General features: G+C 48.9%; 37 protein-coding genes (2 of these 37 cut by a window edge). 35 read left to right on the forward strand and 2 right to left on the reverse strand.

The features are described from left to right. The 14 genes from PRUB_RS17260 to PRUB_RS17325 form a co-directional block, all read left to right on the forward strand. Positions 1-414 carry the 3' portion of a ParB/RepB/Spo0J family partition protein gene (locus PRUB_RS17260; RefSeq protein WP_010384868.1) on the forward strand. 540 nt of this gene lie to the left of the window's left edge, so 414 of the gene's 954 nt are visible here — the last part of the coding sequence; the start codon falls outside the window, past its left edge; its stop codon occupies positions 412-414. A 138-nt stretch (positions 415-552) separates the two neighbouring features. Continuing rightward, a complete protein-coding gene (locus PRUB_RS17265) occupies positions 553-933 on the forward strand; it encodes an ATP synthase subunit I (RefSeq protein WP_010384869.1) in 381 nt (126 codons plus the stop codon). A 16-nt stretch (positions 934-949) separates the two neighbouring features. Beyond that, positions 950-1807, forward strand: coding sequence for a F0F1 ATP synthase subunit A (atpB, locus tag PRUB_RS17270; RefSeq protein WP_010384870.1), 858 nt, complete (start codon positions 950-952; stop codon positions 1805-1807). A gap of 66 nt (positions 1808-1873) precedes the next feature. Then, a complete protein-coding gene (atpE, locus tag PRUB_RS17275) occupies positions 1874-2107 on the forward strand; it encodes a F0F1 ATP synthase subunit C (protein ID WP_008222392.1) in 234 nt (77 codons plus the stop codon). A 49-nt stretch (positions 2108-2156) separates the two neighbouring features. Then, a complete protein-coding gene (gene atpF, locus PRUB_RS17280) occupies positions 2157-2627 on the forward strand; it encodes a F0F1 ATP synthase subunit B (RefSeq protein WP_010384872.1) in 471 nt (156 codons plus the stop codon). A 15-nt stretch (positions 2628-2642) separates the two neighbouring features. Then, positions 2643-3176, forward strand: coding sequence for a F0F1 ATP synthase subunit delta (gene atpH / locus PRUB_RS17285; protein ID WP_010384873.1), 534 nt, complete (start codon positions 2643-2645; stop codon positions 3174-3176). Positions 3177-3190: 14 nt separating this feature from the next. Next, positions 3191-4732 (forward strand): F0F1 ATP synthase subunit alpha, encoded by a 1542-nt coding sequence (atpA, locus tag PRUB_RS17290; protein ID WP_010384874.1) that lies wholly within the window; start codon positions 3191-3193, stop codon positions 4730-4732. 52 nt (positions 4733-4784) lie between these two features. After that, complete coding sequence (gene atpG / locus PRUB_RS17295) at positions 4785-5645, forward strand: F0F1 ATP synthase subunit gamma (protein ID WP_010384875.1); 861 nt, start codon at positions 4785-4787, stop codon at positions 5643-5645. Positions 5646-5677: 32 nt separating this feature from the next. After that, positions 5678-7063, forward strand: coding sequence for a F0F1 ATP synthase subunit beta (gene atpD, locus PRUB_RS17300; RefSeq protein ID WP_010384876.1), 1386 nt, complete (start codon positions 5678-5680; stop codon positions 7061-7063). 13 nt (positions 7064-7076) lie between these two features. Then, the gene (locus PRUB_RS17305) at positions 7077-7493 is read left to right on the forward strand and encodes a F0F1 ATP synthase subunit epsilon (protein ID WP_010384877.1); all 417 of its coding nucleotides are present in this window, start codon (positions 7077-7079) and stop codon (positions 7491-7493) included. A 392-nt stretch (positions 7494-7885) separates the two neighbouring features. Continuing rightward, on the forward strand, positions 7886-8950 hold the full coding sequence (locus PRUB_RS17310; RefSeq protein ID WP_021032745.1) for an efflux RND transporter periplasmic adaptor subunit: 1065 nt from the start codon (positions 7886-7888) through the stop codon (positions 8948-8950). After that, positions 8947-12033, forward strand: coding sequence for an efflux RND transporter permease subunit (locus tag PRUB_RS17315; protein WP_010384880.1), 3087 nt, complete (start codon positions 8947-8949; stop codon positions 12031-12033). The genes PRUB_RS17310 and PRUB_RS17315 overlap by 4 nt, the downstream gene beginning before the upstream one ends. A gap of 732 nt (positions 12034-12765) precedes the next feature. Continuing rightward, a complete protein-coding gene (locus PRUB_RS17320) occupies positions 12766-12960 on the forward strand; it encodes a hypothetical protein (protein WP_010384881.1) in 195 nt (64 codons plus the stop codon). Between the two features lie 72 nt (positions 12961-13032). Further along, positions 13033-13224: a hypothetical protein gene (locus PRUB_RS17325; RefSeq protein WP_010384882.1), complete on the forward strand. Its 192-nt coding sequence runs from the start codon at positions 13033-13035 to the stop codon at positions 13222-13224. A 134-nt stretch (positions 13225-13358) separates the two neighbouring features. Here the strand turns inward: PRUB_RS17325 and PRUB_RS17330 are convergent, their stop codons facing one another. Further along, positions 13359-15500, reverse strand: a complete 2142-nt coding sequence (locus tag PRUB_RS17330; protein WP_010384883.1) for a winged helix-turn-helix domain-containing protein — start codon at positions 15498-15500, stop codon at positions 13359-13361. A gap of 169 nt (positions 15501-15669) precedes the next feature. Here PRUB_RS17330 and PRUB_RS17335 point away from each other — a divergent pair, with 169 nt between their 5' ends. The 21 genes from PRUB_RS17335 (at position 15670) to PRUB_RS17435 (ending at position 57270) form a co-directional block, all read left to right on the forward strand. Then, the gene (locus PRUB_RS17335; protein ID WP_010384884.1) at positions 15670-18093 is read left to right on the forward strand and encodes a penicillin acylase family protein; all 2424 of its coding nucleotides are present in this window, start codon (positions 15670-15672) and stop codon (positions 18091-18093) included. A 3-nt stretch (positions 18094-18096) separates the two neighbouring features. Continuing rightward, entirely contained in the window at positions 18097-23868 is a 5772-nt protein-coding gene (locus tag PRUB_RS17340) for a non-ribosomal peptide synthetase (RefSeq protein WP_010384886.1), read from the forward strand. A gap of 2 nt (positions 23869-23870) precedes the next feature. Next, positions 23871-27248 (forward strand): non-ribosomal peptide synthetase, encoded by a 3378-nt coding sequence (locus PRUB_RS17345; protein WP_010384888.1) that lies wholly within the window; start codon positions 23871-23873, stop codon positions 27246-27248. After that, entirely contained in the window at positions 27245-34534 is a 7290-nt protein-coding gene (locus tag PRUB_RS17350) for a non-ribosomal peptide synthetase (protein WP_010384889.1), read from the forward strand. Before PRUB_RS17345 ends, PRUB_RS17350 begins: the two co-directional genes overlap by 4 nt. A 20-nt stretch (positions 34535-34554) precedes the next feature. Then, complete coding sequence (locus tag PRUB_RS17355; protein WP_010384890.1) at positions 34555-35568, forward strand: TauD/TfdA family dioxygenase; 1014 nt, start codon at positions 34555-34557, stop codon at positions 35566-35568. 49 nt (positions 35569-35617) lie between these two features. After that, positions 35618-37243 (forward strand): cyclic peptide export ABC transporter, encoded by a 1626-nt coding sequence (locus PRUB_RS17360; RefSeq protein ID WP_198452371.1) that lies wholly within the window; start codon positions 35618-35620, stop codon positions 37241-37243. A 15-nt stretch (positions 37244-37258) separates the two neighbouring features. Further along, positions 37259-37459: a hypothetical protein gene (locus PRUB_RS17365; protein ID WP_010384892.1), complete on the forward strand. Its 201-nt coding sequence runs from the start codon at positions 37259-37261 to the stop codon at positions 37457-37459. Positions 37460-37886: 427 nt separating this feature from the next. Then, positions 37887-38495 carry an ATP-binding cassette domain-containing protein gene (locus PRUB_RS17370; protein WP_242065255.1) on the forward strand — a complete coding sequence of 203 codons (609 nt, stop codon included), beginning with the start codon at positions 37887-37889 and terminating at the stop codon, positions 38493-38495. Between the two features lie 15 nt (positions 38496-38510). After that, positions 38511-38711 carry a hypothetical protein gene (locus PRUB_RS17375; protein WP_010384892.1) on the forward strand — a complete coding sequence of 67 codons (201 nt, stop codon included), beginning with the start codon at positions 38511-38513 and terminating at the stop codon, positions 38709-38711. A gap of 520 nt (positions 38712-39231) precedes the next feature. Further along, the gene (locus PRUB_RS17380; protein ID WP_010384893.1) at positions 39232-41367 is read left to right on the forward strand and encodes a winged helix-turn-helix domain-containing protein; all 2136 of its coding nucleotides are present in this window, start codon (positions 39232-39234) and stop codon (positions 41365-41367) included. A 586-nt stretch (positions 41368-41953) separates the two neighbouring features. Continuing rightward, positions 41954-42103 carry a hypothetical protein gene (locus PRUB_RS17385; protein ID WP_155946241.1) on the forward strand — a complete coding sequence of 50 codons (150 nt, stop codon included), beginning with the start codon at positions 41954-41956 and terminating at the stop codon, positions 42101-42103. Between the two features lie 33 nt (positions 42104-42136). Further along, a complete protein-coding gene (locus tag PRUB_RS17390) occupies positions 42137-42712 on the forward strand; it encodes a hypothetical protein (protein ID WP_010384894.1) in 576 nt (191 codons plus the stop codon). A 632-nt stretch (positions 42713-43344) separates the two neighbouring features. After that, positions 43345-43500, forward strand: coding sequence for a hypothetical protein (locus PRUB_RS17395; protein ID WP_155946240.1), 156 nt, complete (start codon positions 43345-43347; stop codon positions 43498-43500). Positions 43501-44167: 667 nt separating this feature from the next. Next, positions 44168-45529 carry a bifunctional UDP-N-acetylglucosamine diphosphorylase/glucosamine-1-phosphate N-acetyltransferase GlmU gene (gene glmU, locus PRUB_RS17400; protein WP_010384896.1) on the forward strand — a complete coding sequence of 454 codons (1362 nt, stop codon included), beginning with the start codon at positions 44168-44170 and terminating at the stop codon, positions 45527-45529. Positions 45530-45686: 157 nt separating this feature from the next. Further along, the gene (locus tag PRUB_RS17405) at positions 45687-46931 is read left to right on the forward strand and encodes an HlyD family secretion protein (protein ID WP_010384897.1); all 1245 of its coding nucleotides are present in this window, start codon (positions 45687-45689) and stop codon (positions 46929-46931) included. Positions 46932-46961: 30 nt separating this feature from the next. Next, entirely contained in the window at positions 46962-49106 is a 2145-nt protein-coding gene (locus tag PRUB_RS17410; protein WP_010384898.1) for a peptidase domain-containing ABC transporter, read from the forward strand. Positions 49107-49289: 183 nt separating this feature from the next. Continuing rightward, positions 49290-50504 carry a lanthionine synthetase C family protein gene (locus PRUB_RS17415; protein WP_010384899.1) on the forward strand — a complete coding sequence of 405 codons (1215 nt, stop codon included), beginning with the start codon at positions 49290-49292 and terminating at the stop codon, positions 50502-50504. Positions 50505-50514: 10 nt separating this feature from the next. Beyond that, on the forward strand, positions 50515-53661 hold the full coding sequence (locus PRUB_RS17420; protein WP_010384900.1) for a lantibiotic dehydratase: 3147 nt from the start codon (positions 50515-50517) through the stop codon (positions 53659-53661). A gap of 107 nt (positions 53662-53768) precedes the next feature. Next, a complete protein-coding gene (locus PRUB_RS17425) occupies positions 53769-54311 on the forward strand; it encodes a hypothetical protein (protein WP_010384901.1) in 543 nt (180 codons plus the stop codon). 37 nt (positions 54312-54348) lie between these two features. Beyond that, a complete protein-coding gene (locus tag PRUB_RS17430; protein ID WP_052026395.1) occupies positions 54349-55404 on the forward strand; it encodes a helix-turn-helix domain-containing protein in 1056 nt (351 codons plus the stop codon). A 99-nt stretch (positions 55405-55503) separates the two neighbouring features. Further along, positions 55504-57270 (forward strand): S41 family peptidase, encoded by a 1767-nt coding sequence (locus tag PRUB_RS17435; RefSeq protein ID WP_010384904.1) that lies wholly within the window; start codon positions 55504-55506, stop codon positions 57268-57270. Here PRUB_RS17435 and PRUB_RS17440 read toward each other — a convergent pair. Beyond that, on the reverse strand, positions 57204-57671 hold the end of the coding sequence (locus PRUB_RS17440; RefSeq protein ID WP_021032744.1) for a serine hydrolase domain-containing protein. 837 nt of this gene lie beyond the right edge of the window; 468 of the gene's 1305 nt are visible here — the last part of the coding sequence; the start codon falls outside the window, past its right edge; its stop codon occupies positions 57204-57206. The two genes, PRUB_RS17435 and PRUB_RS17440, sit on opposite strands and share 67 nt — an antisense overlap.

Raw genomic sequence — 57671 nt, forward strand, 5'->3', positions numbered from 1 at the left:
GGCAAGTCTCGTACCACAGTGACCAATTTACTTCGTCTCAATAATCTCAATGATGATGTAAAAATCTTGTTGGAACATGGTGATATTGAAATGGGTCATGCCCGTTGTTTACTGGCACTGACCGGTGAGCAGCAATCGGAAGCGGCCAGAACCGCGGTCGCTAAAGGGCTAACGGTCCGTGAAACCGAGAAGCTGGTGCGTGCTATGCTAGAGCCAGTGGAGAAAAAACCAGCAAAAGAGAAAGATCCGGACGTTAAACTGCTTGAGCAACAACTGGCAGAAAACCTTGGGGCCAAAGTGGAGATAAATTATAACCAAAAAGGCAAAGGTAAGCTGGTGATTTCTTATGCAAATTTAGATGAATTAGACGGAATTTTGGGGCGTATCCAGCCCGATTTTCAACAACCCTCGTAATCTTACCTTTTAAGGCGAAATGGGCGCTCGAAAAGCGTTACATTTCGTCTCGTCAAGTTGCAAATTGAGCAGAAATAAGTATAATTTCGCCAGTTTTCTAGCCCTGATAAAATTTAGCGTCATTAAGGTTAATTATAAGTGACTCATTCGTTAGCAAGCCCATATCGGCGTGCCGCATTAAAAGGTGTTTTGTATCAGGGTCTCGTAGCTATCATTGCTGCAGTAATAGTTTTTATTGGTTGGGGAGTGGAAGCAGGCTTGTCGGCGTTGGCTGGCGGTGCGGTGCTGGTACTCCCTAATTTTGTATTTGCCGCTTATGCATTCCGATTTATGGGTGCCAGTAAGGCAAATCAAGTGTATTCCTCATTGAAACGAGGAAACGGATTAAAATTTTTGCTAACTGTTGTGCTTTTTGCGCTCATTTTTAAGCACTTTTCAGTCGTCATGCTGCCGTTTTTCGGCACTTATATGCTGGTGATGCTGACACAATGGTTGGTTCTGATTTTTTTTAATCATTAACTTTTAGGATAAAACAATGGCTGCAGAAGAAGTGACTCTATCGAGCCATATTCAGCACCACTTGACCAATGCCAAGATGTGTTCGACCGATGCCGGTCTGGCCTTCAATAAAGCATGTGCGGACAGTGGTTTCTGGACATGGCATATAGATACCCTCGCATGGTCCATCGGTTTAGGTCTTATATTCTTATGGATCTTCCGAAGTGCCGCTAAAAAATCCACCACAGGTGTTCCTGGTAAATTCCAGTGCTTTATTGAAATGGTTGTTGAGCTCGTTGGTGATAACGTGCGAGACACTTACCATGGCAACAGCAAACTGATCGCGCCTTTGGCCCTGACTATCTTTGTCTGGGTGTTCTTAATGAACTTGATGGATTTGGTTCCAGTTGATTTCCTACCTGCTTTCGCTGGCTTCGTTGGTGAGCAAGCATTTGGTATGGACCCACATGATGTTTACATGAAGATTGTACCGACCACAGACGTGAATATGACTGCTGCTCTGGCATTGGGCGTATTTATTCTGATGATCGGGTATTCAATTCGTATCAAAGGTCTGGGCGGCTTCATTGCTGAGCTTACGCTTCACCCGTTCAGCTCTAAGAACAAATTAGTGATGGCGATTCTTATCCCATGTAACTTGCTACTTGAAACAATCGCATTGGTTGCTAAGCCTTTCTCGCTGGCACTGCGTTTGTTCGGTAACTTGTATGCGGGTGAGATGATCTTCATCCTGATTGGTGCAATCGGCCTGATGCAGCTTCCACTGCACTTTGTATGGGCTGTGTTCCACATCATGGTAATCGTACTGCAAGCATTCGTATTTATGATGCTGACCATCGTTTACCTCAGCATGGCTAGCACAAAAAGCCACTAATTAGCTGAAATAAAAGAATTTTTTAAACTTTAACTTTAATTTACTATTGAAACTTTGGAGATAAAAATGGAAATCGCAGTTGCTATTAAACTTATCGCTGTTGCTCTACTAATCGGTTTTGGTGCAATCGGTACTGCACTAGGCTTCGGTAACATGGGTGGTAAGTTCCTAGAAGCATGTGCTCGTCAGCCTGAGCTTGCGCCTCAACTACAAGTTAAAATGTTCATCCTAGCTGGTCTTATCGATGCCGTTGCAATGATCGGTGTAGGTATCGCTATGTACATGTTGTTCGCTCTTTAATATTGCAAAATACCTGAAACGAACAACTGTCAAGTAAGGAGGAGCGGTCGTGAACTTAAACGCCACTCTAATAGGTGAATTAATCGCATTTGTGGTCTTCGTATGGTTCTGTATGAAGTTCGTATGGCCACCACTAAATGGTGCGATTGAAGCTCGCCAGAAGAAAATCGAAGATGGATTAGCTGCCTCTGACAAAGCTGAAAAAGATCTTGAGCAAGCGCGCGAAAAAGCTGCTGAAGAACTGAAAGAAGCGAAAACTCAAGCTAGCGAAATCATTGAACAAGCTAAAAAGCGTGCAACGCTGATTGTTGACGAAGAGACAACTCGTGGTCAGCAAGAGCGTGAGAAAATCATTGCTCAGGGACACTCTGAGATCGAATCTGAGCGCAACCGCGTGAAAGAAGAGCTACGTCAACAAGTAGCGACTCTGGCTGTGGTTGGTGCAGAGAAGATTTTAGAGCGTGAAATCGATCAAGCCGCACACAGTGACATCGTTGAAAAACTTGTCGCTGAGCTTTAAGTAGAGGGTATGAGCATGTCTGAATTGACTACTATCGCTCGCCCATACGCTAAAGCGGCTTTTGAACTTGCCGTTGAGAAAGGCACAGTTGAAGCTTGGAATGAAATGCTGTTCTTCGCAGGCCAGGTGGCCCGCGATGAACAGGTTCAGCTGCTACTGGGTGGCATTGCTACCGAAGCAGAGCAGTCTGATGTATTCATCAAGCTATGCGCTGAGCAACTCGACGAACAAGGCCAAAATCTTATCAAGCTGATGGCCGAAAATGAGCGTTTAGCCGCCATTCCAGCTGTTGCAGATTTGTTTGCTGAACTTAAAGCAGACTATGACAAAGAAATCGACGTTAACGTCGTTTCAGCAGCAGCGCTTGCCGAAGAAGAGCAAGCAAAATTGGTCGCGGCACTTGAGAAACGTTTCGCACGCAAAGTTAAGCTGAATTGTAGCATCGACGAAACCATCGTAAGTGGTCTGGTCATTAAAGCTGGCGATACCGTCATTGACGGCTCTATTCGCGGCAAGTTAGATCGTCTTGTGACGACGCTACAATCGTAATTGGGAAAAAGAGCATGCAACTTAATTCCACAGAAATTTCTGCACTGATCAAGCAACGCATTGAGCAGTTTGAAGTTGTAAGTGAAGCGCGTAACGAAGGTACTATCGTATCTGTTACCGACGGTATCATCCGCATCCACGGTCTTGCTGACTGTATGCAGGGTGAGATGATCGAGCTTCCTGGCAACCGTTATGCTATCGCATTGAACCTTGAGCGCGACTCAGTAGGTGCGGTAGTAATGGGTCCATACGCAGACCTTAAAGAAGGCGTAAAAGTTAAATCAACAGGTCGTATCCTTGAAGTACCAGTAGGCCGTGGTCTGCTAGGTCGTGTTGTAAACACACTAGGTGAGCCGATTGACGGTAAAGGCGCGGTAGACAACGATGGTTTTGAGCCAGTTGAAAAAATCGCACCGGGCGTAATCGAGCGTCAATCAGTAGACGAGCCAGTACAAACTGGTTATAAGTCTATCGACTCTATGATCCCAGTTGGTCGTGGTCAGCGTGAGCTAGTGATCGGTGACCGTCAGACTGGTAAAACAGCACTGGCTATCGATGCTATCATCAACCAAAAAGACACAGGCGTTAAGTGTGTGTACGTTGCGGTTGGTCAGAAAGCTTCAACCATTGCTAACGTAGTACGTAAACTAGAAGAGCACGGCGCTCTTGAGAACACCATTGTTGTTGTTGCATCAGCATCTGAGTCTGCTGCACTACAATTCCTGGCACCGTTCTCTGGTTGTACTATGGGTGAATACTTCCGTGACCGTGGTGAAGACGCGCTAATCGTATATGATGACCTGTCTAAGCAAGCTGTTGCTTACCGTCAGATCTCACTACTACTTAAGCGTCCACCGGGCCGTGAAGCATACCCAGGTGACGTATTCTACCTTCACTCACGTCTTCTAGAGCGTGCATCACGTGTTAACGCTGATTACGTTGAGAAGTTCACCAATGGTGAAGTGAAAGGTCAAACAGGTTCATTGACGGCATTGCCAATCATTGAAACTCAAGGTGGTGACGTTTCTGCATTCGTACCTACCAACGTTATCTCAATCACCGACGGTCAGATCTTCCTAGAAACTGACTTGTTCAACGCAGGTATCCGTCCAGCAGTTAACGCTGGTATCTCGGTATCTCGTGTAGGTGGTGCAGCGCAAACTAAAATCGTTAAGAAACTAGGTGGTGGTATCCGTCTAGCGCTAGCTCAGTACCGTGAACTAGCGGCGTTCTCTCAGTTCGCTTCTGACCTTGACGATGCAACACGTGCCCAGCTTGAGCACGGTGAGCGCGTAACAGAGCTAATGAAGCAGAAACAGTACGCACCAATGTCTGTTGCTGACATGTCTCTGTCTCTATTCGCTGTTGAGAAAGGCTACCTGCAAGACATCGAAATCAACAAAGTACTTGATTTTGAAGCAAGCCTAATCGCATTCGCGAAAAGCGAATACGCAGCGCTAATGACTCAAATCAATGAAACTGGTAACTACAACGCCGAGATCGAAGCGCAGCTGAAAGAACTTCTAGAGAAGTTCAAGTCTACGCAAACTTGGTAATGTGTTATGAAGGTGAGTAGTTAACTACTCACCCAGATTCGGAGAAAGAGTCATGGCCAGCGGAAAAGAGATAAAAAGCAAGATCGGGAGTATCAAGAATACTCAGAAGATCACCAGCGCAATGGAGATGGTTGCCGCTTCTAAAATGAAGAAGGCACAGGAACGCGTCGCGTCCAGCCGCCCATACGCTGAAAACTTACGCAAAGTGATCGGTCGTATTGCTCAGGCTAACCTTGACTTCCAACACCCGTTCTTAATTGAACGTGAGGTGAAGCGAGTAGGTTACATCGTTATCTCTACTGACCGTGGTCTTTGTGGCGGCTTGAACTCGAACGAGTTTAAGTATGTAGCGAAAGACGTGAAAGCGTGGAAAGAAAAGGGTGTTGATGCAACATTTGCCACCCTGGGCGGCAAAGCTGCCGGTTTCTTTAAGCGTTTTGGCGGCGAGCTAGAAGCCAAAAAAGCCGGGTTAGGAGATGCGCCTTCCGTTCAGGACGTAATTGGTCCTGTTAAAGTGATGCTAAAAGCATACGAAGAAGGCAAAATTGATCGCTTATTCGTTGTGTACAACAACTTTGTGAACACAATGAAGCAAGAGCCTGTTATCGATCAGTTATTACCTTTGCCAAAAGCTGAAGAAGAAGTATCAGCTCACGCTTGGGATTACTTATATGAGCCAAACCCAGAGGCGATTCTAGAGACACTACTAGTGCGCTTTATTGAGTCTCAGGTTTACCAAGGTGTAGTTGAGAATGCTGCCTCTGAGCAAGCTGCCCGTATGGTTGCGATGAAAGCCGCAACAGATAACGCAGGTGGCCTGATTGATGAGTTACAGCTGGTATACAACAAGGCGCGTCAGGCTGCAATCACACAAGAAATCAGTGAGATTGTATCTGGTTCAGCTGCCGTGTAACGCTTCGGCAAAGTTTAACGAGAGGAATAGACATGAGTTTAGGTAAGGTCGTCCAAATTATCGGCGCCGTTGTGGACATCGAGTTCCCACAAGACAACGTGCCAGCCGTATATGACGCACTAAAAGTTACAGAAGGCGACCTGGCTGGTTTGACACTAGAAGTGCAACAGCAGCTAGGTGGCGGTGTGGTACGTGGTATCGCACTAGGTAGTACTGACGGTCTGCGCCGTGGTACTTCAGTAGAAGGTACAGCTGAGCCAATCAAGGTTCCAGTTGGTACAGCAACACTTGGTCGTATCATGAACGTACTGGGTGACGCAATTGATGAAGCCGGCCCAATCGGTGAAGAAGAGCGTTGGTCAATCCACCGCGCTGCACCTTCATACGAAGAGCAAAGCAGCTCAGTTGAGCTACTTGAAACAGGTATCAAGGTAATCGACCTTGTATGTCCGTTCGCTAAGGGTGGTAAAGTTGGTCTGTTCGGTGGTGCTGGTGTAGGTAAAACCGTAAACATGATGGAACTTATCCGTAACATCGCAATCGAGCACAGCGGTTACTCTGTATTCGCCGGTGTTGGTGAGCGTACTCGTGAGGGTAATGACTTCTACCATGAGATGAACGACTCAAACGTACTAGACAAAGTATCGCTAGTATACGGTCAGATGAACGAGCCACCGGGTAACCGTCTGCGTGTTGCTCTGACTGGTCTGACTATGGCAGAGAAGTTCCGTGACGAAGGTCGTGACGTACTGTTCTTCGTAGATAACATCTACCGTTACACGCTGGCGGGTACTGAGGTATCTGCACTACTAGGTCGTATGCCTTCAGCGGTAGGTTATCAGCCAACTCTTGCAGAAGAGATGGGTGTACTACAGGAGCGTATCGCATCTACTAAGACTGGTTCAATCACGTCAATCCAGGCCGTATACGTACCTGCGGATGACTTGACTGACCCGTCACCAGCAACGACGTTCGCGCACCTTGATGCAACCGTTGTACTTTCACGTGATATCGCGTCTCTAGGTATCTACCCTGCGGTAGACCCACTAGATTCAACATCTCGTCAGCTTGACCCGCTAGTAATCGGTAACGAGCACTACGAGACTGCACGTGGCGTTCAGACTGTACTTCAGCGTTATAAAGAGCTGAAAGACATCATCGCAATTCTAGGTATGGACGAGCTATCTGATGAAGATAAGCAAGTTGTATCTCGTGCACGTAAAATCCAGCGTTTCCTGTCTCAGCCGTTCTTCGTTGCTGAGGTATTCACAGGTGCACCTGGTAAATACGTTTCACTGAAAGACACTATTTCTGGCTTCAAAGGCATCTTAAACGGTGAATACGATGACATGCCAGAGCAGGCTTTCTACATGGTTGGCTCAATCGACGAAGCGATCGAAAAAGCCAAAAACATGTAATTAGGGGGTTGTTATGGCAATGACAGTACGCCTTGACGTAGTGAGCGCTGAAAAGAGTTTGTACTCTGGTGACGTGACTGCGATCCAAGTGACAGGTAGTGAAGGTGAGCTGGGTATTCACCCGGGTCACGCACCACTACTGACTGGCCTAAAACCTGGTATGGTACGTTTAGTAACAGAAGATAAAACTGAAGAGTTTATCTATGTTGCAGGTGGTACGCTGGAAGTTCAACCTAAGACCGTAACTGTCCTTGCTGACGTTGCGATCCGTGCGGAAGAAATTGACGAGCAAGCTGCTGAAGAAGCTAAACGTGAAGCGGAAGCGCAATTGGCTTCAGGCACTGCAGGCGAGCTGGATTACCAGCAAGCTGCCATGCAGCTTGAAGAAGCCCTTGCTCAGCTACGTCTTCTACGCCAGCTGCGCAAATAAGCAGCCACCTATCTGGTTTAAAAAACCCACGCACTGCGTGGGTTTTTTTATGCCTGGTCAATCGACCTGCTTCTATATCCACCTTTCATTTCAGCCAGTGGCACCCTGTCGTACACTGTGCGCCTAGTGCTTATTTGGCACTGATAATCTGCAGCTCACATAAGCTGAATGGTAGAAAATGCTTCAATGTGCTGTTTCGTGTACTCGTTCAGTTGTTGCCAGAGCGACAGACTGGCTCACTGTGTTATTTTTAACTCTATGTTTATTATGCTAATGATTGCTTGGTCACACGTCGTTGCATGAGGTAACAACACTTCACTTCTCAAATCTCATCCAGGTTCTCTAGACTCACGCAAACACGTAAGAAGAAATGTGAATTATGGGGATCAACAATGATGAAAAATTTAACGCACCGGGTCGGGCTGATTCTATTGCTACTGGCATCTCACCATGCCCTGGCTGAGCGGATAGTGACGACTGCCAGGGTTATCGAGAATCACCGAGGGATAACCAGTGAATTAGTGGCTGAGGTCGTCGACTCTGACGCAACGGTCCTTTCAAGTTACACCAGCGCACATGTCGTGAAGATTAAAAAGGCCGGTGAGCGCGTCAATGCGGGTGACACAATCGCTCAGCTAGACACCCAGTTTCTGGTCTTATCCGAGCAAAAGAAGCGCTATGAGATCCGCCAGACTGAGGTTCAGGTCGGGTATTTAAGTGTGGAACTTAAGCGGCTGGAAACCTTATCGCAAACACAAAGTGTCAACCGCTCTGAGCTGGACCAAATAACCTATGAGCTGGCGACGGCAAAAACCAAGTTATCCGAGCTGGAAATCAGCTTAACCGAAATCCAACGACATATCGCACTGAGTACAATCCGGGCGACGGGCAGTGGGTTTGTCGCCGAGACTTTTGTCCGCAGGGGGGAATATGTTCAGCAAGGTGATGCAATCGCCAGAGTGAATAGTTTTGATGACATTGAACTGTCCAGCCAGTTGCCTATCGAGCTGTTGGATCATATAGATGAACATGCTGAGCTGATCATCGAGAGCGAGCTACAAAGACCTAAACGTATAGGGATTGCAAAACTGGCCAGGGTTGTGCCTGAGGTAAGTGTTGGTACGGGTGCCGTTACCTTATTTGTTGAGCCTGAGCAGGCATTGAAAAAGCACTTAGTGCTGGGTTCCAACCTGACTATCACACTTAAAATTAGCATTCCAGATAGCCTGGTGATCCCAGGAGACGCACTGATCCCCAGAGGCGAAGATAGTTTCGTTTATAAATTGAAGGCCGATAGCTCGGTGGAGAAGGCCGCTGTGAAAGTGCTGGCAGGGGTGAATGGCAACTATGTCGTGACCGGGGCGCTGTCTGCTGGCGAAGTGGTGGTTACGCGTGGCGGATTGGGTCTCAAGCCCGGAGATGTTGTTAAAGTGGATGAAAGGGTGGCTCAGTTATGAATCACGCAATATTGAAAAGCCCTCACTATGTGGTGAGCTTTTTCCTCGTCATTATTATTCTGGGTATCACGGCCATACCCAAGTTACCGGTTCAGTTGCTTCCTGATATTGGTGAGGATCGGATAGTGGTGGGGAACTTCTGGCCTGGTGCCTCTCCTATGGAAATGGAGCGGCAAATTGTCGAGCCTGTTGAAGAGCTACTCAGTAAGGTCCCGGGTGTGTTGCGGTATGAAACGGATACTGGAACAGGTTTTGCCTGGGTTAATATGACCTTCCAGCCAGGTACGGATATGCAGGAGGCATACATCGAAGTCATCGATAAGATGAATCAATTCAATACACGCCCAAATACCGCACTTGAGCCGATCATTCAGAACAAGTCCAAAGACAATAAAGGCAGTATTGCGGGCTTGGTGCTGTTTCCCAATGGCGCTGGTGTCACAGCAGATAGAAGCTTATACACAGACGTATTTGAAAAGTTTGTCAGGCCGCGGATCCTGGCAATCCCAGGGATCAGTAATCTGTCACCTTTGGCGTCAACCGAGCAACGCATTGATATTATTTTTGATCCTGAAAAGTTGGCGAAGTATGCGCTGACAATAGACCAGATGCTTAACTTGCTGCGTAACTCGCTGGATCAAAGTGTGGGCATTGTTGAGCAGGGTACACGTAATTTTGCGGTGCGATTTGAAGGGCGGCGAGACATTGCTGAGCTAAATGGGCTGGTCATCGCCAAAAATGAACAAAAGGTCGTGACCCTGGGGGATGTGGCGTACATTGAGAACGCGTTCGTCACAGATTCTTCCCCTGTGTATTGGAAGCGTCAGCAGGCTTTTTATGTCAGTGTCAACGCTGCCAATGGTTCGAATGCCCTGGCGTCACTGGCACAGCTGAAGCAGGTGATCACGGAATTGAATACAACGGTACTGCCAGAGTTAGGTGTGCAGGTCGAACTGACCAAAGATGATTCAAAAACCATTAAGAGTGCCGTGGCGATGGTGCAAAATAACCTGATCCTCGGGGTTATTCTGTCGACTTTAATCCTGTTCTTATTTGTCCGAAAATTACCCGTGATAGCCATGATCTTTGTCAGTCTGCCGATTTCGATATTGGCGACATTTTTGGCTATGCAAATGCTAGGACGAACCTTCAACGTCATTTCTCTGGCGGGTATTGCGCTGTCCACCGGGATGATCCTGGATGCCGCCATTGTGGTGGTTGAAACGGCGGTTCGGTACCGTGAACAAGGTGAAAAAACACTCGATGCAGTGCGAAAAACCATGTCAGAAGTATCGGGTGCGCTGGTGAACTCTGTTGTATCGAGCATCATAGTGTTTGCGCCGATCCTGTTAATGCAAAGTGCAGAAGGCAAACTATTCCATGATCTGGCGATTACCATTTCGTCTGCGTTGGGTGCCTCTTTGTTTGTTGCGCTACTCTTGCTGCCTTTGTTGCTGCGTTATTTATTGCCCATCATTCAAGTACAAAATACAACCGGTGGATTTGTCGAACGTGTTTCGGCTTATCTGGCCAATATGGTGGTCAGCACACGCAGCCGGGTGGTCATGTTAGTTGTGTTAGTGTTGCTTCCTCTGATTGGCTTGATCTTATTGGCGCCAAAATTAAACATTCTGCCACAGGTTGAAGGCACACGGGTCAACGTGTCTGTAAGTGTGAATCAGAGTATGAATAATGAGGCTCTGACGCGAGAGTTATTGATGCCTGTTAACCGGCTAATCGAGGCAAGTCAGGAGCATAATGACGGACCGCAGGTTGAGAAGTTCCTGTCTTTTGTTTCAGGCAGTTCATCGATTCAGTTGGTACTTTATCCCACCGATCCCGCACGTGCCGAGGAACTGAAAACATGGGCTACCGAGACGCTACAGAGCGAATTTGTACATGCTAATGTGTATGCGAGTTTTAACTCGTTACTTGGATTTGGTTTGTCGACCAATCGACGGGTGACCATCGATTTTACCGGGACCTCATTGGATGATTTACAAATCATTGGCCGTGAGATTTACGAGCACCTTAACACCCATATGGGATATGCTAACCCCTGGAGCAACACCCCTTTATACAATGATGATCCACAGATTATCTTCACACCCAAAGACAATCAGCTGCTGGAGCTTGGTGAGTCTCAATATAACCTGTCACAAAAGCTTCGGGCATTAACTGATGGGGTGTATATTGGTGAATACTCCAACGGCACAAAGAACTTACCTATCTATATCAAGGGAGAAGACTGGCGGGCCATTAACCATGTGATGGATACACCGCTTTACTTTCCATTAGAAAATGAGGTCACTCTGCTACGCACTCTGGTTGATTATGAGCTGGATGTAGGTCCGAGCTCATTGTATCGGCTGAACGGGTTCCGCACGTTGTCTATCAATGTGACTCCGCCGCCGAGTATGCCTTTGTCGTCATTTATTGAGGACTTAAAGGTGCAAGTGACGCCGATCATTGACGCGCATATGCCAGAATCCGTATCAGTGTCGTATCGCGGCAGCGCAAGTAAACTGAATGCCCTTATTTCAGATATGCTGCAACAGTTTAGCTTTGCCATGCTGATACTGTTTCTGCTGGTATCCGGCTGGTTTAAATCATTCAGAAACGGGTTGGCAATTATGTTGTCGCTGCCCATCGCACTGATTGGTGGCATGCTGGCACTGAATGTGGTCAATCTGGTGAGCTACCAACCGCTGGATGTGATCTCCATGATGGGATTCATTATTCTCATTGGTCTGGTGATTAACAATGCGATTTTATTTGTCGGGCATTTTAACGAACTAGATAGCAACCGCTTTTCTGTCAGTGAAAAAATCCAGTCCGCGATCAAGTCGCGAGCAAGACCCATTTACATGAGTACTTTGACCAGTATTTTTGGCATGTTGCCATTGGCTTTGATACCTGGTGTGGGGTCGGAAATTTATCGAGGTCTGGCGATTGTGATTGTGGGGGGCATGACTTTTAGCGCCCTGTTCTCGCTATCCGTGATGGCCGCCTTGCTCAGCTTGCCAATTTTTACCCGGAATGAATCTGAATATGAGGCTACCCGGCCTGTCGAAACCACTTAATTCTTCATACGTTGTTGTTGAACCCGTCAAGGCCACCTGATCCAGGTGGCCTTTTTTGTGTATGTCAAAGCGGTTGAAAAATGCATGCACTCAGACGTAATGCGCAAGGGAGTGTTGCTGATTAATTGAGCAATATTAAAAAGCAGCGGAAAAATCTGGGTGATCAGATAGGGATTTTCAGAGCCTCGGTCGAATTTCTGAGTAGTGATTAAAAAAAAGCCTGTGACTATTCGCTATCAAGTGAGAAAAAACTTGCCATGTTCTTTAAAAAATCATTCAACGCGACATAACTTTTCTATCCATGGTTATGATTTTTAATGTTTTATTTTTTGTTCCTGAGGTGTGCAAAGCGAAATAATGCGTAGTCATGAATGGTGGCGTGGTAAATGAAACAATTGGGCTTAAAGTAGATTCCATCAACTCGGGGCACAACGATAAACATCGAAAGCGCACCTTAAAAATTATAAAACTTAAATAATAAGGACACTAAAATGCTATCTACTTTAAAAACACTCACACTGGCTACTTTACTTACCCTTACAGCTGTTTCAGTAAACGCATCTGAACAAAACACCAACAATGTACAACAGACGTCTGTATCTGAAAGTGTTGATGTCTTCCCTGCATGTGCGAGCTTTCCACATTGTTGGCCAACGCACACAGGTGAATAATAAATAATCAACAAGAAAAAACATTGTATCAGATCAAAAAACAGCAAATCAGGGGCTAATTATGAAAACAACAATTAAATCAACAGTATTAATGGCATCAACAATTGCAGCAGCATTACTGGCCATGAGCCATACAGCAAGCGCAGCAGAGTCACACGATGGACAGGTCTATGCACAACTCAGCGATATTGTTATTGTCCCTGGTTGTGCAAGCTTTCCGCACTGCTGGCCAGAAGTAGAAACCAGCGGCGACTGATAGTTAGGTAGTTCAAAACAATTTATAAGACAGAAATAATAAACAATAAACAGAAATAACAAAGGATATAGCATGTTCTCTACAAACACCTTAGCAGCGATTAAAGCCCTTTTGTTTACCGTCACTTTGTCTATCGCCGGGACGCAGGCTCAGGCCTCGGAAGCCCCCAATTCAGGCAGCGCTGATGCTATACCTATTGAATTTCTGATTACCCCGAGCTGTGAGAGTTTCCCACACTGCTGGCCATGGAAAGACCCTAAATAGTTTTTATCACAGTGGGTAAAAAGCGCCCTGTACGGTAACCTGAGAGCGCGAAATACCGATTGTCGATACACCTGTTTTTTCTAGTGCGATGTCTTCAGCAGCATGACTCCGTGACGCTGAAGACATTTTTCTTTCTAAAAGTACACATTGTATAAATCTGAGCTCGGTGCCGCCCTTTGCAGAAGTAAGAGTTTCTCTTCGCTTGGGTGAATCTGGAATTTTGCATAGAATGCATGCTTCAGTAACAAGGTACGTTCAGACTCTCCCGTGTTCAGATCCGTACGGACCAGATCGAATTTATACCCGTCAGACACAGAGTAATAGACGTATTGATCGGTCAGGTGCCAGGATGTATTTGACGCTGGTTTGATATTGGCTATCAAGGTGCCTTGTTGCGGGCTGGCAAGAGGGGCTTTGAGCAGCTGGCCATCAGCTTGATGGTAAAATAGATATTGACCCGCGGTGCCTTCGCGTGCACTCAATACATCGGGTACTATCTGCTCAGATTTACCATCATCAACGTTATGGCGCACCAGCCAGAATCGGTTCCCTTCTTTTCGTGAGAAGTAAATTGAACGACCATCATTACTCCAGCTGGGGTTTTGAATGTTTTCCAGTTGCGTTGTGAGATAGCGGATCTGTTTGCTATTGATATCCAGGACAAACAGTTGGTGATCCAGAATGCCCAGTACAGAGCGACTTGCATGATGGTAATCCAGATTACTGATACCGTGATGTTCAGTAAATTCGGTTAACAATTCCATCTCGCCCGTTGTTGAGTAAGTTACGATCTGCGGTATGTTGTCAAATTCATATCGAAAGACAATTTTGTCAGAATCGGCCAGGTAATCCGGGTGACCTTCTTTGCCAGAAAGAGAAAATTCAAACAGATTGTAGATATTCTCCTCTAAAAATGGGTTCTTGATCTCCGCAATATCCCGCACGTTCTTATCTTCTTTACCTACCAGTAAACAGTTATCGCCGCATGTACTATAAATTGAAGATAAACCAAAGGCGGTTTGAACATGGGGAGTCAGTTCATTTGTTCGGGTATCAAAGAAATGGATCTCATTACTATTGGCCAGAAAAATGCCTGAGCTGCCTTCATCCCACACAATATTAGATGGAATAAAATCTAATACCGTATTGCTTTGCACTTTTCCGGAAGCGAGTTCTAAGATAATTAAATGGGTGCGCTGATAGTTTGAATATCTCAGCACGCCCAGGTGCAGCCCATCTGGAGACAGGGCGGAAAAGTAATCGCCATGCGGGTTAAAATCAGGATAAGTGACCTGTGTTAAGCGCTTGCTGTCGATATCAATTTTGAAAATGGTGTTGGGGTAGTCCGGTTCTTTTTTCAAAGAAAAATACAGCGCCTTGTCATCTGGCGCCCAGGATAAATTGGGCTGTAAAGTATCATAACGATAAATGACTTCCTCATTAGACACATCCATGGTGTCGTTGAGTGTCAGTATGACTAATTCGGCCTGACTGCCTTTTTGTCTTTGCAGTGCGATTTGCTTACCCGTTTTGGAGAACTTGGCAGAATAATAGTTTGCGTCTCCCGGGCTGAGTCTTTTAGTTACATTGGTAGAAAGCGATTTGATATATAAACCAAAAAAACCCGACACATCTTTGCGGTGAGAATAGATCACCATGTCGGTTCCCTTGTGATAATCCGCCCATCCTTCCTCACCAGACATGCTTGTGACCGTTTTTACCTGTTTTACAGCCACTTGGTTCGGCAATGCATAATAGGCATAACCTGCGACACAAGATAAAGCAATTATAAGTATAAAATACAGTGGCTTAAGCTTTGCTTTTGATTTCTTATGTATATATTCATAGTCTGAGGCCTGAGAAAGTTCGGTGGTGTGATCAGGTCCGTTACCTTGTGTGACTGCTTCAATACTGACCTCAGCAATGAGTAAGTAACCTTTACTGGGCACTGTTTTGATATAGGTGGGTGATTTGACGTCATCGCCGAGCGCATCCCTGAGCTTTTTAACCACTCTGCGGATGGCATTATCAGACACTACGCGGCCGTCCCAGACATGATCTAGCAGCTCTTTTTGGCTAACATAGTCACCCCTGCGTTTGACCAGGTAGCACAGGAGCTCCATTGTCAAAGGTTCTAGCTTGATTACATGGTTTTCCTGCTCTTCAGCAATCTCCGTGTTGTAAAGACGGGTCTTCTTAAAGTCGATCTGAAATTGACCTACAGTTACCTGATTGTCTTCGAGCCATATTTCCCTGTTAACAGTGTTACCGTTCATGATCGTATTGGGTTTTTGTTATTGTGTTTTTTTGTTACCAGCCAATGTAACACAATATAATGGGAAGTGTTTTGTCTTTCTGAGCTGATTATCCAATTATCTTCACCAGTTTAGTTTTGTTCACCGTGTGTCGTGCACAAGGAACAGGAACCGGAATTGGAATTTGAAGATGAGCACAAAGAGAAAATACAGCAAAGTAAAAAAGGCACTATTACTTAGTGGCTTATCAACCATGGTAGTCGCTAGCTGCACAAGCTACTGGTTGTGGGCACGACTAAACTCTGCACTGCCTTTATTAAATGGTGAGGTGACGATCCCTCATGTTGAACATGAAGTGGTGATCGACAGAGACCGCAATGGTTTGCCTTCTATTGTTGCCCACACCAGAACAGATGCGGCTCGGGCCATGGGCTTTCTTCATGCTCAGGAACGCTTCTTCCAGATGGATTTTCTGCGTCGCAAAGCGGCCGGTGAGCTGAGCGCCTTGTTTGGTGAGTCTTTTATCAATGCGGATAAGGAAGCCAGGCTTCATCAGTTTAAGCACAGTGCACGTCAGGCTTATACCAATCTCGACAAACAGCATAAGGCGTTACTCGACGCGTACGTCGAAGGGGTAAATAGCGGGCTGGATAAGCTAAAGAGCGCGCCATTTGAATATGCTGTGCTCCAGGCGACGCCTGCAAACTGGCAGCCTGAAGACTCGTTCCTGGTTTCGTTTGCCATGTTTATGGAAATGCAGGGACGCGATTACCACAATGCACTTTATCTAAACAAACTGCAGCAAACGCTACCTCAGGCTCTGGTCGACTTTTTGGTGCCATTAGGCACAACCTGGGATCAACCGCTCGACGCACAACATATAGCGACAGCACCGATGCCGGATGCGGATGTTTACTCTCTGGCCGAATCTGAAGAGAGTGGGCAGCAAACCCTGGCGCTGACTGAACATCAAAAATCACTTTATGCTTTGACACTGAAAGACACACCGTCCGTGGCTGGTAGTAATAACTGGGCTGTGTCTGGTGACAATACACTGTCTGGTAAAGCCCTCGTTGCCAATGATATGCACTTGAACTTAACAGTGCCGAACATCTGGTATCGGGTTGAGTATGCCTGGCAAGAGGCCGCTAAAAAGCATCAGCTGTCGGGCATTTCTTTACCAGGTTTACCGCTCATGATAGCGGGCAGTAACCAGCACATTGCCTGGGGCTTTACCAACTCTATGGGTGACTGGTCTGATTTACTGCGGATCCCTGCTGAGCAGAGTCAGGCGCTGGTAACGCCCGTAACGCAAACCATTGATGTAAAAGATGCAACGCCGATTGAGTTTGTCATTGACATGACGCCATATGGCCCGGTTGTTGAACGGGAGGAGAATGGTGATCTGCTGGTGTTACGCTGGGTGGCCCACTCTCCGACAGCCGTCAATCTGGGACTCATTGATGTTGAGCAGGCGACGAGTGTCGATGCTTCCCTTCCTTTATTCAATGATGCACATATGACACACCTCAATGTGGTTGTGGGTGACGCGCAGGGCAATATCGGCTGGACCATGTTAGGGGCTTTGCCTGAACGAGCACATTCAGTGTGGGCACCGGTTGCCTATGATAACGATAAGTACGCCTGGTCCGGATTTTTGGACTCAGCACAGTACCCTAAGCGTATGAATCCGGAATCAGGGTTTCTGTTTACGGCCAATGCCCGGGTTGTATCCGGGGATGAACTCGATTTGATTGGCCGTGAGAACTATGCACTGGGTGCCAGGGCAAATCAGATCCACAATGGTTTGCGGGTCATGCATGAGCCGAGTGAAGCGCAGATGCTACGCACTCAGTTAGATAGTCGCGCTATTTTTCTTCAGCGCTGGCAGTACTTATTGCTGTCTATCCTCAATGAGGAGTTCCTGGCTGAACACCCTGAGCTGGCCGAATACCGTGAAATCGTCAATAACTGGAATGGCAAAGCGACTAAAGAATCAACGGGCTACCTGTTAGTCAGAGCATTCAGAACGCAAGTTGCCCGGCGGGTGTTTGGTGGCATCTTGAATGATGTGCATGAGCGAAACCCAGACTCTACCGTCTTTGACTACTTCAGTTTGACCAGTCAGTGGGAAGGCCCACTTTGGAAACTGGTGAATGAGCAGCCTGCACACTTACTGAATACCCGTTACGACTCCTGGCAGGGGCTGTATGCCGATGCATTGTCATTCCTGAACAATCACTTTAATAACACCCATGGCACCATCGCCAATGCTAAGTGGGGCGACTACAACAAAGTGGCCATTTCTCATCCTGTAGCAGGGGCACTGCCGTTCATCGGTAAGTTCTTCAACATCCCTGAATATGGCGCGGATGGTGACATCAATATGCCTCTGGTACAGGAGCAGAACTTTGGTGCATCTATGCGCATGGGTGTGACACCTGGCGAAGAACAGAGTGGATTTTTCCACATGCCCGTAGGTCAGGCATCTAATCCGATGTCGCCCTACTGGCTGGCCGGGCACAAAGATTGGCAAGAGGGCGTGTTCTCGTCATTCCTGCCACAGGAAACCGAGTACTCGCTCAAGCTAATCCCTGCTGAGCATAAGGAATAAGCCATGAACAACAATAATAAACTCACAGAGGATAAGGGTATGATGCTGACATCTGCACAACTCGATATTTATCTGGACCAAAAGCGATATCCAAGCTCTCCAAACTACAACATCGGTGGGGTGATCAGAATCACAGAGGCGATTTGTGAATCATCATTCCGGCAGGCGATGGCGCAGCTGGTGGCAGAAAACGATGTCTTTCATCTTTACTTCAGCGAAGTAGCGGGCGAGCCCAAGCAGTGTCGTGCAGAGGTGGCGTGTAAATTTGAATTTCTCGATTTCAGTACCCTCACTCAGGCGACGGAGCAGGCGAAACGCTTTGTCAATCAGCAGTTACTGACGCCATTTGATTTATCAGAGCCCGGTTTATATCGTGCATTTTTGCTGAAGCTGGCGGATGAAGAATATTGGTATGTGCCAGTCGCACATCACCTGATCACTGACGGCTTTGGCTACAGTAACTGGTTCGACACCTTATTCAGGTATTACCTGGCCATTGCACAGGGCAATGGAGAGGCATTATCGATCCCGCTTACCCAGTATGACCAGGTTATTGAGTACATGAATGAACAACTCGATACCAGTGAACAAACCACGCAATACTGGCAGCAAAAGTTCAGTCGCCAGCTTCCTGACAGAATGTTTGTGCCCAAGCAGCTGAATAACCCGCACAAGCATGACAGCTTTTTGAGTCAGCATGCGATTGCACAGTCTGATTATGCCGGGCTTTGTGCGCTGGCAAAGAGCATGGGCGTGCGTGTGCACCACCTGTTTATGTCTGCAATTGCCTGCTATCTGAACCTGCAGTATCAGACCTCCGACATTGTAATGGCATTGCCATTTCACAACCGCGATAAGGTGACGGCGCGAGCCATCGGTGGCATTGTGTCTGTGCTGCCAATGCGCTTTGACATCGATCAGCAGTGGAGCATGGTTGATTTGGCCGCCGAGATCCGCACACAGATGCGGGATGTGTCCAAATTTAAGAAATATCCGGTTGGGAAGATCGTTGAGCATGCGCGTCAGCTTAAGCCTGATCTTGAACGCCTGTTTGATGTGCAGTTCAACTACCAGAAGTTGGATTATAAGTATGCGGATGGACGCATCAATGCGGAGTCTGAGTTTATTCCACCAGGAACTGAGACCACGCCACTGCTGTTTAACTTGTGTGAGTATGGTGATCATCAGGACGTCATTTTACAGGTTGAGGCTAACCGTGCTTTCTTTGATGAATCAGATGTTGCTCGCTTGTTCGAGCGTCTGTTCATCATCATGGACGGCATGCGTCATAACCCGCAACAGCGGATCGCCGACTTTAACTTCTTTAATGAACAAGATTACCGGGTATATCAAACGCTCAACAGCAGCACCGAGTCGAACGACGTAACGAGTATTGTACAGCGTTTCAATCAACAGGTAGCACAGCACCCTGACCATGTCGCATTGGCAGTTGGTGAGTCAACACTGACCTATCGAGCGCTAAGTAACAGAGCTGCCCAGGTCGTTGAGGTGTTCCAGTCTCACGGTATCAAGCGTGGTGACAGACTAGGACTGTGTCTGGATCGTAATGAAGATATGGTTGCCACATTACTGGCGTGCCTGTCTTTGGGTGTGACTTATGTCCCCCTTGATCCGGCTTACCCGCTGGAGCGTCTGACCTTTATGTTTACGGACAGTCAGGCAGTGATGCTGGTGACGGACTCCCGGCTTGCCACGCAAGTGCCAATAGACGCACAGCGCACCTTGCTCATTGATAAGCTACTCTCAGGCGCGGGCGCCCCTGCTGAGCGGGCGTTAGCCGTGCAGGCAGAGCGTGAGACGCTGGAGGCGTATATTTTGTATACCTCCGGGTCGACCGGGCGTCCCAAAGGCACCTTGATCGCCCAGCACAGCCTGGACAATTTGATCTGTGGCACTGCCCGACGTTTGGGATTGGACCAATCTTGTCACTGTCTTGCCACGACGACGATTGGATTTGATATTTCGACGCTGGAAATCTATGGCCCTCTGGCTGTGGGCGGCAAAATAACCCTGGTCAGCCATCAGATAGGGAAAGATGCCCTTAAGCTGGCGCCATACGCCGACGCGCGTGATTACACCCTATTCCAGTGCACCCCCACAATGTGGCAAGCACTGGTAGAAGCGGGCTGGCAGGGCAATCAGAGCGCAACCTTAGTGACGGTCGGAGAGCCACTCTATCCTGCGCTGGCGGATCAGATGCTGAGCCGCTCTCAGCGAGTCATAAATGCTTACGGGCCGACTGAAGCGACCGTGTATTCGCTGGTTGATGAAGTACGTCGTGATGTGGATGGCACACCCAGCTGTCGTCTGGCTCGCTCGTTGCCAAACTATCGCCATTTTGTCGTGGATAGTCGAGATCAACTTGCCCCTGTTGGCGTCAGTGGCGAGCTCTGTATCGCAGGCGACGGGCTGGCACTGGAGTATATCGGCAGACCCGATGTCACCGAGGCGCAATTTGTACATCTGCCAGCGGTGGTGAGCGAACGCCTGTATCGGACGGGCGATTTGGTGACCCTTAATGGTGCGGGAGAAATCGAATACCTGGGACGCATAGACCATCAGGTCAAGATCCGTGGTTACCGGATTGAACTGGGCGAAATAGAAGAGAAACTGGCACAACTGAATGGCGTTAAACTGGCTGTGGTGACCACGGTGGGTGAGCGAGGCAGTGATGTGAAGCTGGCTGCGTATGTCATCATGGAACCCGGTATCGGTTTCGACGTTGAGGCTGCCCGCACTGAGCTGGCGACGGAATTACCGAACTTTATGTTGCCGCACTTTTACACGGAAATGGATGCATTTCCACTGACTTCCAGCGGTAAAGTGGACCGTAAGGCATTGCCAGAACCCAGTCATCGCGAAGTGGAGTTTGTCGCCGCGGAAACGGACACTGAAGCACAGCTGTGCACCATCTGGCAGGCGTTATTTGAGCGTGACGCGCTCAGTGTCACTCACAACTTCTTTGAACTCGGCGGCCACTCGCTGCTGGCAATGAAGATGTTTGGCCAGATACGCCAGAGCATGCAGGTCGATTTGCCACTGGCCAGTATTTTTGAGCAGCCGACCATTCGTCAGCTGGCAGACAAAATTGAGGTGATGCGTACGCAGCAGTCACAGCACCGTAGCGTACGACCACTGGTTAAGTCGGGCCTTGAAAGTGGCCATCCGCTTTCGCGTTCTCAGCTGTCTATGTGGCTGATTGATAAGCTCAGCTACGGTACTGCGCAATATAATATGCCTGGCGTGTTCTCTATCACAGGTGCTTTGCAGGTCTCTGCGCTACAAACCGCGCTGGCGCAATTGGTCAAACGCCATGAGGTTTTACGCACGGTTCTGATTGATGATGCGGTAACGGCCAAACAGTACGTGCTGGAGGACTACAGCTTTGATGTGCCGGTCATTGATGTATCGGGCAAGCAAGATGTCATGTCCTGTGTTGAGCATTTTGTGGAAGCCGAAGCCAACATGCCATTTCAGCTCGATGTGGGCCTGAAAATACGTGCCAAGATCATTAAAACTGCGCCGGAACACCATTTCCTGTTGCTGACCTTGCACCATATCGCGGCAGATGGCTGGTCAATTAACATTCTGACTGAAGAGCTGGAAGCACTGTATCGTGGGGTGTTGAGAAACGAAGCCGCTGAGCTGCCGACACTGGATATTCAGTACAAGGACTATGCGCACTGGCAGCACCAGAATATTCAGGATGGATTACTGGATGGGCAGCTGGATCACTGGTTGTCATTCCTTGCGGAGCACCCTCAGGTACACAGTCTGCCCCTGGACTTTCCGCGTCCCGTCCAGCCCTCATTTGAAGGTCGCAGCTATAAACTGAATATTGACAGCCAGTTACGCTCACAATTGCAGACTTTCTGTCAGCGCAAAGATATGACGCCCTTTATGGTCTTGCAACTGGTGTATGCCTTGTTGGTTGCGGAGCAAAGCGGCGAAACAGACATCCTGATAGGCACACCCGTAGCGGGCAGAAACCACCCCGATATTGAGGGGCTGATAGGGTGTTTCACCAACTCCCTGGTACTGCGCAATCAGATTGATCTGAATCGTCCACTGGATGCGTTGCTGACAGACTCCAAGCAGGCCGTGATGTCCGCATTTGACAACCAGGATGTGCCATTTGAGCTGCTGGTAGAGCGCCTGAACCCGGAGCGGAATTCAAGCTACAACCCGATCTTTCAACTTTGGTTTGTATATCACAGTCAACAGTTTAACCCATTGAAGCTCGACAGTTTGCAGGTTGATTTAGTGGAGCCCCACAGTCCGAGTGTGAAGTTTGATTTATCTTTGTCGGTCTATGAGCAGGACACTAGCCTGACCTTGGATTGGGAGTATCGTCCGGAGCTGTTCAAGGCCGATACGATTGCTCAGTACGCAGTGCGCTTTAAAGGCATTTTACAATGGCTGCTGAACGAATCTGACACTGCTCATCCGCCGATGCGTAACGCCAAACCAGACATCGATTTGCCCGCAGTGGAGCAGGGCGTGTTTGCCGCGCGAGTCGCAGCCAATGGTGCTGCTTTCCCACAGGCAACCGTCGTGGTTGATGAGGGACAGGTACTCGCGCAGCAGGCGATATTCGCCAAAGTCAGACGAATGAGAGCGTATCTGAATACGCAAGGGGTCAAGCCCGGACAGGCAGTCGGTGTGTGTCTGGATCACGGCTTAGCACTGCTCGTCACACAAATGGCCTGCCTGTTCAGTGGTATTACTTTTGTGGGACTGGACCCGGACAGTGATATGCAAACAACGGATGAGGTGATCGCGCGCTTCAATCTTGATTTTGCGATTACACAGCGTCATTTGGGCTCCTTTTTGGCGGATACCTCAGTACGGGTATTAGACACCAATGAGGCACTGGCTTTTAAAGCGCCAGCAGGCGTCTGTGAGCCTGAAACCCGATTACATACGCAACCCGTTTGTATCCTTAACCCGGCATCGGATAACGAAGTGGTGCTGACCCAGCAAGACTTACTGCTGCTGTCCGACAAGCTGGCCGCAGAACTTGGGCCGCAACAGGGCTGGGTGAACAAATTTATCTGGAACGCGTCGGTATCGTTCGATTGCTCTTTGATGGGGCTGTGTTTGATGAGCCTTGGGTTTGAGCTACACGTCGTCGATACGAAAACGCGTTATTCAATTACACAACTGAATGAATACCTGACGTCACAGCGAGTCAATCTCATTGAGCTCACGCCAGGGTATTTAAATCTTATGCACAGTCAAACCGGACTGACGTTTAGTCACAGGACAGATCTCCTCATCAATGGCACTGAGGTAAACGCGCGTTTGACTGAAATTTTAGCCCAATATCAAGCGACATCCGACGCAAAGGTGATAGCAGTAAACACACTGTTTGAGGAATTCCGCTTGGTCAAACTCAACCAGACATCGACTAAGGCACAGCAAGCCACCAGCGTGGGCCTGACCCAAACATGGGGTGCCCAGTTGCGTGGTCGCATTATGGAGGTGTTACACGACATCTATGCGGCTGTGCTGAAAAAAGACCAAGTCAATGTTGATACTGGTTTTTATGAATTAGGGGGTAATCCATTACAGGTAAAGGGTTTATGTTCATCTTGTGAGCAACATTTTAAAACGGGACTGAGTGTGTCAGCACTCGCCAGTGGTCCCTCTGTCAGCCAGCTGGCAGAACTGATTTCAACCATTTTTATAAATCAAAGTGTAGCCGGTACAACCATCACAGCTACTACTTCAGCGCAAACATTAAGGAAATAACAATGAACACACAAACAATAATAAATCAATGTCTTGAGCAAGGAGTTCGCCTCTCTGTTGAGAACGGCAACTTGCAAATCGACGCGCCTAAAGGCGGACTGAGCAATGAGATGATTGCCATTTTGCGGGAGAACAAAGCACAGCTGATTGAGTTCATCAACCAATTCTCAGCACAGAAAGAGGCAGTTGAAAAACAGAAACTTAAGCCAGCGACGATCGATGGTCCAATTCCATTGTCATTTGCTCAGCAGCGTTTATGGATCATCGACCGCATTGAACAAGGTACGGCACAATACAACATGTCGGCAGCATTTAAACTGGATGGTGTCCTTAACCAGGAAGCGTTCATCGCAACCATTGATGCGGTTGTTGCACGTCATGAAATCCTGCGTACCGTGTACAAAGAAACCAACGATAAATGTGAGCAAGTGATCCGTGAAGAGGTTGACAGTGCCGTGAGCATCATCGACTTTACTCACCTTCAAGGTAATGATTTGTATGATGAAATTCGTACGCTTGCCGAACAGGATGCACTTAAGCCGTTCGACCTGCAAAACGATACTATGCTGCGCGTGCAGTTAATTAAGGCCTCTGATTCAGAGCATTATGTTTTGTTCAATATGCACCATATCGCTTCTGATGGCTGGTCTATTGGCGTCCTGGTTAAAGAATTCTTAGAAATTTACACGGCTTACAGTCAGGGTAAACCTAATCCGCTGGCAGAGCTGGAAGTACAATACAAAGATTATGCGCACTGGCAGCGCGAGTGGTTACAAGGTGACGTGCTGGAGAGCGAAATTGGTTACTGGCGCGATCAGCTTCAGGACTTACCTGCCACGCACAGTTTACCACTGGACCGTGCTCGTCCGGCACAGCAGGGGTTCCTGGGGAACTCTATTCGTCGCGAGTTGACGCAAACACTGACAGATAAGCTGGATGCCTACTGCCGCGAACAAGGGGTCACTCAGTTTATGGCACTGCAGACGATTTATGCACTGCTGGTTGGTCAGTGGAGTGCGGAAGAAGATGTGGTAATGGGAACACCTGTTGCAGGACGTGTACACCAGAACGTTGAACCTTTGATTGGCTTTTTCCTTAATAACCTGGTTCTGCGTACAGATTTGTCTGGCGACCCAAGCTTCAACGAGTTGATCCGCAGCAACAAAACGACGCTACTTGAAGCCTTTGAACACCAGCACTTGCCGTTTGACGCATTAGTAGAAGATCTGAACCCAGAGCGTAGCAGCAGCCATCAGCCGATGTTCCAGTTGTGGTTTGTACTACAAAACCATGAGAGCGGCACTTTCCAGTTACCAGGTTTGGAAATGTCTAACCCGGAAGAGATCTTAGCGGGCATTGACGTGGTGAACTTCGATATTTCGCTGAGTGCCATGGTGGAAGAAGGTCAGCTGGTCTTTGTCTGGCAGTACAAAACAGACTTATTTGATACCAATACCATTGAGAGCTTCGCCGAATCATTCGAAGCATTACTGGAAAATGCCATTACCCATGGCGAAGAAAAAGTTTCGAAGATTTCCGGTGTGAAAGAAGGCGCTGTACAGCCCTGGAAGACCAATCACGAACACTCTTTTGAAAATACCCAGAGCCTGATCAAATCAGTATTTGAGTTTGCACAGTCTAACCCGAGTGCGATTGCACTGCGTGTTGAAGATGACGCAATCAGCTACGGCGAGCTGGCGGCTAAGGTCAGTGCGTTTTCACAGCAGTTGACGGCTGCGGGCGTGGCAAAAGAATCGCCGGTCGGTATTTGTGTTGACCGTAGCATTGAACAACTGGTCGCTCAGCTGGCCATCATGCATGCAGGCGGCGCCTATGTGCCGTTAGACGCCGGTGCACCAAAAGATCGTATTGAGTACATTAGCGCAGATACCGGACTCAACATTGTTGTGGCACAGCCTCAGTACACAGATAAGTTCGCTGATATCGATTGTCAGACCGTTGCGATTGACCACACTCAAATAGCGGGCGACGGGGAAGTGAACGCTGATGCCATCGAGCTCGAAGCCGAGCAACTGGCGTATATCCTTTACACGTCGGGCTCAACAGGCAAGCCTAAAGGGGTTGCGGTACAGCATGGCAATCTGGTTAACCTCGCAAACAGTATGCAATTGCTACTGGCTGAGCGTGGTGTGTCTGGTCAGTATCGCTGGGCCTGGAATGCCCCAATGATCTTTGATGCTTCAGTTCAGGCACTGACTCAGCTGGCATTCGGTGTGGAGCTGAACTTGCTGAAAGACGAACTGCGTAAAGACCCCAGCCAGTTGTTGAGCTACCTAACCGAGAACAAGATCGATGTGTTGGATACCACTCCGGCACTGGTAGACCTGGTGCTGCGTGAAGCGGACGAGAAAGGCCTGGCGCTGCCAAATCTGTTGATTGGTGGTGAAGCAATCAGCACTGAGTTATGGCAAAAAGTGGCGGCGCATAGTGAAGCACATCAGCGCTTTGCACTGAACGTATATGGCCCGACAGAATGTACTGTTAACGCGACCTTCTCTGACATTAAAGCAGACTCAGTGCCCAACATTGGTAACCCATTGCCTAACTGTCAGACCTTCATTCTTAACGATACTTTGACGCCATTGGCGCCGGGCGCGAAAGGTGAAATTTACATCGGCGGTGAGGGGGTTGCCCGTGGTTACTTCAATAACGACGCACTGACCCAAGAGCGCTTTATTGAGTCGGCTGAATTTGGTCGCATCTACAAAACCGGAGATTTGGGTCGCTGGCTGGCAGATGGCACAGTCGAATACCTTGGTCGTAGTGATTTCCAGGTCAAGCTACGTGGCTACCGTATTGAGCTAAGCGAGATTGAATCCGTGTTGCTGGAAGATGCTGGCGTAACAGACGCTGCGGTTCTAGTGAAAGATGAGCAGCTGGTGGCCTTCGTTGTGGGTGCGGATGTGGATCAGAACCGCCTGACACAGCTGATGGAAACCAAACTACCTGCTTATATGGTGGCGGCTGTCATTATCGAAATGGATGAAATGCCACTGACTAAAAATGGTAAACAAGACCGTAAAGCGTTGTTAAGCGTTGAACTGGAAGAAGTGGTAGATGACTACATTGCCCCCAGAACGGAGATGGAAGCGCGTTTGCAGGTTATCTGGCAGGAGCTGCTGGGTAAAGAGCAGATCAGCATGGATGACAACTTCTTCTCTATTGGTGGCCACTCACTACTGGGTATTCGTGTTGCGAGTGCTTGTCGGGAGCAGCTTAGCATCGAGATCCCGCTGAAGGTATTGATGGAAAACCCAAGCATTGAAGCCCTGGCAGAGCAGTGTGAAATGTATGAGAAGCAGAAGCTGGTTATGTCTGGTGCAGCAGTGAGCGATGACGCTGAAAGGATGGTGATATGAGTGTAGAGCACATCATAGAACAGTGCTCTTCTTTAGGTATCGGGCTGTCTACGGACGGCCAGAACCTGAATATCACTGGCGAAAAAAGTAACCTGATCCCTGAACTCATAGCGATGCTAAAGGAGAATAAACCGGCTCTGATTGCCCATATACAGCAGTTTGCTGCGCTAGAAAGTGAACGGCAGCGTTATCATATCGCGCCAGTAGACAGAAATGGGCAACTGCCCGTTTCTTCTGCACAACGACGCATTTGGTTGTCACAGCAGCTGTCAGATTCTGCTGCTGTGTACAACATGCCAAACAGCGTGCGTGTAGAGGGACAGTTTGACGAGCAACTCGCTCGTCAGGCTATCCAGATGATCATTGCTCGTCATGAAGTGTTGCGCACAGTGGTGCGTTATGAAGGCGAGCAATTAGTCCAGGTTATCCGTGAAGCGGGTGATGTTGACTTTGTGATTGAAGATTATAGCCATCTGAGCGCAGAGCAAAGTGAAGCATTGGCTCTGGAATATGTACATAAAGATGCCCAAAAACCTTTCGATCTGCAGCGAGATTTGATGTTTCGTGGTGGCTTTATCAGGCAGTCAGCCGAGCATGGCACCTTATTTTTCAATGTCCATCATATTGCTGCTGATGGCTGGTCAATGGCGCTATTGCTTGACGACTTTAAGCACTTTTATAACGCGCTATTTACCGGTCAGACGCCAGATCTGCCAGCGGTGCCTGTGCAGTATGCAGACTATGCAAACTGGCAGTATGAATTACTGAACGGCGATCAGATAGCGGCATCAAAATCCTACTGGTTGACGCAGTTACAGGATTTACCAACAGTCCATGATATCGGGCTGGATTTCCCCAGGCCGGCATCGACGGGCGGGAAAAGTGACTTTTGCGCAGTGCAGCTCCCTGGTGCGCTGAGCGACCAATTAAAGGCACTGGCGGTGAGTCAGAACACCTCATTGTTTGTGTTATTTCATGCGGCGGTCTCTGTGCTGCTTAGCCGCTATGCTGGCAGCGATGACGTGGTCGTCGGTACACCTGTTGCAGGGCGAAAACAAAAAGAACTAGAAAGAACGTTTGGCTGCTTTATTAACAACCTGGTTTTGCGTCTGCACACGGATGCTCAGCAGTCATTTGCAGCGCTGTTAGGCAGCGCCAAGCAGGTAAACGAAGCGGCGCTGGAACATCAGGACATTCCGTTCGAGTACCTGGTGGAGGCATTACAACCTGAACGTAGCAACAGTTATCATCCACTGTTTCAGATTGCGTTGGTACAAAATAATCTGGATGTGACCGACGAAGCCGACATACCGATGGCCGGAGACGTGTCTTTGGAATCATTTGACGCGGCGGAACTGAGTGCAAAATACGATATTCAAATTAACCTGGTTGAAACCCTGGATGGTATTCGAGTTAGCTTTTCGTTCGACACCAATCTGTTCAAAGCCGAAACAATAACGAGAATGACACGGCAGCTACAGGCCATTTGTCTGCAAATTGCTGACAACCCGGATCGGCCTGTAGGCGAATTGGTGCTCAGTGATGAACAGGAAGTGGCGCAGCTTAAAACCTGGGAACACAAAGTAGAATATCAATCCCGGCAGTTGCCTATACACAGGTACGTAGAGCGTTGGGCTGCAAAAGCGCCAACCAGACAGGCGATTTGTGTGGCTGACACCCGCGTCAATTATGATGAACTGAATACCCGTGCTAACCAGTTGGCTGCATACTTACAAGCCCAGGGCGTCGTGCCTGGGGATTACATCGGTGTGGCATTTGAACGCTCAGCTGAGCTGGTGATCGCCATGCTGGCCATTGTTAAGGCCGGTGCCGTGTATGTGCCGTTGGATCCGGGTTACCCGGCTGCCCGATTGCAGTATATGGTTGAGGACACGGGACTTACATGTGTTCTGACCAACACGGCCCTGGCCTCCTTGTTTGAAGCCTATGTGTCTGATGTCGTGGCCATTGATGCAGAGAAAGTTGCCGACGCTATCCAGGCGCAGCAGCGCGATAACCTGAATGTGGATACCACGGCTCAGGACCTGGCGTACGTCATCTATACCTCAGGCTCAACAGGTCAACCAAAAGGGGTGATGGTTGAACATGCAGGTATCGAACGCCTGGTGATCGCACCGAACTATGTGTCACTGAGCCCGGTTGACAATATCCTGTTCATTTCTAACACGGCATTTGATGCGGCGACCTTTGAGATTTGGGGTGCCCTGGCAAATGGAGCCACTTTATACGGGCTGGACAAAGCGTGCTTGTTGGATGCCAACCGGTTTGCCGAAGCAGTGCGCCGACTGGAGATCAGCGTTGCCTTTGTTACGGTTGCCTTGTTTAACCAGATTGTCGCCATCAGGCCTGATGCTTTCGGTTCACTCTCTACTGTCATGGTTGGCGGTGACAAGCTCGACAAGCACAGTATTGATCAGGCGCTGTCTCATGGTAAGCCCGCGCATTTGTACAACATTTATGGACCGACTGAAAACACCACATTCAGTACTTTTTACGAGATCAATGCCATCGACGAAGGTGCTTATCCAATTGGTCAGGCTATTTCGGGGACGGGCTGCTACATTCTGGATGCCGAGCTAAAGCGTTGTGCCATTGGGGTCGTCGGAGAGCTTTATCTCAGTGGAACAGGACTCGCGCGGGGTTATCTGAACAAACCAGATATGACGGCGCAGCGATTTATAGAGGCGAAGTCGATAACCAATGAGCGGCTTTATCGCACCGGTGATCTGGTTAAATGGGATGAGCATGGCAATGTGTGTTTTGTCGGCAGAGCCGATAGCCAGGTCAAGATCCGCGGGTTCAGAATTGAGATAGGGGAAATCGAGCATGCGCTGATGTGCCTGCCAGAAATCAAAGAAGCGGTTGTTCAGGTTGAAAACGAGGGTGGGCAAAAATGTCTGATAGCTTATGTGACCTGTCATCAGGCGCAGAGTGTCGAGACATTAAAACAGGCCTTAAAGCCAAGCCTGCCGTTGCATATGATACCGGCGCAGATTGTTCAGCTGGACACCATGCCATTCACTGCTAACGGCAAGATAGATCGTGCCCGGCTGGTCCGTCAGCAGAGTACAGACACAGCGCAATTGATTCCACCAACAACAGCATTGGCAAGATCTGTAGCAGAGATTTGGGCCGCAGGGTTGCAACTTGAGTCACAACAGGTAGGGATGCAGAGCAATTTCTTCGAGTTGGGTGGACATTCATTACTGGCAATGAACCTAGTACACAAAATTCACCAAACCTTGCATTCTGAGGTGCCTGTACAGTGCCTATTCGAAACGCCTGTTCTGGCTGAATTCACAGAGTTGGTTGCACAGTATCAGCATACTGTCAGCGAGTTGAGTGTGACAAAAGCCCCGCTGTCGCAGCACGGTTATCCCCTGTCAGCGGCTCAGCGCAGAATGTGGTTTATTGACCAGCTTGGGGGCTCGAGCACGCAATACAATCTGAATTACCAGTTTGAGGTGCAGGGCGAGTTTGACGTTGAAGCGGCGCAGCGGGCATTGCTGTTGATGTTAGACCGACATGCGATACTGAGAACCACTTACCATGAAACTGAAGCGGGTGAAGTACAAGTGGTGCAGCCGCTTACAGAGTTTAAGCTGGCACATTATCGCACCACACCACAGCAGTATACAGACGTACTGGCTCAGGCTACGGCGCAAATTAATGCCGCCTTTGACCTGAAAAAAGCGCCATTGCTGCGAGCGGCCTACATTGAGGGTGGACAGCACGAGACGGGCACTCTGCTATTGAGCTTGCACCATATCGCCACAGATGGCTGGTCAATGAACGTGTTTTTCACCGAGTTTGTTACTTTCTACCAGAGTGAATTAGCAGATCAGTCGGTGGCATTACCGGACAATCCGCTGGCTTATACAGACTATGCCGTTTGGCAGCAGCGCTACTTGTCCAGCGCTGCCTGTCAGACTTCGTTAGACTACTGGTGTGCGCAACTACAGGATGCACCTGCACAGCATGGTATCGCCCTGGATTTCCCACGACCGCAGACCAAGCAGCAAGGTGGTGCCGTGGTATCTCGCAGGCTACCTCAGGCCCAGGCCCAGGCGCTCACGCTGTTTATCGGTGAACATAATCTGACGCCGTTTATGCTGGCACATGCGGCATTGGCGCTGGTGGTGACTCAGCATGGTCTTGATACCCAGTGTGTGATCGGTACGCCCGTAGCGGGCAGACATGATCAGCAGTTGGCCAGCTTAGTGGGGTTATTTGTTAACACCGTGGCCCTGACCGCGCGGACAGATTTCGCCACGCTGGGCGAGTATCTTGCGCACATTCGAGAAATCAATGTTGCTGCGCAGTCGCATAACCTGGTGCCATTCGATACCGTGGTGGATGCGCTCAAGGTGACGCGCTCCGCTGCACTCTCTCCTGTGTTTCAGATCATGCTGACGACCGACAGTGAGGAGAACTTTAGGCTGGGTCAGGCGTCTGCGAGTGATTCGCTCAATGGTGTTGCATTCCAGGCAGTATCTGGCAGCGCAGTCACGACCAAATTTGATCTCGACATTCATTTTGACTTGTCCCCAACACAGCTGACGATGCACTGGGTATATGACACCAGTTTGTTCAAGGCTGACACCATCGAGCGGGTTGCGCAGCAAGTGGAGCAGGTATTGTTACAGTGCGTGGAGCAACAAGACATCCTATCGCTGCCTTTACCTTCGCTCACTGTATGCAGTGAGACGCAAGTGACGGCGCTGCTTGAACGTTTGCAGTCCGAGGCCCCAGTATATTCAGTCGATGCAGCCAGCCTGGCAGAATGTTGGCTACATACCGTAGCGCAACGCGCTAAAGAGGTTGCCCTAGTCTGGCGGGACGAGACATGGACTTTCGATGCGCTGGCACAGCGTGTGACACAGTGTGCTCAGGCATTGGTGAGTCACTATGGCGTGGGTCGGGGTCAGGTTGTTGCGGTCCAAATGGACAAAAGTGATGACATGGTGGTTGCTTTACTTGCCATCTTACGTAGCGGCGCAGCTTATCTGCCACTGGACCCCAATGCGCCGCAATCACGTGCCGATTATGTATTGGCGGATGCAAACGCATGCTTATTGATCACGCAGCCGGATTATCAGGCTCGCCACGGAGATCTGGCCTGTCCGGTGGTCAGCCTTGCCACGCTGCAAGACGCGACGGTTAAGCACGAAGTGGTACTGGACAAGGCGTCTGCGCAAGACCTTGCCTATGTGATTTACACGTCAGGGACTACCGGGCAACCAAAAGGGGTCATGGTGTCTCATCACAATGCGCTGGCATTGATGGCACAGATGCAGCAGTGGCCCATTTGTCAGGACAACAAGAACTGGGGATGGAACGCAAACTATGTGTTTGATGCGTCACTGCAGGGTTTGCTGCAATTGATTGCTGGTATGACACTGACGCCCATCCCAGAGGCGCTGAAACTGCAACCCCAGCAGTTTGCACAATACCTCGGTGAAACCTCTGTTTCGGTGCTGGATTGTACACCGAGCCTGGTTGAAATGTGGCTGGATGAGGGTCTGGGTGCACAGCTCCCCGATCTGATCATTGGTGGCGAAGCCATTTCTGAGTCTTTGTGGCAACGTTTAGTCGCCTGGCAACAAGCGTTTGCACGCAGTGCTTTGAATGTGTACGGACCCACTGAGTGCACAGTCAATGCGACAGTTGCCCCCATCACAGGCGCCTGTCCGCACCTGGGACTGCCATTGCCTTACAACCGTGTGTATGTACTGGATGCTTATTTGCGGCCCGTTGCTGAGGGCATGAGTGGTGAGCTGTATATCAGTGGTGATGGTGTCTCGAAGGGCTACCTGGGTAAGCCTGAACTGACTGCTCAGTGCTTTATCGACTCTCCGTTTAGCGATGTTCAGCCTGGTCATCACCAGCTATACAAAACCGGCGATATGGTGCGTTATGCGGATGGTTTGTTGCATTACCTTGGTCGAACTGACAACCAGGTGAAGCTCAATGGCTATCGCATTGAACTGGCCGAGATTGAGCAGCAACTGCTGACGATAGCAGAGGTGATGCGCGCGCATGTGATGATTGTTGAAGGGCAAAATCACACCCCGGCATTGGTGGCGTATGTTCAGCCCCGCTCTGAGCAGTTTAATTATGCTGAATTGAGCGTGGCACTGCGCGCTAAATTGCCTGGTTATATGGTGCCACAGCACGTGATTGCTGTCTCAGACTGGCCTGTCACACGAAATGGCAAGCTCGATATCAAGGCACTGCCTCAGGTTGAGTCATCCTGTTCGGGTGAGCGGCTGAGCACAGCCACAGAGTTTAAGCTGGCATCTGTCTGGCGCGCGGTATTGAGACTACCGGAAGATAAGGCGTTTTATAAAGACTCGAGCTTTTTCACTGTGGGTGGTAACTCACTGCAAGCGGTCGCGCTGGTGCGGGCAATGAAAAAGGCCTTCAGTGTACACATCAGCGCGCTGGATGTGTTCCAGCAGCAAACCCTGGCAGCATTAGCCGCCCTGGTGGATGCCTCAGGTGGTCAGTGCGGTGACAAGATGGAGCTGGTGTGCTTGCGCGAAGGCGATAGCCAGCTGTCTCCCATTGTATTTATTCACCCAGTGGGCGGTCAGCTGACGTGTTATGCCGAGTTAGTGGCGCAGTTGCACACTGAGGCCCCGATTTACGGCTTGCAGTCCATCACTGAGCAGGGCGAGTCCATCGCGGCCCTGGCCGGGCACTATTGGTCTGTGCTTCAGCAAGGTCTGGGGCAGCGCGCTTATCACCTGGTTGGCTGGTCAATGGGAGGCGTGATCGGTCATGCCATGCAAAGCCTGGCCGAGGAGCAGGTGCTAAGCCTGACGATGATTGATGCCTATGTCCCGGAACTACAAAACCTCGAACATCATGAGTTGGCGCGGCTGGGTACTTTCGCTGCGGAATTAGGCGTGTCACTGGAAGGCATTGCCATGGCTGATGTCGAGCCACTAAGCAGTGAGCAACGTTTGGCACTGTTACATCAGTTATGTGTCGCACAACAGGTTGTGTCTGAAGACTTCTCGCTCGCAGACCTGCAAGTCCAGTGGCAGATTTTGAGCCATAACCAGGCGCTGTTTGCGGCTCATAGTTGTGCACCGTCAGGAGGTCATGCACGACTCATTTATGCCAATGATTTTTCTGCCTCTGATGGCTGGGAAACGCGTTTGGCACATTGCGAATTTCACCCCATTGCGGATACGGATCATCATGACATTATCCGCAGAAATGAACTTAAAACACTGATTAATAAGTATTTAAATTAAAAACAATTAAGGAAATTACCATGTTAAAAGATACAGTTATTTTCAACGAGCAGTACAATGGTCAAACAGCAACATCGGCACTGAAAGAAGGGTTTTTACCGGAAGGTCCTGATTTTCCTTTGGTCATTGAAGACACCTCAGGCGCACACAATGCTGCGCAGTGGGTTGCCGATAATGCTGCACAAATTGATCAACAGCTTAAGCAATATGGTGCCATTTTGTTGCGTGGTTTTAACGTACAAAATGAAGACGACTTCCGTGAAGTCGCCAATGAGTTCATCCCGACATTGGCGAAATATATGGAAGGTGCTACACCGCGTACCAACCTGGGCAAAGGGGCGTACACATCGACTGAGTTCCCGAATGAGCTAAGCATCGCCCAGCACAATGAGCTGTCGTACATCAAGCAGTGGCCGATGAAAATCGCATTTAGCTGCATGATCCCAGCTGAAGAGCGCGGTGCGACACCGATTGCTGATGTCAGAAAGGTGCATGACTTTATTGATGCGGACATCAAAGCTAAATTTGAAGCACATGGCTGGATGCTGGTTCGTAACTATGGCAATGGCCTGGGCCCAACCTGGCAAAAAGCATTCAATACCGATGATATAGAAGAAGTAAAGGCTTACTGTCAGCAGGCGGATGTTGAACTGGAGATTATCAGTGCAGACCAGATCCGTACGCGCCAGGTTCGCCCGGCAATTCGTGAGCACATTCATACTGGCGAGAAAGTCTGGTTCAACCACGCAGCTTTCTGGCATCCGTCAAGCCTGTGCCCGGTGATCAGAAAAGAACTGGTTTCTCAGTTTGGCGAAGAAGCGCTCACGTACAACACCATGTATGGCGATGGTTCTGTTATTCCTGATGACGTCATTGAACACATTAATGAAGCTTACAAGAAGGCTACGGTGACTTTCCTGTGGGAAAAAGGTGACGTGTTACTGATGGACAACATGCTGGTTTCGCATGGTCGTGACCCATTTAAAGGTGAGCGTCGGGTAGTAGTTTCAATGGGTGAGCCAGTGGAACTATAAGTGAGTCATGAGGCTCGGTCATGCGAGCCCCAAAAATAGCAGGTTTATTATGTTGCTTTACTATATTAAAAAATTCAAAAAAATCATGTTTTTATCGGGGCTCGCTAGCTTGTTCACAGCAGCAACATCGATAGCTTTGTTTCATATGATTGGGGAAAGTGGTGAAACGGGGTTTCAGCCGCTTGAAGTGGTGGTTTTTGCCGTTTTAGTTGCTTTTTTACTGATGGCGTCGATGACAACGAGCTATTTCTTGTCTCAGTACAGTGCGGGGACGATCAACAGTGTACGTCAGAATCTGGTCAGCCGGATCCTGGGCACCGATTACGACAAACTGGAAAAGGCAGGCAGAGCCAGGCTTTACAATGTCCTGACTAACGACGTGAATGCCATCTCAGGGGCCCTGGCCGAAATGCCAGCGTTCATTTACAACAGCTTTTTATTGCTGGCCTGTTTTGGTTATTTGTTTGTGTTATCTGAAGTGATGTTTGGCATATTGGTGTTGGCTGCTTTCGTGTCATTTCTGATCACCAAAGTCGTGATGGCTAAGATCACACGTGCAGCGAATCAAATGCGAGAACATCAGGACCACGTATTTGAAGGCTACAAAGGTATACTGGATGGTGCAAAACAGCTTACGGTTAATAAGGACAGACGCCAGTACTTTTTCGAAAAACGTCTGAAGCCGGTAATGACTGAACTACGTAGCAGTGAGCGCGAGTACGGGTTTGCCTGGGATATCAACCGCAATATTAGTCAGGTGGTGATCTTTATTACCTTGGGCACCATAGTGGCAGTCAGCCATTATTTACAGCGCACTGAGCTAGTGATGAGTTATATCCTGATTGTGACATACATCTCTGCGCCGTTTGGGTATGTGATGAATCTGTGGCAAAACATTGCCAGAGCGAGAGTATCATTACAAAAAATTGAGTCTTTGCAGTTAGGCAGTGAGCAGGAGAACTGTGCTGAGCAACCTCACCAGCCACTGAGCGAAGACTGGCATGAGATTGCGTTTAAAGATGTGTCTTTTGCTTATGAATCTCAAGGGGAAGATACCGCATTTTCTTTGCCTAAGTTAAACCTGACGTTCAATCGTGGTGAAATCATCTTTATTACAGGCGGAAATGGCAGTGGTAAGTCGACCTTCTTACATCTGTTATTGGGGCTATACACCCCGTCTAAAGGTGTGATCCAGGTTGATGATATGCCGGTCAGCGCGGCACAGCTTGATGAGTATCGTGCAAAAATAACCATGGTCCTGCCTGATTTCTATTTGTATCGTGAGCTGTTGGATGCAAATGGATCGCCTGCGAATGAAGAAAAAGCCCGTACTTTGCTGGCGCAGTTCCAGCTGGATCACAAGCTAAACGTCGACAAAGAAGGGTTTTCTGCGACACAGTTTTCCCAGGGGCAACGAAAGCGTCTGGCACTGATAGCGTCGATTTTGGAAGACAAGGATATCTATGTTTTAGATGAGTGGGCAGCCGATCAGGACCCTCACTTCAGAGCTTTATTTTATCAGGAGCTATTACCCTGGCTGAAATCGCAAGGTAAAACGGTCATTGCCGTTACGCATGATGATAAGTACTTCCACCTTGCAGATCGCCATATCAAGTTTGATCAGGGACAAGCACAAGAGTTAACAGAAAAAAAATGCCATGGGCAAGCAGCATAAATAACAGGAGCACGTATGTTTGAGTTTATAAATGGCCGTAAAACGCCGGAAACACCCAAAGAAGAAGTGACTGTGGTTGAAGGGGATGGCAGTGAGATCACTGTCAATGAAACTGAGCACACCGTGAATGGTCGGGTTGTAAAAGAGCGACATGTCACCGTTTCTCGGGGTCACGGAGGGCCACAGCCTGCTACCCCAACGCCTCCATCCAAATAGTTTGCAAGACGGTACAAAGCAGGCGCTTTGTACCGTTCACTCATGCCACCGCGCTTACCCTTCCAGCGACGTACCGTGTCACTGAATGATGACAAGTCAGCTTTGAACACCTCTTTTGGCACTTTTTACTCTTTGACTTTTCTTTTTTTTTTCTTCACCTTTACTTTTAGGAGCGAGTGATCCGCCTTGCGGTTTTAATACGATTGGAACATCGCGAGCTTGCTTCACAGGATCGGAGTGCAGGTTATCTATGATGAAACAGAGTGTTTAATGCGTTAGTAATTTGCTTTAATATTGCAAATCGTGACTTAGTTAGGCAGGTGGGCGCTGAACCAGCCTATGCAGGCCCCAAAGTTGCAGTGCCCATGACACGAGTTAGCTACCTGGTTAAAGAAGCTTATCTCAAGGGGAAGATACCGCATTTTCTTTGCCTAAGTTAAACCTGACGTTCAATCGTGGTGAAATCATCTTTATTACAGGCGGAAATGGCAGTGGTAAGTCGACCTTCTTACATCTGTTATTGGGGCTATACACCCCGTCTAAAGGTGTGATCCAGGTTGATGATATGCCGGTCAGCGCGGCACAGCTTGATGAGTATCGTGCAAAAATAACCATGGTCCTGCCTGATTTCTATTTGTATCGTGAGCTGTTGGATGCAAATGGATCGCCTGCGAATGAAGAAAAAGCCCGTACTTTGCTGGCGCAGTTCCAGCTGGATCACAAGCTAAACGTCGACAAAGAAGGGTTTTCTGCGACACAGTTTTCCCAGGGGCAACGAAAGCGTCTGGCACTGATAGCGTCGATTTTGGAAGACAAGGATATCTATGTTTTAGATGAGTGGGCAGCCGATCAGGACCCTCACTTCAGAGCTTTATTTTATCAGGAGCTATTACCCTGGCTGAAATCGCAAGGTAAAACGGTCATTGCCGTTACGCATGATGATAAGTACTTCCACCTTGCAGATCGCCATATCAAGTTTGATCAGGGACAAGCACAAGAGTTAACAGAAAAAAAATGCCATGGGCAAGCAGCATAAATAACAGGAGCACGTATGTTTGAGTTTATAAATGGCCGTAAAACGCCGGAAACACCCAAAGAAGAAGTGACTGTGGTTGAAGGGGATGGCAGTGAGATCACTGTCAATGAAACTGAGCACACCGTGAATGGTCGGGTTGTAAAAGAGCGACATGTCACCGTTTCTCGGGGTCACGGAGGGCCACAGCCTGCTACCCCAACGCCTCCATCCAAATAGTTTGCAAGACGGTACAAAGCAGGCGCTTTGTACCGTTCACTCATGCCACCGCGCTTACCCTTCCAGCGACGTACCGTGTCACTGAATGATGACAAGTCAGCTTTGAACACCTCTTTTGGCACTTTTTACTCTTTGACTTTTCTTTTTTTTTTCTTCACCTTTACTTTTAGGAGCGAGTGATCCGCCTTGCGGTTTTAATACGATTGGAACATCGCGAGCTTGCTTCACAGGATCGGAGTGCAGGTTATCTATGATGAAACAGAGTGTTTAATGCGTTAGTAATTTGCTTTAATATTGCAAATCGTGACTTAGTTAGGCAGGTGGGCGCTGAACCAGCCTATGCAGGCCCCAAAGTTGCAGTGCCCATGACACGAGTTAGCTACCTGGTTAAAGAAGCTTACCCTGATATCGCAAAGTTGCAGGAATGACACTGAGATTCTCTCACTGCCCAATGTCAGTGTTGGCTGCGATATAGAAAGATAAAAATAAAATAAAGGTCTGATAAAAAAGCAGTTATGATATGAATGAAGCTAATTTTTCAAGGACTGTGAAAGAGGTGAGGTTTGGTGCCTGGACTTTGGACCCAAAACGACAGAGCATCACCGATGGCGAGATAACCCGTGAGCTTGAGCCTCTATTATTTAAAGTTCTCTGCTACTTAATTTTGAATAATGACCAGATCATTACCCGAGAAGACCTGGTTAATGATGTCTGGTGTCAAAAGTATGTTGATAATAATGCAATTAACCGGGCAATGTCAGAGCTGCGCAAAGTGCTCAAGTCTGATCGACAAAAAGGCCTGGTGGTAAAAACACACTATCGCAAGGGATATAGTTTCTTCCTTGAACCGGAAGTGGTCTATCAGGATATTATTCCCCAGGCGAGTATCGCACCCGTTACAAAAAACCTGACTGACAGTCAGGTCAGTGCGCCAGTATCGGCAGCAAAAACCCCCTTAAGCAGCGTTTCGCAGTGGGCGGCCGTTTTTATCGCGGCGGTGTTACTGGTGGGTGGCGGCATACTGGGGTTGTCGTATTCCTCATCTGACCCCGCTATTGTTGTTGAGGAGACAGAGTACACCGAGCAGCTATTGTCCTGGATACCAGGTCGTTATACGCGAGCCAAAGTATCTCCAAATAATGATTATGTCGCGTTTTCTTTTTTGCCCGAAGGTACTCAGTCTCACAGCCTGATCATTAAGGAACTGAGAACAGGGCTGGAGAAAAAAATCAGTGAACTGGGTATCAATTTCTATCCTCTGGGTTGGTCTGCTGATTCGAGTAAGTTGTTCTATCGTATGGGCGAAGGCGCAGACTGTGAGGTTTGGCAGGCTGAGCGAAACCTGACGGATAATAGCCGCTTTTTGTTTAAGTGCCATGAGCCGATAGAGCGTGGCGCTGGTGTCGGCGGTGATGCGTTTGTTTATTCCAAATCCAATTATCGTGGACGCGAGCAACTGTCTGTATTGATGAATTACGATTATGCCACCGGCGAAGAATTTCAGCTCACCTCTCCCAACTTAAACTCGTTTGGCGATATGTTTTTATTGTATGAATCTTCGCTCGACAGTGTCTTTTTCACACGTCGCCAGTACGACTCATATGAGCTCTATATGACAGATATGGAAGGGAGAAAACAAACCAAGCTCTATGAATCCAAAACGCCGATTTGGGAGCTGAGCTATAAAAGTGATGCCAATACACTCATGTGGTTTTGCAACGCGACTAATCGCATGTTTGAGTTTTCCATGGACACCTATGCCCTAGAAAGTAAGACTCAGCTGACTAATGAAAGCAACTATGCCAATGCATATCCTTTGTCTAAAGAGCAAGTGATTGCGGTTAAGTATCCGTATAAGCATGATATTTATGAGCTTAACCTAGCATCGACGACGCTTTCACCGCTCCTGGTGAGTGATGAGATTAAGTTTTCCGGGTTTATGAAAGACGAGCAGGCACATTACTTTGCACTGGAGCATGAAAAATGGCTCCTGAGAAAGAGTACGGATACGGGGTTATCCAGTATTGTCTACACCATTGGCAGCCCCCTGGATAGCTTTCCGTTAGTGAATTTTGATATCCGCTCCGGGCAAACCCTGCTGGGTTTTGGGGAGCAACTCATGGTGTTTGATGAGCACTTTGATACACAGTTCTCGATTGAAGCACAGCGCTCGATTCTGGCTGCGGATATTTTACCGGGTGGTGATATCGGTTATATCGTCATTGACGAAGACCAGAAAAACAACCAATTTTATGTCTATTCACAGCAGAGTAAGGTGTCAAAAAGGCTGCCAATAAAAGGGGCGGTCTGGTTTGCCCACCTTAATGAGACGCAACTGATCTATTTATCGCAGAAAAATACACTGCATTACTTTGATTTGTCGACGGGCCTCGTCAGCAATGAGATCGCGTTGCCACAAAGCAGTAACACCCGGCTAGTGACGGACGGCGCTGGGGAGGTTTACTATTCAAATGGCAAGCAGGTCTATCAAATGAAAGAGGGTGAATGGCAGCAGCTCTTTGATTTGGTGGACAAAACGGTTTTTTCTATGCATTACTCGACTGAGCGTAATGCGTTGATACTGACGACGCTGGAAGGGGCGAATAATCATTTAATCAAGCTCGAAGCGGCGACCGCGTCATCCCCATCAATTTAACGCTATTGTGTGCCTTGTGGCATGGCTGGATCTGGCCATGCCACAAGGCACATTGTAAACCAACGATGCTGCTTTCACTTACCCCATTATCACGTACCTGCAGACCCTCCAAAACCACGCTGTGATATCCCCTGTGGGTATCAAAAACCAGGTGCGCAATCTGCCTCGTTTGACACTCAGGCCTCGCCATATGGGAGAGTTAGCTTGCCCTGAATACATGCCGGGGATGTTGGCGCTGAGCGGATTAAAAGACCGGGTTTGTTCGGCTCGGGAGAGCGTCGGAGGTGCAGTTTCGTACCAATCTGGCTGGCAATTTTGAGCGATAACACCGCGAAATGAAGCTGCTTAAGATATTATGGTCTGATATGAAATTGAAAAAACTATATAGATCATGCTTTTGAGCTTGATCATTATGGCCGATTTATAAGCTTTGATAACTTCTTAAATTGCGGCTCTTCGGGTACTGTTTTAATCGTCATCACAGCAAAGTACGCCGTTTATTGCGCAGGTATGGCGGCATAAAACAAATAAGAAGTTGTGAGGCAACGACGCCATTTTTGATTTTAATAAGTGTGAGGAAAATACGATGAAATTTAAAGTGCAGAAAAAAGAGCTCAAAAACCTGAACGAAAAAAAATCACTGAATACTCAACACACACGTCTGATTGGCGGTGGTGCTCAGGATAATGCACCTGATCCAATTACCAATACCAGTCATTTTACATTCAAAGATTAATTGCCACTGCAAGACTCATAAGAAAGGGCATGGATGAAGTTCTTAGTATGCATGATTGGTGGACTGCTACTTATTTCGGCTGAGGCTTGGCCGCACAGCTTTGTGGGCAAGCTAACGGTGGGGGCACCCAGACATCAGTATCATTTTGCTACTTCAAGTGGAAAAGCTTTGGATCATCTGGTTGCACTCGACCAGATTGTCTCAAAGGGTGAGCCTTTATTGCGCTACCAGGAAGTAGGGACCACCAAGGAGGGTGTCAGGCTCATTCTGGCTGGCTCACAAGGTGTGGTCACAGAACTGAATTCGAGCGCCTGGGTTGCCAAAGGTGAACTCCTTGCTAAGTTACTGACACCCAAGTTATTAGGTATATTTGAGCCTGAACACGATGCGGCAGTGACCGCGCGAGCGCTGTGGTTTTGCCACGCGGGTAGTGGGTTTGAAGTGAGGGTGAGTTACGAAAGTAGTGGCAAAATGTTTGTTACCCTGCATCTGAATGAATACGTCATAGAGGTCAGTGAGTTATTCAAAGTTGAGAAAAGCACGACGCTCTATACCAGCCCCGCCCAGTGTCGCAAACAGCGAGATGCCAGCCTTGGTGCTGGAAAATAGCCGTGATTACGCGTTGATGTATCCGGCCGGCCCGTACTGCAGGTGATGAGCTATTCCGGATCACGCCATACTACTCAAATTTGAGATTGTCCTGACGGATGACCCTGGCAGGTGCGATTGTCTTCGCGCCACTGAGCTGGGCCTGTTTCCACTATCCATCGTCGTGCCTGCCTTGCTGCCTCATCTTCTCATCTGATAAATAGTCAAAAACAGAGCATGTGAATTACCTCGATTAGCTGTTGTGCAACAACGTAAAGTGCAGTCTTGATTTATGTTTTGAACAGACCATTGCTATGACCCTTCATGACGCTTGATGCAATCTCTCTGGGGACACGGCCAAATGGAGAGTACAAATCGCTGTTGTTTTCCCCCGGGGGCCTGGCCGCGAGCGCATTTTGCTTTCTCGCCCTCATGCACTGAGCCGCGCATTCAGGCGAAATGCTTCGGTTGAATGAAGGCCTGCACCAGGCTGTTTATGAAGGCCATATCTAAACATTATGACGCTTTATGTTGTCACTTTAAGCTTTTGAAAAAACTATTTATTTTATATTTTTCAAGTGTTTGACTCACTGTGTTTGATTACGTAGCTTGAGGGGGCTTTACAAGCAAATATCAATAACAGGAGGCAGACAATGCTCAAGTTTAAAAAGAAAGTAATGAAAAGCTTGGTGGGTAAGGAATGTCATACCGGGTTGACGAAACATGTGGCCGGTGGTCATGATTTTCCGCCCAGTGCATTTCGTGGCTGTCACTCTAACGATAGTTTTGCGCAAGCTCTGCAAAACTAAAACTCTTGCTGAGATAGTTGCGACAAGCCCGGATCCAACCGACAGGTGAAAATCCCAGGTTGTGTGCCCTGGCATGCCGTAACTCAAATGAGGTGAACGATGGATTTAACGCATGAACAAGCGCTTTATGTAACGGGTGGCACCAATACTGAAAAGAAAGACCTTTCAAAAATTGAGTGTGATCTTTAACTAACCAAAAAGGAAAATAAAATGAGAGTCATTGAAAATAAAGCATTACTTACACTGGTTGCTGGTGGTATTGATGAAGGCGGATGCATCTTGTTCCCGCCGCATGGCCTGAAATAGCACCCAGCCCTGTATAAAATGCATAGCCATCAGTGGTTATGATACAAGCCGCAGAGGTTGTTGTGCGGCTTTTTTGATGCAATGTCTGACGTCCGTCTATCACGCGCTACGGCGCTTAGATAGGGTGAGAAAGCACTGAATAACGTTGGGGGAGTTGTGCCATGCTCTGCCGGGGTTGAGGTGGATTTGTGACCTTGTGACGGGAAAGAAATGAATCACGCGTAATTTATCAGTTATTGTGGTTTGGTTCTTATCATACTGTGAAAAGGTGGTTACAATTGCGCCCAGTAGAAAGTCTCGATTGCATAACTCCGTACCCTGGGGCGGATTAGTGGTAAAAAATAATTAAGGATTCTGTTCAATGGCACTGACAACAGTAATATTAGCCGCGGGTAAAGGTACTCGCATGCGTTCAAAATTACCCAAAGTACTTCATCCTGTCGCAGGCCGGCCGATGGTACAGCATGTGATTGATAATGCAATCTCATTGGGCGCAAGTACGACTAATCTGGTATATGGTCACGGTGCACAACAGTTACAACAGGCGTTGAGCCACAATGAGGTAAACTGGGTACATCAGGCTGAGCAACTGGGGACTGGCCATGCGGTTGCGGTGGCCAAAGAGCATATTGCTGACGATGACACTGTGCTGATTTTATATGGAGACGTACCGCTAACGCGTCTGTCTACATTACAACGCTTGCTGGACGTGACGCCGAAAAAAGGGTTAGCGGTACTAACGGTAAATCTCGATAACCCGATGGGTTATGGCCGTATGTTGCGTGAAAATGGCAAGTTGGTAGGCATTGTTGAGCAAAAAGATGCCACGCCAGAGCAACTCACCATTCAGGAGATCAACACCGGTATCATGGCTGCCAATGGCGGACTACTGAAAACCTGGTTGGGCAAGTTGTCAAATAACAATGCACAAGGCGAATATTATCTGACTGACATCGTGGCGATGGCCCATCAGGATGGCGTTGAAATTACCTCTGCGCAACCTGACGATGCGATGGAAGTAGAAGGTGCGAATAACCGTGTACAGCTTGCCGGACTAGAGCGGGCTTACCAGGCTTGGCAAGCTGAAACCCTGATGCTAAATGGCGTCAGCCTGGCGGATCCAAACCGTATTGACGTGCGTGGTGAGGTGAAAACCGGTCAGGACGTTCAGATTGATGTGAACGTGGTGTTCGAAGGACAAGTCGAACTGGGTGATGATGTGGTCATCGGGCCAAACTGTGTACTGAAAAATTGTCAGATTGGTAACGGCGTTGTCATTAAGGCCAATACACTGATTGAAGATGCAACGGTGGGTGATGCGTGTACGCTGGGTCCATTTGCGCGACTCCGTCCAGGTGCCGTGATGGAAGCAGACTCGCACATTGGTAACTTTGTTGAGATGAAAAAATCGCGCCTGGGTAAAGGGTCTAAAGCAAATCACCTAACCTATCTGGGCGATGCTGAGATTGGTGAAAAGGTGAACATTGGCGCCGGCACCATCACGTGTAATTACGATGGCGTGAATAAATCCAAGACCATCATTGGTGACGGTGCGTTTATTGGCTCAAACTCGTCGTTGGTGGCACCGGTTGAGATTGGCAAGACAGCAACAATCGGCGCCGGATCTGTGATCACTACAAAAGTGGCCGATGAAGAACTGGCGGTTGCCAGAAGCAAGCAGCGTAACATTGGTAACTGGCAAAGACCGGTTAAAAAAGGCTGATGAAAACGGGGGCTTAGGCTCCCGTTTTTGATTCTGGGGTGGTGTGTTTTTCAGACCCGCTATCGTTAGTTCCTTTCTGCAGGTCAAAGTGGTACATTACGGAGAGTTAATTAAAATTTAACAATAAAAAACTCAAACAATCGGGTGTTAGTTAATTATGGAAAATCTCTTTAGAAAAGAAGTATTAGAGAGTAAAAGACACCGGCTAGAAGGAGCTGTAAGTTTAGTTCAACCACCCGTGTTCAAGACACTGGCTTTACTTATCCTGATCGTCGTTGTTATAAGCATTATCTTTCTTGCCAGTGGCAGTTATGCGCGCAAAGAGCGCGTCTCTGGTGTCATAGAGCCCAATACCGGGATACTCAAGCTGGTTGCCCCACAAACCGGGATTATTGCTGAAGTATTGGTGTCTGAAGGAGATTATGTGGAAGCGGATCAGCCCCTGTTACGGGTTGCATCAGCGAAGCACAGTACTCAGTCACTGGAGCTCAATCAGGCATTGCTCAATCAGTATAATTTTCAGTTGCGCAACTTGCAGCAGCAGATCACGCAGCAAAAACGTCAACAAGCGCTTGAACTGACTGAGCTCAGACAACAAAAAGCCACCGCAGAAGCGCGTTTAAAAGAGCTGGATAGTCAGGCGAGCACGTTTGAAAAACGGCTCCAGTTGAATCGGCAAATGGTAGGCCAGATCAGTACCCTCAAAGGCACCGGATATATCTCTGAGCTGGAATTGCAGCGACAAAAAGACACCTTGCTGTCGTTACAGCAGCAGGCTTCCAGCATTCAGTCGGAACGGCTGACATTGGCATCGCAAATCCAACAATATGATACCGATCTGGAAAAACTGCCATTGCAGCATAATGAGCGTCTCAGCCAGCTGGAATCTCAGCAGGCAGATTTACAGATCCAGTTATCATCGGTTGAACAGCAACGCCTTGGCGAATTGCGTGCACCGAAAGCCGGTGTGGTCACGGGATTACTCGGTAAAGTGGGTAAGAGTGTCAATGCAGGACAAAACCTGCTGAGTATTTTGCCGCAAGGCAGTCAGATGCAGGCGATCATTTATGTACCGACGTCGTCGTTTGGGTTTATTAACTTCGGCCAGGAAACCAAACTGCGTTACCACGCCTTTCCATACGAGAAATTTGGCATCTACAACGGCACCGTTAAGCAGGTCAGCAACAGTGTGATCCTGCCAGATGAAACCAGCACGCCGGGTGTGATACAGCAGCCCGCTTATCGGGTTGTGGTGTCACTGGAAGCGCAGCAGATCACCGCTTATGGTAAAGCAACACCACTGCGGGCCGGGATGATGCTCGATGCCGATATCATTGTCGAAGAACGCTCTTTATTGCGTTGGTTATTTGATCCCGTGTTTAGTATTAAAGGACAGCTGTAGGCTGCAACTACAAGAATAAAAAGGCTTTTTATGCACGTTGAAGACGAATCACCGGTACAGCAGTTACAGTTCTGGTCAAGGAAGTCACTGCCTGTCATTTTGCAATCTGAGGCCGCCGAATGTGGCCTTGCCAGTCTCGCCATGGTGGCCGCATATCATGGCTATCACAGCGATCTTACCTCACTAAGGCAAAAGTTCAGTATTTCCATCGAAGGGGCAACCCTGCTGGATATTATGCATTTTGCTGAGAAGCTGGAAATGAGTTCACGGCCCTTACGCATTGAACTCGAAGATCTCGATGCACTGCAAACCCCCTGTATCCTGCACTGGGATATGAATCACTTTGTGGTGCTGAAAAAGGCCAACGAAAAACGCATCGTGATCCATGACCCAGCCTCGGGCGAGAAAACGTATACCATGGCGGAGGCGTCCAAGCACTTCACCGGCGTGGCACTTGAGCTGACCCCGACCAAGAGCTTTGAAAAGAAAGAAAAGAAACCGAGTTTACAGTTCTCGGATTTCTGGAGTCGTATCACCGGCCTGAAACGGTCACTGACGCTGATCTTCTTATTGTCTATTTTACTGCAAGTGTTCACCCTCGCTGCGCCATACTATATTCAGCTGGTGATCGATGATGTGGTATTAACCGGGGATACGAACTTATTAACTGTTCTGGCTACCGGCTTTTTCCTGGTGCTGGTATTTGAAATCGCCACCAATGCGTTGCGGGGCTTTACCTTGCTGCATTTTGGTAACCAGATGAATATTCAGCTCGGTGCCAACCTTTTCCATCATCTGGTGCGGCTGCCGATTTCGTATTTTGAAAAACGTCATATGGGTGACGTTGTATCCCGTTTTGGCTCATTGCAGCAGGTGAAGCAAATTCTCACCACTGGGGTGATCGAAGCCATCATTGACGGGCTGATGGCCATCATCACACTGGCCATGATCTTCTTTTATAGTCCCACTTTATCGGCTGTGGTCCTGGCAGCGGTAATAGCCTATGCCATTGTGCGCATTGCCATGTACCGACCGTTTCGCAATATCAGCGAGCAAGAGATCATGGCGCGCGCGGAAGAAAACTCCAACTTCATGGAAACCGTGCGAGGCATTCAGACGATCAAACTGTTTGGCTCAGAAGTAAAACGCGAAGGTCAGTGGCAAAACCGCTATGCCAATGCCATTAACCAGAGCATTCGTCTGGGGAACTTTCAGATTGGTTACGATGCCATCAACCGGGCGTTGTTTGGGATTGAAAACATACTGGTAGTGTATCTGGCGGCGCACTTAGTGCTGGATGGCGGATTCAGTACCGGGATGTTGTTTGCGTTTATGTCGTATAAGCGCCAGTTTATGGACAAAACAGCCAACCTGATTGAGAAGCTTATTGAATTTAAAATGGTTGGACTGCACTTTGACCGTATCGCGGATATCGCGTTGACTGACAAGGAGATCCTCCAACCAGATCAGGTCAAACAGCATCAGGTGAAGGGTCAGATAGAGTTACGCAATATTTGCTTTGCGTATTCCGATGCGACCCCGAATGTGCTGAATGATCTCAACCTGACCATCGAAGCGGGCGAGTCAGTGGCGATCACCGGCCCTTCCGGTTGTGGTAAATCGACCCTGCTGAAAATTATGTTAGGCCTGAACTTGCCAAAAAGCGGTGAGATACTGATTGACGGCGTGCCTATGGAGCAGATCGGTGCACGTCAGTATCGTCAGCAAATTGCCGCCGTGATGCAGGACGATGAACTCTTGTCCGGCTCCGTGGCGGATAACATCGCCTTTTTTGATACACCGATTGATATGGAACGAGTGGTTTATTGTGCCCAACTTGCTGCGATCCATGATGATATCAGCCAGATGCCGATGAACTACGACAGTCTGATTGGGGACATGGGATCGAGTCTGTCAGGGGGCCAGAAACAGCGTATCATTCTGGCGCGTGCCTTGTATAAACAGCCTAAAATTCTGTTTATGGACGAAGCCACCAGTCACTTAGATACCAACCTGGAGTCAGACATCAATGAAGCGGTATCGCGCCTGGATATTACCCGGGTAATTATTGCACACCGTAAAGAAACCATCGCCTCTGCTGATCGGGAAGTCAGGCTGAAGAAGGCAGACATACCGGACCCTTATGCACAAGAAGAAGAATCTGTGTGTGAATAAGGCCACGCGGCATTGTTTTTAATATGTAAAAATTATGAGTGGTTGTGGTTGAGCGGGCGGATATTTTAGGTTAACGTCAAATAAGGCTACACAGGTACAAACGGGGAAGCATGCATTATGGGTGCATGCTTACCGGCGCCGACACGATAACAATAACGAAAGACGAACAGATTAAGGATGAACATGGCAGAACAATTTGCATTGTCGACGCAGCAGCGCGACACCATCAACACCCTCCTTGCAATTATCACAGACAAAGTCAGTACCAGCGTACGAGACGCCAATTTACCCCATGGCTTGCTGAGCGGGTTAGCAGGTCAGCTGCTGTTTTTATACAAAGCCTATGAGTATGATGCGAGCCTGGTCGACGAAGCGTTGTTTACAGAGAAGCTGGAAGCGCTCCAGGAAGGATTGGATCAGCAGAGTTTTGAGATGAGTAATGGTCTGGCGGGACAAGCCTGGCTGCTGGAGTACCTGAATCAGGCCGATCCTGAAAATTACGACCCGGAGCTACTGGAAGAAGTCGACGAGCTATTCCGCGAGTCACTGGATCATCAACCCTGGCAGGGTGAAATCGAAATGGTACTGGGGCTGTCCGGGTTTGCACCTTATGCCTCCCGTCGTGCTAAGCAGTCTGATCAAACGGCCCTGTATGACGTGATTGTCAGTGGCCTGGAAAGCACCGCCACCCGGTTTGACAATGGCCATATCACCTGGTCACAACCACAAGAGTCCGTTTATCGCTTTAACAAAGATGAACCCACTGAGCCTGAGTATAACCTCGGCCTGGCACATGGTGTGCCGGGGATCATCGCGGCGTTGTTACCCGCAGTGCAGATCCCGGCGTTGAAAGAGCGGGTGACAACCCTGTTGCTGGGCGCCTGTGACTGGTTGTTAGAGCAGCAAAGTACGGACTGCACTTCGCATTCGTGTTTTGGCTCCAGCGCAGGGGGCGAGCACCACTCACGCCTGGGCTGGTGTTACGGTGACCTGACCATTGCCATGACTTTGGCACGGGTCGGCCAGCAGCTGGACCGCCCAAGTTATGTTGAGCGGGCCCTTGAAATCGGCTTGCACGCTGCCGGACGCGATGAGCGGTCTGGTCATATTACCGATGCCGGCCTCTGTCATGGTTTTTATGGTATGGCGGTAATTTATCAGATCCTGAATCAACTCATGCCGCACCCACGCTTCGTTCAGGCAATGCAATACTGGGTTGACTACTCGCTTCAGCAATACACCGAGCGGGGTGTTGAGTCCCTGTACGCATACAATGGCTTAGATAAAGCATACAACGAAGATTTCGGATTTCTTATGGGCTATGCCGGCATAGGCCTGGCATTAACTACTTTATTTGATGACGACACAGGTTGGGTTGATTGTTTGTTAATGGCATAGGGAGTGAGTGATGTCTAAACAACTAAAAAATGACGATTTTTTTGTAATTCGTACGCCTCGTCTGGGGCTGGAGCAATTGGCACAGTTCGGACAGGACGATGCCGACACCAATGTGCTGCTGGCTGCCTGGCTGGCCACGCCTGGGGTCGAAGAAGCCATTTATCTGGCCAGCCCGTCTTTGCTTGAGCGGATTGATCAGTGGCGCACCAAACCTGACTCTAAGCAGGGGAAAAAGGTGGCGCATGCGCTGATAAAATACATGGTCCGGATGTGTTCCCGACCCACGCCATTCGGCCTGTTTTCTGGGATCCATCAGGGCAGTATCGCGCCACACACAGCGCTGAATGTTGCCGAGTTAACGCAGGATAGCCGTAAAACCCGGCTCGATATGTTTTATCTCAATGCGCTGAAAGATCACTTTATCAAGCATGCCTCACGCTCGGATACGCTGACCTATAAGCCGAATTCTTCTCACTATTTTATTGCTGAGCAATGTCGCTACATAGAAACTTACCTGTCCGAAGAGACCATGCAGTATCGTCTGAGCGCAGTGGAAAGTGACGAGTACTTCCGTTTTGTGCTGGACGCTGCACGCGATGGTAAAAGCTTCAATGCCCTGGTGGCGCAGTTTTGTGCCGAGTATGATGAGGCCGACCAGGAAGAGGTCGAAGCCTATGTTCAGGACCTGATTGATGAAGGCGTGTTACTGGCGGATATTCCCTTGCCGCTGACCGGTGAATCACCGGATCGCGCCTTATTAAAATCCATCACCGAAATTAAAGAGCTCGACACGGCAGATAAGCTGGCGACAGCACTGGCGCAGATTGATGCACTGGATGCACAAAAAACCGGGGACATTGCCCCCTATAAACAATTGTTGGCTCACCTGCAAACCCTGCCAGTGAAGGTGCAGGAAAATAAGCTCTTCCAGAGTGATATTTATCGTGATTTTAATGACTGCCAGTTAGCTGAGCAGGACGTCTTGCGCCTGCAAAAACAACTGGAGCTGATCGCGGGTTTGAGTGTCTCTGAGCAGGGCAACTCGCTGAGTCAGTTTATGACGAAGTTTAATGCCCGCTTTGAAGGCCAGTTTGTCCCGCTGGATAAAATCCTCGACGATGAGTCCGGAATAGGTATCTCCACCGAAACCGGGTATGAGGCACCTCTGGTAGCAGGGCTGAACCTGGCCCGTGGTGGCTCTGCTCAGCAGACTATGCCGGAAGTCAGCGTGCTGGATGGCATTGTTGAAGATGCCCTGAGCCAGCCTCAAAATCGCGGTAAAGACTGTGTGGTATTACGTGGCAAAGAGCTGAAGCAAAAAATCACCAATAAAGATGCCGTTACCAAGTTCCCGTATTCATTCGCTATCATGGTAAGCCTGTATCAGGATGACCGTGGCAATCCGGTACACAAATTTAATGGTTGTTATGGTCCTTCCGCGGCCAATTTGCTGGGTCGTTTTTGTCACCTGGATGACGGCCTTAAAGACAATGTGGTGGCCCATCTGGCCGCCGAGCAAGCACACAGCGACGAGGTGATTTTTGCCGAAGTGGTGCACATGCCGGAAGGGCGTCCGGGTAATGTCATCGCGCGTCCGCATCTGCGTCAGTATGAAATTGTGTTCCTGGCCGACAGCGCCCTGGATGATGAGTATCAGATCCCGTTAAGTGATCTGTATGTCTGGGTCGAAGGCCAGCGCGTGAAGCTCTGGAGTAAACGACTCAATAAACAAGTGGTGCCGCGTTTGTCGAGTGCCCATAACTACTCAGCTCGCAGCCTGAGTGCATATAAATTCCTGTGTATGCTGCAACACCAGGATGGCAGGCCGCCGCAGTTTAAGTTGCCAGCCAGTCTGGAGCGGGCGTCGTTTGTGCCACGCCTGATGCTGGACAACCTGATCCTGAGCGAAAAAACCTGGCGGATCGACAGAACCGAACTGGAAGCCATCAGCAAAAAAGGTCAGTTCGATCGCGCTAAGCTGGATGCCTTACTGGCAACCTATCAGCTTGACCCGCAGATCAGCTTTGCGATGTCTGACAATGTGTTACAGCTGGACTTACGCAACCCGGATATGTTTGCGATTTTACTGGCCGAGACAAAAGGCCATAGTCGGGTTGAACTTAAAGAAGTGCTCAGCCAGCATTTTCCATCCAGAGTGGTCGATGCACAAGGCAATCATTACAGCAATGAAGTCATTATTCCTTTTACCAATGAGCATGCGCCACCGCATCGCCACTTCAGCGATGATCCACTGGGCAACATCACCGCAGCCCCATTGAAGCGTCGCTTTAGTGCGGGATCTGAGTGGTTAAGCCTGAAGATATATTCGGGTAATTCTCTGGTTGAACAATTGCTCACGGAAGAATTGTTACCCATGATAGAGCAAAGTGGCGACCTGTACGACAAGTGGTTCTTTATTCGTTATGGCGATCCGGATTGGCATCTGCGCTTGCGTTTTCATGGTGACCCCGGGCTGTTATGCGGCCAGTTGCTGCCTAAACTGAATGCTCTGCTGGATCCCAAAGTAGAGAGCGGCGAACTACATAAAGTCGAACTGATGACGTACGAGCGTGAAGTAGAGCGTTACGGCGGCCCTGAATCTATGGCTTTGGTAGAGTCGCTGTTTATGTACGACAGTGCGCTGATCGCTAAAACCTGTGCCTTGATTGATGAGTACGGTGAGGATGTACGCTGGCGTATGGCGCTGGCACACACCCATAAACTGCTGGATTTGTTTGAATACGATGAAGCCGGTCGTTTTGCGCTGATCAGTCAGTTACGCGATGGCTTTGGCAGAGAGTTTAATGAAACCAGTGTACTGCGTAAGCAGCTGGGGAATCGATATCGTGATTATGAAGCACAGCTGGATAAGGATTTTGCGGTACTGACTCAGCAGCCGCAAGCACAAGCGGATGAAGCACAGCAGGCGTTGTTTGCTATCTTGTCGCAATGGGTGCTGGCAGCAGAGCCGGTGGTGACGGTGCTTAATCGCATGATCGATGAAGGTAAGCTCAATTGCAGCAAAGATACTTTACTGGGCTCGCTGCTGCATATGCACAATAACCGGATGTTCAAGGCCTATGGTCGTGAGCAGGAGCTGGTGATCCACGATATGCTGCGTCGTAAGTATTTTTCGGCCGATAAAAAAGCCGATTAAGAAACCAAAAGACAAAAGCGCACCCTGAAGGCGACTTTAGGGGCGCTTTTTGTGTTTTCAGGGTCCATTGGCTACTTTTTAGTAAAATCACAACACAGGACGACCTCATGATGCGTATCATCAAGTACTGGCTCTGCACCCTGGCGCTGGGCGTGTGCAGCCTATCCGGGCTGGCAGCAGACAACCCCCCCAGGCAGCTCGCTCAGGAGCTAGCGGTCTTTCAGCCTTTCCTTGGGACCTGGCAGGCTGATTTCGCGGTCCCTGCAGACCAGCCGCCGATGCGTGATATCAGTCGCTGGGAACGTGCGCTGAATGGCACGGCTGTGCGCACTTTGCATTCTATTAATGCCGGTATGTATGGCGGAGAATCTCTGATCTTCTGGGATAAGAGTAAAAGCGCCCTGGTTTTTTATTATTTCACCACCGCCGGGTTCTACACCCAGGGAACGATAGAGGTACTCAGCCCTACCGAGTTCGTGGCCGTTGAGGATGTGACCGGCAGCAAAGACGGCATTACTCAGGTAAAATCTATCAGCCGGTTTAAAGAGGGCCGCTTTACGGTATCCACCCAGTATCTTAAGCAAGGCACCTGGACAGAGCCAGAGCAGCGTACCTATGTGCGTAGCAATGAGACAGTGCAGTTTAAATAACTGTGAAGTAAATCATAACAATAATAAAGAGTTAAACATGCTCACCCCGCTTAGTATTTCAGGGCTGACTTTGTTTCAGGTGATCTTTGCCTGGCAGATGTGTTTTGCCGCCATACTCGTGTGGCAACACCCGAAAAGTCGCTGCCTGATGTTCTTTTTTGTATTTCAGGCCCTGCTCTGTGTTGCTAACGTACTTGAAAGTGCTGGCTATGCGTTGGCAGGGTACGTCATTACCCCGGCTTTTACTGTGGCCATGGGGCCGGCCTGGTATCTCAGTGTCTGCACACTGGTAGGCGCATCAGGAGGTGCCCTTAAATCTGGTCGTCATTTGTTATTGCCTCTGGTATCGCTGGGCCTGACCGACTATGTTCAGCCGCTGATAGCGCTGGGCAGCGTGATGCTATTGTGCTATCTGGTGGCGTGTTTACGGCTGCTACGAGATTATCGCGATACGGTGTATCAGGTCCATGCTGATGCGCCGACTATGGGCCTGAACTGGCTGACCTGGTTGCTCGGCGGTTATGTCGTACTGAGTTTGACTGATTTTGTGCGCATGAATGTTCAACCCATCACGCCCATGCCGTGGAAAGCCTACTGGTATTTTGCTCACGAGGTGGGCTTTTTTGGCATTCTGTCTTTGTTGCTGGTGGGGGTGATAAAGCAGCCACACTTTTTTAATCGTCTGGCACAGTATCAGGCGCTGAGTCAGCCCGAAGAAGCGGATCAGGACAAGCAGTTAGCCCTGTCAATATTTGAGGCGGTGGACGCACAGATAAGAGAGCAGGCATTATTTTGTCAACCAAGGCTGAGTATTCAGCACATTGCGGATCAGCTATCACTGGGTGTGAAGCAGGTTTCGTGGGCGATTAATTCGGTCTCGAACAATAACTTTTCTAATTATATCAATGAAATCAGGCTTGAGCAGATAGAGAAACAGTTAGCCGATCCGGCGTATGCAGAGGTCTCGATACTCAGCATTGCGATGGACAATGGGTTTAATGCCAAGTCGACCTTCAATCAGGCCTTCAAAGCACGCACGGGGATGACGCCCACCCGGTATCGTACCCATTGTCGTACACTGTCTGCGGTTTGATTAACCTGACACTTAACTTTGACCGTACAGAATCCGGATCCTGAACGAATAAAAGTAGCTTTTTCAATATATTGGTTCTCAGATTAGAAGGAGAACCAGATGTATAAAGCTATTTTGGGACTACTCGGATTCATCGTATTGAGTGGTCAGCAGTTACAGGCAACGCCATCGCGAGGCACGCCCGGGTATCATAACGATGCGTATCAGATCCCGGTTTTGCCCAATCAGTTGCGCGATCCGGTTGGCTATTACCATAACAAAGAGCAGCTGTTTACGCTGGTTGAACAGGAAAACTGGCCTGCGGTCGTTAAACTGGCTACCGTGCTGACCAGAGACTACCAAAACGATGGGGTCACCTGGTATTTGCTGAGTCTGGGCTATCGGCAGCAACAACGCTGGCAGGACGCCATTGCGCCCCTAAAAAGGGCATTGCAGTTGGGCGTGCGGCTGCAACGTTTGCCGAAGTGGCATGATAATCCCAATGATATGATGATGACTCTGGCGGAACTCTATGGTGCGCTCAAAGACAAGCACAATGCCATGGTGTGGCTGGAGCGAGCGCTCCGAGCGCGCTGGGATGATAAACCCTCACTGACGGGTCGCAGTGTGTTTAGCCGCACGCCGAATCCACATTTTGCCGCATTTGCACAAGACGCCGACTATCGTCGCTTAGTGGGGGCTGAGCCTGCCCCTGATTTGGACAGAGATGCGCGCTGGCGCCACGATCTGCAGTATCTGGCTGCGGAGATCCGGCGTTTGCATGTGTCGGCCTTTCATCGCATGAGTGAGCAGGCCTTTGCGCACAAAGTGGCGCAAATTGATAAACGCATTCCCGCTTTGCGCGATCAGCAAATCGTATTTGAGCTGATGCAGTTGCTCGGTATGCTGGAAAATGGCCATAACTTTATTATCCCGGCATGGGGTAAGGCAGGTAATTATCAGCAGCTGCCCGTGCAGTTTTATCTGTTTGAAGAAGGGCTGTTTATTGTGGCGGCTGACCCAGACTATCAGCACTTCGTCGGCATGCAGGTTTTGACCATAGGCAACACACCGGCGTTACAGGCGTTGGCAAAAACGGGAGAGGTCAATCCGCGAGACAACAATATGCAGCAAGCCTGGCTGGGACCTTATTATTTGAGTCTTGCCCCGGTATTGCAGGGGCTGGGGATCATTGAACACAGCAATGAAATTGCCGTGACAGTCCGTGGCCATGATCAGCAAACACAGCAGTTGGTACTGACCCCACGCACCATGCAGTTTAATGGCTTTCCTAAGTTGCCGCGTCAACACCCGCATTCAGGTCCTTACTGGTCAAAATTATTGTCTGAACACAAGGCGTTATACGTGAACTTTAATGCCGTGCATGAACGCCAGGATGTGTCGCTGGATGCCTTTAATCAGCAGCTGCGCGAGCGTTTACTGGCCGGGCAAGCCGAGCACTTTATTTTGGATCTGCGTGATAACAGCGGGGGAAATGGTTTTTTATTGCCCAGCACCATCGCCACGGCGGTGCTGTTTGAGGCACTCAAACCAGATGGCAAGTTGATGATCCTGACTGGGCGCAACACTTTTTCGGCTGGCCATGATCTGCTTATGGGGATCAGCAAGCTGACCAGCGCGGTTGTGGTTGGCGAACCTTCGGGCACCCGACCTAACGCCATCGGCGAGGCAGGCTGGTTTACTTTGCCTTACAGTGGCCAAATTGGCGTGATCTCGTCGCAGTTTCATCAACAGGGTGCTGCAGAGGACAGTCGGGTTTGGGTGGCGCCGGACCTGCCCGTTGCTTTGACGGCAAAGGATTATTTTTCCGGCAAAGACGCAGTACTGGAGGCGGCGCTGACAGGGTTGTCGGGCACATCACGCTGAGCCTGCGTTGTCAGCCGCACATAAGCATCCGCCAGTAACAGTGACGCCTGACCAAAGGTACTGAATGGCTTGGTTTTACTGTTGATATTAACCGCCACGCTGAGCTGGTGCTCGGGCACTACAATCAACATACTTTGCGAGCCCCGTGACACACCTCCGTGATGGTAGTAGGTAAATAAAGGGGTATCGCCAGGCTGGTACTCATGACGGCGCCACCCCAGCGCATAGTTTTGCGGATTCACCTCGCCGTGATTAAGGCGCTGTGGCGTCCAGATCTGTGCACGCACATCGGTGTGTAAATAGCTGGGGTCCAGATAACCACTGCCCAGCCGCACCAGATCGCCCGGTGTGCTGATCAAACCACCCCCAGCCAGGCGATGGCTGAGATTCACGGCGCGCCA

It is taken from the genome of Pseudoalteromonas rubra (assembly GCF_000238295.3).
GTDB classification, from domain to species: Bacteria; Pseudomonadota; Gammaproteobacteria; order Enterobacterales; family Alteromonadaceae; genus Pseudoalteromonas; species Pseudoalteromonas rubra.

Coding starts and splice junctions, on each gene's coding strand:
- glmU (WP_010384896.1), top strand. CDS start 44,168: ATGGCACTGACAACAGTAATATTAGCCGCGGGTAAAGGTACTCGCATG.
- PRUB_RS17330 (WP_010384883.1), bottom strand. CDS start 15,500: ATGAACGGTAACACTGTTAACAGGGAAATATGGCTCGAAGACAATCAG.
- PRUB_RS17360 (WP_198452371.1), top strand. CDS start 35,618: ATGTTGCTTTACTATATTAAAAAATTCAAAAAAATCATGTTTTTATCG.
- PRUB_RS17430 (WP_052026395.1), top strand. CDS start 54,349: ATGCTCACCCCGCTTAGTATTTCAGGGCTGACTTTGTTTCAGGTGATC.
- PRUB_RS17380 (WP_010384893.1), top strand. CDS start 39,232: ATGAATGAAGCTAATTTTTCAAGGACTGTGAAAGAGGTGAGGTTTGGT.
- PRUB_RS17405 (WP_010384897.1), top strand. CDS start 45,687: ATGGAAAATCTCTTTAGAAAAGAAGTATTAGAGAGTAAAAGACACCGG.
- PRUB_RS17415 (WP_010384899.1), top strand. CDS start 49,290: ATGGCAGAACAATTTGCATTGTCGACGCAGCAGCGCGACACCATCAAC.
- atpB (WP_010384870.1), top strand. CDS start 950: ATGGCTGCAGAAGAAGTGACTCTATCGAGCCATATTCAGCACCACTTG.
- PRUB_RS17355 (WP_010384890.1), top strand. CDS start 34,555: ATGTTAAAAGATACAGTTATTTTCAACGAGCAGTACAATGGTCAAACA.
- atpE (WP_008222392.1), top strand. CDS start 1,874: ATGGAAATCGCAGTTGCTATTAAACTTATCGCTGTTGCTCTACTAATC.
- PRUB_RS17325 (WP_010384882.1), top strand. CDS start 13,033: ATGTTCTCTACAAACACCTTAGCAGCGATTAAAGCCCTTTTGTTTACC.
- atpG (WP_010384875.1), top strand. CDS start 4,785: ATGGCCAGCGGAAAAGAGATAAAAAGCAAGATCGGGAGTATCAAGAAT.
- PRUB_RS17390 (WP_010384894.1), top strand. CDS start 42,137: ATGAAGTTCTTAGTATGCATGATTGGTGGACTGCTACTTATTTCGGCT.
- atpH (WP_010384873.1), top strand. CDS start 2,643: ATGTCTGAATTGACTACTATCGCTCGCCCATACGCTAAAGCGGCTTTT.
- PRUB_RS17420 (WP_010384900.1), top strand. CDS start 50,515: ATGTCTAAACAACTAAAAAATGACGATTTTTTTGTAATTCGTACGCCT.
- PRUB_RS17345 (WP_010384888.1), top strand. CDS start 23,871: ATGAACACACAAACAATAATAAATCAATGTCTTGAGCAAGGAGTTCGC.
- PRUB_RS17310 (WP_021032745.1), top strand. CDS start 7,886: ATGATGAAAAATTTAACGCACCGGGTCGGGCTGATTCTATTGCTACTG.
- PRUB_RS17375 (WP_010384892.1), top strand. CDS start 38,511: ATGTTTGAGTTTATAAATGGCCGTAAAACGCCGGAAACACCCAAAGAA.
- atpD (WP_010384876.1), top strand. CDS start 5,678: ATGAGTTTAGGTAAGGTCGTCCAAATTATCGGCGCCGTTGTGGACATC.
- PRUB_RS17435 (WP_010384904.1), top strand. CDS start 55,504: ATGTATAAAGCTATTTTGGGACTACTCGGATTCATCGTATTGAGTGGT.
- PRUB_RS17335 (WP_010384884.1), top strand. CDS start 15,670: ATGAGCACAAAGAGAAAATACAGCAAAGTAAAAAAGGCACTATTACTT.
- PRUB_RS17350 (WP_010384889.1), top strand. CDS start 27,245: ATGAGTGTAGAGCACATCATAGAACAGTGCTCTTCTTTAGGTATCGGG.
- atpA (WP_010384874.1), top strand. CDS start 3,191: ATGCAACTTAATTCCACAGAAATTTCTGCACTGATCAAGCAACGCATT.
- PRUB_RS17320 (WP_010384881.1), top strand. CDS start 12,766: ATGAAAACAACAATTAAATCAACAGTATTAATGGCATCAACAATTGCA.
- PRUB_RS17410 (WP_010384898.1), top strand. CDS start 46,962: ATGCACGTTGAAGACGAATCACCGGTACAGCAGTTACAGTTCTGGTCA.
- PRUB_RS17395 (WP_155946240.1), top strand. CDS start 43,345: ATGCTCAAGTTTAAAAAGAAAGTAATGAAAAGCTTGGTGGGTAAGGAA.
- PRUB_RS17315 (WP_010384880.1), top strand. CDS start 8,947: ATGAATCACGCAATATTGAAAAGCCCTCACTATGTGGTGAGCTTTTTC.
- PRUB_RS17425 (WP_010384901.1), top strand. CDS start 53,769: ATGATGCGTATCATCAAGTACTGGCTCTGCACCCTGGCGCTGGGCGTG.
- PRUB_RS17385 (WP_155946241.1), top strand. CDS start 41,954: ATGAAATTTAAAGTGCAGAAAAAAGAGCTCAAAAACCTGAACGAAAAA.
- PRUB_RS17305 (WP_010384877.1), top strand. CDS start 7,077: ATGGCAATGACAGTACGCCTTGACGTAGTGAGCGCTGAAAAGAGTTTG.
- PRUB_RS17340 (WP_010384886.1), top strand. CDS start 18,097: ATGAACAACAATAATAAACTCACAGAGGATAAGGGTATGATGCTGACA.
- PRUB_RS17365 (WP_010384892.1), top strand. CDS start 37,259: ATGTTTGAGTTTATAAATGGCCGTAAAACGCCGGAAACACCCAAAGAA.